Origin of the sequence: uncultured Sphingomonas sp. (assembly GCF_913778135.1) — a bacterium.
Lineage (GTDB): Bacteria > Pseudomonadota > Alphaproteobacteria > Sphingomonadales > Sphingomonadaceae > Sphingomonas.
The window spans coordinates 1-52,666 of sequence record NZ_CAJYVU010000167.1; the positions used below are offsets into that span (position 1 = coordinate 1).

General features: G+C 68.1%; 56 protein-coding genes and 1 riboswitch. Of the genes, 23 read left to right on the forward strand and 33 right to left on the reverse strand.

The genetic code is table 11. The annotated features are described in order from the left end of the window. A partial coding sequence (locus QZ847_RS14870) for a glutaminase (protein WP_294357882.1) occupies window positions 1-682 on the reverse strand: 682 nt, incomplete at its 3' end. 157 nt (window positions 683-839) lie between these two features. Between QZ847_RS14870 and QZ847_RS14875 the strand changes: the two genes are divergently transcribed. Then, window positions 840-2,036 carry a diguanylate cyclase gene (locus QZ847_RS14875; RefSeq protein WP_294357883.1) on the forward strand — a complete coding sequence of 399 codons (1,197 nt, stop codon included), beginning with the start codon at window positions 840-842 and terminating at the stop codon, window positions 2,034-2,036. A 7-nt stretch (window positions 2,037-2,043) separates the two neighbouring features. Here the strand turns inward: QZ847_RS14875 and pth are convergent, their stop codons facing one another. The 7 genes from pth to QZ847_RS14910 all read right to left on the reverse strand — a co-directional run bounded on the left by pth (window position 2,044) and on the right by QZ847_RS14910 (window position 5,741). Next, the gene (gene pth, locus QZ847_RS14880) at window positions 2,044-2,613 is read right to left on the reverse strand and encodes an aminoacyl-tRNA hydrolase (RefSeq protein WP_294191242.1); all 570 of its coding nucleotides are present in this window, start codon (window positions 2,611-2,613) and stop codon (window positions 2,044-2,046) included. A 110-nt stretch (window positions 2,614-2,723) separates the two neighbouring features. Next, a complete protein-coding gene (locus QZ847_RS14885) occupies window positions 2,724-3,395 on the reverse strand; it encodes a 50S ribosomal protein L25/general stress protein Ctc (RefSeq protein WP_294191241.1) in 672 nt (223 codons plus the stop codon). A gap of 103 nt (window positions 3,396-3,498) precedes the next feature. Next, on the reverse strand, window positions 3,499-4,392 hold the full coding sequence (locus tag QZ847_RS14890) for a TraB/GumN family protein (RefSeq protein ID WP_294357886.1): 894 nt from the start codon (window positions 4,390-4,392) through the stop codon (window positions 3,499-3,501). 45 nt (window positions 4,393-4,437) lie between these two features. After that, entirely contained in the window at window positions 4,438-4,878 is a 441-nt protein-coding gene (locus QZ847_RS14895) for a hypothetical protein (RefSeq protein WP_294357889.1), read from the reverse strand. Between the two features lie 5 nt (window positions 4,879-4,883). Next, window positions 4,884-5,315: a hypothetical protein gene (locus tag QZ847_RS14900; RefSeq protein WP_294191238.1), complete on the reverse strand. Its 432-nt coding sequence runs from the start codon at window positions 5,313-5,315 to the stop codon at window positions 4,884-4,886. A 14-nt stretch (window positions 5,316-5,329) separates the two neighbouring features. After that, window positions 5,330-5,560 carry a hypothetical protein gene (locus tag QZ847_RS14905; RefSeq protein ID WP_294357893.1) on the reverse strand — a complete coding sequence of 77 codons (231 nt, stop codon included), beginning with the start codon at window positions 5,558-5,560 and terminating at the stop codon, window positions 5,330-5,332. After that, complete coding sequence (locus QZ847_RS14910) at window positions 5,544-5,741, reverse strand: helix-turn-helix transcriptional regulator (protein WP_026325773.1); 198 nt, start codon at window positions 5,739-5,741, stop codon at window positions 5,544-5,546. The genes QZ847_RS14905 and QZ847_RS14910 overlap by 17 nt, the downstream gene beginning before the upstream one ends. Window positions 5,742-5,996: 255 nt before the next feature. Here QZ847_RS14910 and QZ847_RS14915 point away from each other — a divergent pair, with 255 nt between their 5' ends. The 3 genes from QZ847_RS14915 to ppdK all read left to right on the forward strand — a co-directional run bounded on the left by QZ847_RS14915 (window position 5,997) and on the right by ppdK (window position 12,055). Beyond that, window positions 5,997-6,863, forward strand: a complete 867-nt coding sequence (locus tag QZ847_RS14915; protein ID WP_366930205.1) for a glycine--tRNA ligase subunit alpha — start codon at window positions 5,997-5,999, stop codon at window positions 6,861-6,863. Next, entirely contained in the window at window positions 6,851-9,136 is a 2,286-nt protein-coding gene (gene glyS / locus QZ847_RS14920; protein ID WP_294357899.1) for a glycine--tRNA ligase subunit beta, read from the forward strand. The genes QZ847_RS14915 and glyS overlap by 13 nt, the downstream gene beginning before the upstream one ends. A 234-nt stretch (window positions 9,137-9,370) precedes the next feature. After that, a complete protein-coding gene (ppdK, locus tag QZ847_RS14925) occupies window positions 9,371-12,055 on the forward strand; it encodes a pyruvate, phosphate dikinase (RefSeq protein WP_294357902.1) in 2,685 nt (894 codons plus the stop codon). A 52-nt stretch (window positions 12,056-12,107) separates the two neighbouring features. Here the strand turns inward: ppdK and QZ847_RS14930 are convergent, their stop codons facing one another. The 8 genes from QZ847_RS14930 to QZ847_RS14965 form a co-directional block, all read right to left on the reverse strand. Further along, a complete protein-coding gene (locus QZ847_RS14930; protein ID WP_294357904.1) occupies window positions 12,108-12,434 on the reverse strand; it encodes a hypothetical protein in 327 nt (108 codons plus the stop codon). A 55-nt stretch (window positions 12,435-12,489) separates the two neighbouring features. Further along, window positions 12,490-13,497: a type II secretion system F family protein gene (locus tag QZ847_RS14935; protein WP_294357906.1), complete on the reverse strand. Its 1,008-nt coding sequence runs from the start codon at window positions 13,495-13,497 to the stop codon at window positions 12,490-12,492. Next, the gene (locus tag QZ847_RS14940) at window positions 13,497-14,465 is read right to left on the reverse strand and encodes a type II secretion system F family protein (RefSeq protein ID WP_294357909.1); all 969 of its coding nucleotides are present in this window, start codon (window positions 14,463-14,465) and stop codon (window positions 13,497-13,499) included. Before QZ847_RS14940 ends, QZ847_RS14935 begins: the two co-directional genes overlap by 1 nt. A gap of 36 nt (window positions 14,466-14,501) precedes the next feature. After that, on the reverse strand, window positions 14,502-15,803 hold the full coding sequence (locus QZ847_RS14945) for a pilus assembly protein CpaE (protein ID WP_294357911.1): 1,302 nt from the start codon (window positions 15,801-15,803) through the stop codon (window positions 14,502-14,504). Continuing rightward, window positions 15,800-16,435, reverse strand: coding sequence for a CpaD family pilus assembly protein (locus QZ847_RS14950; protein WP_294357914.1), 636 nt, complete (start codon window positions 16,433-16,435; stop codon window positions 15,800-15,802). Before QZ847_RS14950 ends, QZ847_RS14945 begins: the two co-directional genes overlap by 4 nt. 32 nt (window positions 16,436-16,467) lie before the next feature. Next, window positions 16,468-18,141, reverse strand: a complete 1,674-nt coding sequence (locus QZ847_RS14955) for a type II and III secretion system protein family protein (RefSeq protein WP_294357916.1) — start codon at window positions 18,139-18,141, stop codon at window positions 16,468-16,470. 2 nt (window positions 18,142-18,143) lie between these two features. Further along, window positions 18,144-19,187 carry a Flp pilus assembly protein CpaB gene (cpaB, locus tag QZ847_RS14960; RefSeq protein ID WP_294357919.1) on the reverse strand — a complete coding sequence of 348 codons (1,044 nt, stop codon included), beginning with the start codon at window positions 19,185-19,187 and terminating at the stop codon, window positions 18,144-18,146. A gap of 63 nt (window positions 19,188-19,250) precedes the next feature. After that, entirely contained in the window at window positions 19,251-19,724 is a 474-nt protein-coding gene (locus tag QZ847_RS14965) for a prepilin peptidase (RefSeq protein ID WP_294357921.1), read from the reverse strand. A 51-nt stretch (window positions 19,725-19,775) separates the two neighbouring features. Here QZ847_RS14965 and QZ847_RS14970 point away from each other — a divergent pair, with 51 nt between their 5' ends. Both QZ847_RS14970 and QZ847_RS14975 read left to right on the forward strand, forming a co-directional pair. Further along, the gene (locus QZ847_RS14970; protein ID WP_294357924.1) at window positions 19,776-20,714 is read left to right on the forward strand and encodes an alpha/beta hydrolase; all 939 of its coding nucleotides are present in this window, start codon (window positions 19,776-19,778) and stop codon (window positions 20,712-20,714) included. Beyond that, window positions 20,711-21,793, forward strand: coding sequence for an FAD-dependent oxidoreductase (locus tag QZ847_RS14975; RefSeq protein WP_294357929.1), 1,083 nt, complete (start codon window positions 20,711-20,713; stop codon window positions 21,791-21,793). Before QZ847_RS14970 ends, QZ847_RS14975 begins: the two co-directional genes overlap by 4 nt. On the opposite strand, the gene QZ847_RS14980 is transcribed toward QZ847_RS14975, so the two are convergent. From QZ847_RS14980 to ispH, 4 genes are all read right to left on the reverse strand, one after another. Continuing rightward, complete coding sequence (locus QZ847_RS14980) at window positions 21,790-22,677, reverse strand: DMT family transporter (RefSeq protein WP_294357932.1); 888 nt, start codon at window positions 22,675-22,677, stop codon at window positions 21,790-21,792. The genes QZ847_RS14975 and QZ847_RS14980 overlap by 4 nt on opposite strands. Window positions 22,678-22,690: 13 nt before the next feature. Continuing rightward, the gene (rnhA, locus tag QZ847_RS14985) at window positions 22,691-23,167 is read right to left on the reverse strand and encodes a ribonuclease HI (protein WP_294357934.1); all 477 of its coding nucleotides are present in this window, start codon (window positions 23,165-23,167) and stop codon (window positions 22,691-22,693) included. Then, on the reverse strand, window positions 23,164-24,135 hold the full coding sequence (thrB, locus tag QZ847_RS14990; protein ID WP_294357937.1) for a homoserine kinase: 972 nt from the start codon (window positions 24,133-24,135) through the stop codon (window positions 23,164-23,166). Before thrB ends, rnhA begins: the two co-directional genes overlap by 4 nt. Window positions 24,136-24,253: 118 nt before the next feature. After that, a complete protein-coding gene (gene ispH / locus QZ847_RS14995) occupies window positions 24,254-25,228 on the reverse strand; it encodes a 4-hydroxy-3-methylbut-2-enyl diphosphate reductase (protein ID WP_294357940.1) in 975 nt (324 codons plus the stop codon). 121 nt (window positions 25,229-25,349) lie between these two features. Between ispH and QZ847_RS15000 the strand changes: the two genes are divergently transcribed. The 7 genes from QZ847_RS15000 to QZ847_RS15030 all read left to right on the forward strand — a co-directional run bounded on the left by QZ847_RS15000 (window position 25,350) and on the right by QZ847_RS15030 (window position 31,646). Further along, window positions 25,350-26,021, forward strand: coding sequence for a hypothetical protein (locus QZ847_RS15000; protein WP_294357944.1), 672 nt, complete (start codon window positions 25,350-25,352; stop codon window positions 26,019-26,021). A 50-nt stretch (window positions 26,022-26,071) separates the two neighbouring features. After that, window positions 26,072-26,500 (forward strand): hypothetical protein, encoded by a 429-nt coding sequence (locus QZ847_RS15005; RefSeq protein WP_294357948.1) that lies wholly within the window; start codon window positions 26,072-26,074, stop codon window positions 26,498-26,500. A 79-nt stretch (window positions 26,501-26,579) separates the two neighbouring features. Then, a riboswitch (glycine riboswitch) is annotated at window positions 26,580-26,682 on the forward strand. A 157-nt stretch (window positions 26,683-26,839) separates the two neighbouring features. Then, a complete protein-coding gene (gcvT, locus tag QZ847_RS15010) occupies window positions 26,840-27,994 on the forward strand; it encodes a glycine cleavage system aminomethyltransferase GcvT (RefSeq protein WP_294357951.1) in 1,155 nt (384 codons plus the stop codon). Window positions 27,995-27,997: 3 nt separating this feature from the next. Continuing rightward, window positions 27,998-28,369, forward strand: a complete 372-nt coding sequence (gene gcvH / locus QZ847_RS15015; RefSeq protein WP_294357954.1) for a glycine cleavage system protein GcvH — start codon at window positions 27,998-28,000, stop codon at window positions 28,367-28,369. Between the two features lie 45 nt (window positions 28,370-28,414). After that, a complete protein-coding gene (gene gcvPA, locus QZ847_RS15020) occupies window positions 28,415-29,773 on the forward strand; it encodes an aminomethyl-transferring glycine dehydrogenase subunit GcvPA (RefSeq protein ID WP_294357955.1) in 1,359 nt (452 codons plus the stop codon). After that, window positions 29,770-31,347: an aminomethyl-transferring glycine dehydrogenase subunit GcvPB gene (gene gcvPB, locus QZ847_RS15025; protein WP_294357958.1), complete on the forward strand. Its 1,578-nt coding sequence runs from the start codon at window positions 29,770-29,772 to the stop codon at window positions 31,345-31,347. Before gcvPA ends, gcvPB begins: the two co-directional genes overlap by 4 nt. After that, a complete protein-coding gene (locus tag QZ847_RS15030; RefSeq protein ID WP_294357960.1) occupies window positions 31,344-31,646 on the forward strand; it encodes a hypothetical protein in 303 nt (100 codons plus the stop codon). The genes gcvPB and QZ847_RS15030 overlap by 4 nt, the downstream gene beginning before the upstream one ends. 4 nt (window positions 31,647-31,650) lie before the next feature. Here the strand turns inward: QZ847_RS15030 and QZ847_RS15035 are convergent, their stop codons facing one another. Further along, window positions 31,651-31,911: a SemiSWEET family transporter gene (locus QZ847_RS15035; protein ID WP_294357962.1), complete on the reverse strand. Its 261-nt coding sequence runs from the start codon at window positions 31,909-31,911 to the stop codon at window positions 31,651-31,653. Window positions 31,912-31,971: 60 nt separating this feature from the next. Between QZ847_RS15035 and QZ847_RS15040 the strand changes: the two genes are divergently transcribed. After that, a complete protein-coding gene (locus tag QZ847_RS15040; RefSeq protein WP_294357964.1) occupies window positions 31,972-32,478 on the forward strand; it encodes a CcdC protein domain-containing protein in 507 nt (168 codons plus the stop codon). Here the strand turns inward: QZ847_RS15040 and QZ847_RS15045 are convergent. Both QZ847_RS15045 and QZ847_RS15050 read right to left on the reverse strand, forming a co-directional pair. Beyond that, window positions 32,475-33,404, reverse strand: coding sequence for a DMT family transporter (locus QZ847_RS15045; protein ID WP_294357967.1), 930 nt, complete (start codon window positions 33,402-33,404; stop codon window positions 32,475-32,477). The two genes, QZ847_RS15040 and QZ847_RS15045, sit on opposite strands and share 4 nt — an antisense overlap. Window positions 33,405-33,454: 50 nt before the next feature. Beyond that, window positions 33,455-35,143, reverse strand: a complete 1,689-nt coding sequence (locus QZ847_RS15050) for an alkaline phosphatase family protein (RefSeq protein WP_294357971.1) — start codon at window positions 35,141-35,143, stop codon at window positions 33,455-33,457. Window positions 35,144-35,205: 62 nt separating this feature from the next. On the opposite strand from QZ847_RS15050, the gene QZ847_RS15055 reads away from it, so the two are divergent. The 4 genes from QZ847_RS15055 to QZ847_RS15070 all read left to right on the forward strand — a co-directional run bounded on the left by QZ847_RS15055 (window position 35,206) and on the right by QZ847_RS15070 (window position 40,591). Beyond that, on the forward strand, window positions 35,206-37,236 hold the full coding sequence (locus tag QZ847_RS15055) for a protein-disulfide reductase DsbD domain-containing protein (protein WP_294357973.1): 2,031 nt from the start codon (window positions 35,206-35,208) through the stop codon (window positions 37,234-37,236). A gap of 82 nt (window positions 37,237-37,318) precedes the next feature. Continuing rightward, a complete protein-coding gene (locus QZ847_RS15060) occupies window positions 37,319-38,851 on the forward strand; it encodes a circularly permuted type 2 ATP-grasp protein (protein ID WP_294357975.1) in 1,533 nt (510 codons plus the stop codon). Further along, a complete protein-coding gene (locus tag QZ847_RS15065; protein WP_019515874.1) occupies window positions 38,851-39,786 on the forward strand; it encodes an alpha-E domain-containing protein in 936 nt (311 codons plus the stop codon). Before QZ847_RS15060 ends, QZ847_RS15065 begins: the two co-directional genes overlap by 1 nt. A gap of 1 nt (window position 39,787) precedes the next feature. Beyond that, window positions 39,788-40,591 carry a transglutaminase family protein gene (locus QZ847_RS15070; protein WP_294357977.1) on the forward strand — a complete coding sequence of 268 codons (804 nt, stop codon included), beginning with the start codon at window positions 39,788-39,790 and terminating at the stop codon, window positions 40,589-40,591. 3 nt (window positions 40,592-40,594) lie between these two features. Here the strand turns inward: QZ847_RS15070 and QZ847_RS15075 are convergent, their stop codons facing one another. Beyond that, complete coding sequence (locus QZ847_RS15075; RefSeq protein WP_294357979.1) at window positions 40,595-41,371, reverse strand: arginyltransferase; 777 nt, start codon at window positions 41,369-41,371, stop codon at window positions 40,595-40,597. 131 nt (window positions 41,372-41,502) lie between these two features. Further along, on the reverse strand, window positions 41,503-42,759 hold the full coding sequence (locus tag QZ847_RS15080) for a threonine ammonia-lyase (protein WP_294357982.1): 1,257 nt from the start codon (window positions 42,757-42,759) through the stop codon (window positions 41,503-41,505). A 100-nt stretch (window positions 42,760-42,859) separates the two neighbouring features. Between QZ847_RS15080 and QZ847_RS15085 the strand changes: the two genes are divergently transcribed. Further along, a complete protein-coding gene (locus tag QZ847_RS15085; RefSeq protein WP_294357984.1) occupies window positions 42,860-43,183 on the forward strand; it encodes a hypothetical protein in 324 nt (107 codons plus the stop codon). A gap of 44 nt (window positions 43,184-43,227) precedes the next feature. Next, complete coding sequence (locus QZ847_RS15090; protein WP_294357987.1) at window positions 43,228-44,067, forward strand: NAD(P)-dependent oxidoreductase; 840 nt, start codon at window positions 43,228-43,230, stop codon at window positions 44,065-44,067. A 23-nt stretch (window positions 44,068-44,090) separates the two neighbouring features. Here the strand turns inward: QZ847_RS15090 and QZ847_RS15095 are convergent, their stop codons facing one another. Continuing rightward, complete coding sequence (locus QZ847_RS15095) at window positions 44,091-44,798, reverse strand: DUF4163 domain-containing protein (protein ID WP_294357989.1); 708 nt, start codon at window positions 44,796-44,798, stop codon at window positions 44,091-44,093. 45 nt (window positions 44,799-44,843) lie between these two features. Between QZ847_RS15095 and QZ847_RS15100 the strand changes: the two genes are divergently transcribed. Together QZ847_RS15100 and QZ847_RS15105 are read left to right on the forward strand one after the other, a co-directional pair. Continuing rightward, on the forward strand, window positions 44,844-46,535 hold the full coding sequence (locus QZ847_RS15100; RefSeq protein WP_294357992.1) for an amidohydrolase: 1,692 nt from the start codon (window positions 44,844-44,846) through the stop codon (window positions 46,533-46,535). A 37-nt stretch (window positions 46,536-46,572) separates the two neighbouring features. Further along, window positions 46,573-47,703 (forward strand): zinc-binding dehydrogenase, encoded by a 1,131-nt coding sequence (locus QZ847_RS15105; protein WP_294357995.1) that lies wholly within the window; start codon window positions 46,573-46,575, stop codon window positions 47,701-47,703. 38 nt (window positions 47,704-47,741) lie between these two features. On the opposite strand, the gene QZ847_RS15110 is transcribed toward QZ847_RS15105, so the two are convergent. The 4 genes from QZ847_RS15110 to QZ847_RS15125 are packed head-to-tail and all read right to left on the reverse strand — an operon-like array spanning window position 47,742 to window position 50,313. Further along, window positions 47,742-47,924, reverse strand: coding sequence for a hypothetical protein (locus QZ847_RS15110; protein ID WP_294189446.1), 183 nt, complete (start codon window positions 47,922-47,924; stop codon window positions 47,742-47,744). Between the two features lie 36 nt (window positions 47,925-47,960). Further along, on the reverse strand, window positions 47,961-49,130 hold the full coding sequence (locus QZ847_RS15115) for an MBL fold metallo-hydrolase (RefSeq protein ID WP_294357997.1): 1,170 nt from the start codon (window positions 49,128-49,130) through the stop codon (window positions 47,961-47,963). A 57-nt stretch (window positions 49,131-49,187) separates the two neighbouring features. Further along, window positions 49,188-49,640, reverse strand: a complete 453-nt coding sequence (locus QZ847_RS15120) for a DUF2721 domain-containing protein (protein ID WP_294357999.1) — start codon at window positions 49,638-49,640, stop codon at window positions 49,188-49,190. Window positions 49,641-49,644: 4 nt separating this feature from the next. Further along, the gene (locus tag QZ847_RS15125) at window positions 49,645-50,313 is read right to left on the reverse strand and encodes a TetR/AcrR family transcriptional regulator (protein WP_294358003.1); all 669 of its coding nucleotides are present in this window, start codon (window positions 50,311-50,313) and stop codon (window positions 49,645-49,647) included. Window positions 50,314-50,417: 104 nt separating this feature from the next. Here QZ847_RS15125 and QZ847_RS15130 point away from each other — a divergent pair, with 104 nt between their 5' ends. After that, window positions 50,418-50,762: a hypothetical protein gene (locus tag QZ847_RS15130; protein ID WP_294358005.1), complete on the forward strand. Its 345-nt coding sequence runs from the start codon at window positions 50,418-50,420 to the stop codon at window positions 50,760-50,762. On the opposite strand, the gene QZ847_RS17020 is transcribed toward QZ847_RS15130, so the two are convergent. The 3 genes from QZ847_RS17020 to QZ847_RS15140 all read right to left on the reverse strand — a co-directional run. Continuing rightward, window positions 50,730-51,533, reverse strand: a complete 804-nt coding sequence (locus QZ847_RS17020) for a M20/M25/M40 family metallo-hydrolase (protein WP_366930203.1) — start codon at window positions 51,531-51,533, stop codon at window positions 50,730-50,732. The genes QZ847_RS15130 and QZ847_RS17020 overlap by 33 nt on opposite strands. Then, window positions 51,527-52,009 (reverse strand): M20/M25/M40 family metallo-hydrolase, encoded by a 483-nt coding sequence (locus QZ847_RS17025; protein WP_366930204.1) that lies wholly within the window; start codon window positions 52,007-52,009, stop codon window positions 51,527-51,529. Before QZ847_RS17025 ends, QZ847_RS17020 begins: the two co-directional genes overlap by 7 nt. Before the next feature lie 81 nt (window positions 52,010-52,090). Beyond that, a partial coding sequence (locus QZ847_RS15140; protein WP_294358008.1) for an SDR family NAD(P)-dependent oxidoreductase occupies window positions 52,091-52,666 on the reverse strand: 576 nt, incomplete at its 5' end.

Genomic DNA, 52,666 nt, shown 5'->3' on the forward strand with positions numbered 1-52,666 from the left:
GATGGCGCATCCGCGTCGCGCGCTCCTGATCCTCACCCAGTCGCGTCCGTGTCAGGAACAGTCCGGCGCGCGCTAGGTCAGTGCAGTCGAGCGACACCGCGCATTGCGCGACATAGCGGCGCAGCACCAGATCGGGGTCGCCGTGCAGATTGCCGTGATGCTTCATGAAGCTGAGCATCGCGCGGTTGAGGTCGCCGCCGCTCGTCTCGCTCTCCAGTACTTCTTCGTCGAGCGGGACGTCATCCTGCCCGAGCTGATGCGCGATAAGGTCCACCACCGCGCCGTTCGGCCCCGCGGCATCGCAGTGCTCGACGACCATGTCGACCGTCACCAGCGCGCCGGCGTTGACGAACGGGTTGCGTGGGATTCCCGCCTTGCGCTCCAGCTCGACGATCGAATTGAACGGGTCGCCCGACGGTTCGCGTCCCACCCGGTCGAACACCGCGTCGCCAAGCGCGCAGAGCGCTAGTTCGAGCGCGAACACCTTTGAGATGCTCTGGATCGGAAAACGCGTTGCGGTGTCGCCGCCACGCAGCACCTGTCCGTCCTTCAGCACCACCGCGATCCCCAGCGGACCCGGCGCGGCGTCCGGCTCCTTCGCATCCGCCTCGCGCTCGATCCGGGCGGCATTGGCGGTGATCTCGTCGGCTACCTCGGCGACGATGTCGGCCAGATCGCTCATGTCATGTTCCCCTCGCTGACACGTCGGAACGGGGCAGGGGCCTCGCGTATCCATCGTCCCGCCATCACCGCGGCCGTAAAGCGTGGTCGCTGTAAAAAAGCGTGAGCAGGCGTTAACATGTTGTTCGCGAGGACGGGCGTATCGCTGTCGCCCGGCCATGATCGATCTTTCCACCCTCTACGCGCTGATCATCGGCACGCTGCTGGTCAGCGCGGCGCTGACGATCTGGGAAAGTTTCGGGCGCTGGCGCCGCACCCCGCTGCTGATCTGGGCGAGCGGGTGGACGACGCTGGCGATCGGCTGCGGCATCGCGGTCGCGCGCACGCAGGTTCCCGGCATCTACGGCTGGGCGGCGAGCAACCTCCTCATCGTGACCGGTTACCTGCTGGTGCTGAACGGTGTCGCCGCGCTCGACCGCCGACGCTACTGGCGCACCTCCGTGCTGCTCGTCGCGGGCCTGGCGCTCGGCTGGAGCGTCGAGGGGGCGAGCGCGCATCTCGCTTTCTGGCAATATGGCGCAGGCTTCCCGATCATGGTGGCGAGCGCGCTGACCGTGTTTGAGCTCGTCCGCAATCGATCGCTCAGGCGGTTGCGCACGCGACCGGTCGCGATCGCGCTGCCGGCCATGCACACCGCGATCTACGCGGTGCGCGTGTTCGTCCTGCCGCTATTGGTGAGCGCCGATGGCGCCGGCATGGTCGCGCTCGCGTCCAAGGTCACGATGTACGAAGGCGTGCTCTATTCGGTCGCGATGCCGATGACGCTGATCGGGCTGGTGCGCGAGGAAGCGCAGCGCCACCTGCTCGCCGCGTCGCGGACCGATTTCCTGACCGGGCTGACCAACCGTCAGGGATTGTTCGAGGCTGCGGCACGGCTGTTGCGACACGATCGCCCCGCGACGCTGCTGGCGTTCGATCTCGACCATTTCAAGACGATCAACGACGCGCACGGTCACGCCGCCGGTGACGCGGTGCTGCAATCCTTCGCGGGCGTGATGCGCGAGCTGGCTGATCCGCGCGCCACGCTGGCGCGGCTGGGCGGGGAGGAGTTCGCGGCGCTGCTGCCCAACACCAATGTCGCCGCCGCCAGGGCGCTGGGGGAAGCGATCGCGGCGCGTTTCGCTGCCCGAACCGATCATGGCGCGGGCGTGCTGCTGTCGGCGACCGTCAGCATCGGCCTGGCGCAAAGCGGGGTCGACGGCGACGACCTCGACACCCTGCTCTCGGCCGCCGACCGCGCGCTCTACGTCGCCAAGTCGCTGGGACGTAACCGGCTGGTCAGCGCCTCACCCTTGTTCAACGGTGCCGGCATCGCCGCGCCCGCGCGGGCGACACCGCGTCGACTGGTCGCCTGAACAGGCGTCAGTCCGCCATCCGCAGCGCGACGTCGTTCATAAAGCGGACGTCGTCGCCCTTCGCCAGCCAGTCGGCCTCACCCGCGACCGCGCCCAGCATGTCGGACAGCGCATCGATCTCCGCCTTGGCGTAATTGCCCAGCACGTAGCCGCTGACGCGGTCCTTGTGCCCCGGATGCCCGATCCCCAACCGAACGCGGCGGAACTCCGGCCCCAGATGCTGGTCGATCGAGCGCAGCCCGTTATGCCCCGCCAAGCCGCCGCCGACACGGACCTTGACCTTCATCGGTGCCAGATCGAGCTCGTCGTGAAACACCGTCAGCGCGTCCACGCCAAGCTTGTAGAAGCGCATCGCCTCGCCGACGCTACGCCCGCTGTCGTTCATGAAGGTCGCAGGCTTGAGCAGCAGCACCTTTTCGCCGCCGACGCGGCCTTCCTGCAACCAGCCCTGAAACTTCTTCGCCGGCGCGGCGAAGCCGTGGACTTCGGCGATCGCGTCCAGCGCCATGAAGCCGACATTGTGCCGGTGCATCGCATATTGCGCGCCCGGATTGCCGAGCCCTACCCACAATTGCACGCCCACATTCCTTTACGTCGCGGGTCCAAACGGAAACGGGGCAGGGGAGCGTCACCGCCCGCCTGCCCCGATCCTTCACTCACCCGCGCTCACGCACGGTTGGGGAGGGGTCAACCCTCCTTCTGGTCGCCTTCGTCGGCATCGCTCTCGACGTCCGCACCGGCTTCATGCTCGGCAGCCTGCGTCTCGGCGACCTCGGCGTCGAGCGCCTCGTCCTCGGCCGTCGGCACCGTCGGCGGCACGATCGTCGCGATCGTGAAATCGCGATCGTCGATCGACGGCTCGACACCGTTCGGCAGCGTCACGTCGCTGATGTGGATCGAATCACCCACTTCGCGACCCGCCAGGCTGATCGTGATCTCGGTCGGGATGTTCGCCGCGTCGCAGGTGACCGCAACGTCATGACGAACGACGTTCAGCACGCCCCCCTTCTTCAGATATACCGACTGATCCTCATCGACGAACTGGACCGGGACCTGCACGGTCACCGTCTCGTGCGCGCTGATGCGCAGGAAGTCGACGTGCACCGGACGATCGGTAACCGGGTGGAACGTCACGTCCTTGGGCAGCGTCCGCTGACCGTTCAGCGTCACCACGGTGGTGAAGAAGTGACCCGTCATCAATGCCTTGACGAGCGCCTTCTCTTCCAGATGGATCGCGGTCGGTTCGCGGTTCTGGCCGTAGATCACGGCGGGGACGCGGCCTTCGCGACGCAGCGAACGGGAGGCTCCCTTGCCAACCCGGTCACGCGTCTCGGCTGCGAGCGTAATGGTGTCGCTCATATATCTGCTCCGAAATTCGTGTGTGTTTCCCGCCACGCCTCCAGGGATGACCATGACCGGAAGCGGCCGCGCATAGCGGCGCAGGCGCGAAAACGCAAGGTCGTCAGTATTTCACCCGCACCGCGTCGAGCTTGTACGCCTTTAACTGCTCCTGCACGCTGTTCGCGCCCGCCAGATGACCTGCGCCGACCGCGATGAAGACGGTGCCCGGCGTCCGCATCCGCTCCGCGATCCACGCCGCCCACTGCTTGTTGCGGTCGAACAGCAGCGCTTTGGCCACCTCGGGCGAGTCCTTCAGCCCTTTGTTCATCTCCAGCGCCAGCGCGTCGGGGTCGCCGCGCGACCAGTCGGCGACCATCTTGTCCATTGTCGCATTGGCGGTCGGCAGCTCGTCGATCGTGCTTTGGAGCAATTTGACCTGCGCGGGCTTGGTGAGCGAATCGAAAATGCTGAGCTGCCCCTCGAACGTTTCCAGCCCCACCACCGGCTTGTTCGCCGCCTTCGCCGCCGCCGACAAAATGCCTTCGGGTCCGTTCGCCGCGCCGTAGCCCGACTTCTGCACCGGCAGCAGCGACAGCGTCAGCGCGGCGAACCACGGCCGCATCTTCTCATAGGTCGCCGGCGGCACCTTGCCCGCCGCCATCGTCGTCACCAGCGTCCGACGATACTTCTCCGACAATTGCGTGCTGAGCGCGGGCTGGTCGGGCGCGAACGCCTTGGCCAGCACGATCTTCTGCTCGGTCGCCTGGTCGGGCTCGACCATCTCCAGCACCAGCGTGTTCGACTTGTCGAACGCGGTCTTCACCGCCTCGTCGAACCAGCTGAGCCCCGGTTTCAGCACGTGGATCGTGCCGAACAGGTAGATCGTCGTGTCGGCGTCCTTCACCACCCACAATGCGGGATCGGCGTCCTTCGTCGCGACCGCGGGCGAGGGCGCCTGTTTCGCACAGGCGGGCAGCGCCAGCAGCAGCGCCAGGGCGGAGGTCACGGACTTCATCACCACGTTCATGTAACAGGGCCTTTGCCGAAGATAGGGGGCGTGTCAGCGGTATTTGCGCCAGATCCAGACAATACCCGCGGCACTTAGCGGCGCGATGAACATCGCGACAGGATCAACCGGCGGCGCCATCCCGCCGCGCCACAGGAACCACCACACCGGCGCGCCGATCGTCAGCACGTAGAAGCCCAGCAGCGCGCCGTCGCGGTACGCCTCGCGCTCATGCTCGTCGACGACGCGGTGCCAGCGCCACGAAATGACCGGCAGCACGACGCCCCAGGCGACCACCACCAGCAGCGCGACCCACGCGGGTAGCGGCGCGCTGAGCAGCGACGGGTGCGCCTCGCCGGGCACGTCGTCGCGCAGCACCGCGAGTGCGGTGACCAGCCCGATCACCCCGCCCAGTGCACCAGACCAGAACAGCAGCCGGCGGTTGGCGCGCTCGCTCGGCCCCTTGGTTGGCGCCTTGTTCCTCACATCCGTCATTGTGCTCACCCCTTCACCCGCTGCCAGATCATCACCGCCACCCCTGCTGCGAGCGATCCCCACCATAACTGCTCGGTCATCGGCGCCAGATGCAGCGCGCGCTCAATCATCTGGAGAATGACGTGCCCGACAAAGCCGACGATCCCGACCGCTGCCCAGGCGTTGACCGTCTGCCGCCGCTGCACCTCATCGCTCTCGCGCCATCCCCACACGCCGGCACAGACAATTACCGCCAGCAACGCGACGGCAATGCCGACTACCTCGCCCGCGGGTGCTCCGTTGCGCGACGGATTGCGCATAAATCCATCGATGAACCCCGATAAGAACGGCGGCAACACCACGATCGCGACAGCCAGCACGACCAAGATCACCGCGCGGCGCACCCGCCGCCGTCCGCGCTCGCGCACCCGCGCCTCACCCCAACGCTCTTGCATCATCGCTCCCCCATTCATCACGGCTGCACCTCGACGATCACGCGCACCGAGACGTGCGGGGAGGGCAGCGCCGCCACCATCCGCCCGGCACCGGGCCATTCGACCGACAGCCAGGCGGGCGCGTGCCACGCCGTCGCCAGCCGCTTCATCCGCGCCGCGGGCGACACGCCCAGGAGCGCCAGTCCGCACACGCATCCCAGCACCAGTTGCGCGGCCCATATGGGCATACGCCTACGCTTCGCCGTCATCGAAGATCTCCTCGATCCTGAGGTCGAACAGCCGCCCGATGCGGAAGGCGAGCGGGAGCGAGGGGTCGTATTTGCCCGTCTCGATCGCGTTCACCGCCTGTCTGGACACGTCCAGCCGGCCGGCAAGCTCGGCCTGGCTCCAGTCGCGCTCCGCACGCAGCACCTTGAGACGATTTTTCATCATGTACTCATGCATCATCAGGTGCCTCCTGTCAGCATCCCCTGACCTGATGTCAGGTGACCATGACTAAATGTCAGCGAGCCGTGGCTATGTCAAGCAGCCCTGACAAAAAGTCGTGCAGAGATGACGCTGGTGCATGGTGGAGCCGTCCGCCCCTTGTTGATTCTGCGGGATCGCTGGGCCAAGGCTCCGCGCGTCATGACCGACGCCCACACCACCTGCACCGGCGGCGCGCGCCCGCTCTCGTTCCAGTCGATGATCCTGCGGCTCCACCAATATTGGTCGGATCGCGGCTGCCTCATCCTGCAACCCTATGACATGGAGATGGGCGCGGGCACGTTTCACCCCGCGACGACCTTGCGCGCGCTCGGGCCCGAGCCGTGGAACGCCGCCTTCGTCCAGCCGTGCCGCCGCCCGACCGACGGCCGCTACGGTGAGAACCCCAACCGGCTGCAGCATTATTATCAGTATCAGGTGATCCTGAAGCCCAGCCCGCCCGACCTGCAGGAACTCTACCTCGGCAGCCTGCTCGCGATCGGCGTCGATGTGACCACCCATGACATCCGCTTCGTCGAGGACGATTGGGAATCGCCGACGCTCGGTGCCTGGGGGCTCGGCTGGGAAGTGTGGTGCGACGGCATGGAGGTGACGCAGTTCACCTATTTCCAGCAAATGGGCGGGTTCGACTGCAAGCCGGTGGCGGGTGAGCTGACCTACGGGCTCGAACGCCTCGCCATGTACATCCAGGATGTCGACAACGTGTACGATCTCGCGTTCAACGACGCCGGGGTCAGTTACGGCGAGGTGTTCCTCGAGAACGAGCGCCAGATGTCGACGTGGAACTTCGAGGTCGCCGACACCGACGCGCTATTCGACGCCTTCCGCAAGCACACCGCCGAGTGCGAGAACTCGCTCAATGCCAAGCTGCCGATCGCGGCCTATGAACAGGCGATCAAGGCGAGCCACGTCTTCAACCTGTTGCAGGCGCGCGGCGTCATCTCGGTCGCCGAGCGTCAGGCGTACATGGGCCGCGTCCGCGACCTCGCGAAGGGCGCGTGCGCCGCGCAGATCGAGAAGATGACGCCCGCCTGGCAGGCACGTTATCCGGAGTGGAGCCTGTGAACCCCGCCGACCAGAACGCGACAGACTTCCTGCTCGAACTCCGCTCGGAGGAAATCCCCGCGCGGATGCAGGCGAAGGCGCGCGACGACCTGACGCGTCTGTTCGCGGCCGAACTCGCCCGCGCGGGGCTCGCCGCGTCCGGGATCGTCACCTACGCCACCCCGCGTCGCTTGGCCCTCATCGCGCGCGACCTGCCGTTGGCGACGCAAGCCGTCAGCGAGGAAGTGAAGGGGCCCAAGACCAGCGCGCCGCCGCAGGCGCTCGACGGCTTCCTGCGCAAGACCGGCCTCGCCCGCGAGCAGCTGACCGAGCGCGACGGCGTGTTCTTCGCGGTGACCGAGAAGCTCGGTCGCGCCACCGCCGACGTGCTCGCCGAAGCGATCCCGGCGATCATCCGCGCTTTCCCCTGGCCCAAATCGATGCGCTGGGGCGACGCCTCCGCCTCGACCGAGTCCCTGCGCTGGGTCCGCCCGCTGCACGGCATCGTCGCGCTGCTGGGTGAGGAGATCGTGCCGGTTACGATCGCGGGGATCGAGAGCGGCGCGGTCACCTACGGCCACCGCTTCCATCATCCGGGCCCCATCACGATCGGCTCGGCCGCCGACTATGCCGACAAGCTGCGGCTGTGCCACGTCATCGTCGACCAGGACGAGCGCGCCGCCATCATCCGCGACCGCGCCGGCGCGCTCGCTGCCGAGGCGGGCCTAGAACTCGTCCCTGACGAGGGGTTGGTGGCCGAGAACGCGGGGCTGACCGAGTGGCCCGTGCCGCTGCTCGGCCGCTTCGACGCCGCCTTCCTCGACGTGCCGCCCGAGGTGATCCAGCTCACCGCGCGCGTGAACCAGAAGTATTTCGTCTGCCGCTCGGGCGACGGGAAACTGGCGAACGCCTTCGTCTGCACCGCCAACATCGACGCGACCGACGGCGGCGCGAAGATCGTCGAAGGCAACCGCAAGGTCCTCGCCGCGCGCCTCGCCGACGCGCGCTTCTTCTACGACACCGACTTGAAGGTGCCGCTGGAGGACCAAGCGAAGAAGCTCGAGAAGATTGTCTTCCACGAGAAACTAGGCACCGTCGCGGACAAGGTAGACCGCGTCGCCAAGCTCGCGCGCTGGCTGGCAGAGGAAGGCATCGTGCCCGCGTGTGACCCCGCGATCGCCGAACGCGCGGCACGGCTCGCCAAGGCCGACCTCGTTACCGGCATGGTCGGCGAGTTTCCCGAGCTGCAGGGCCTGATGGGCGGCTATTACGCCGCCGCGCAGGGCGAGGACCCCCAGGTCGCCGAAGCAATCCGCGACCATTACAAGCCGGTCGGGCAGGGCGACGACGTGCCGACCGCTCCGGTCACCGTCGCGGTGAGTTTGGCGGACAAGCTGGATACGATCGCCAGCTTCTTCGCGATCAACGAAAAGCCGACCGGATCGAAGGATCCGTTCGCGTTGCGTCGTGCGGCGCTGGGCGTCAGCGCGACGCTGATCGCAGGCAAGGTCCGGCTGCCGCTCGCGCGCGCGCTGGAGCAGCAGGGCGCCGCGGTCGCACGCACGCTGGCAGGGCAGGCGATCGCCAAATATCCCGATGCGTTTCGCCAGTGGGAGGCGCGCTTCTGGGAGGCTCGTGATGCGGGCACGCCGTTCGTACGCAACACCGACATGAGCTACGCGTCGCCCAAGCATGACGTGCAGTTTTCAGGCGGTATCTCTGCGGTGATCGACGAATATGTCGCGGTGTTGGACGGGCCTCGACTCGACCGTGGCGCGGTGCTCGACTTCTTCGCCGACCGCCTCAAGGTCCAGCAGCGCGAGGCTGGCGTCCGCCACGATCTGATCGACGCGGTGTTCGCATTGGGCAGCGAGGACGATCTCGTCCGCCTGCTCGCCCGCGTCCGCGCGCTGCAATCGTTCGTCGGGACCGACGACGGCGCCAATCTGCTCGCCGGCTACAAGCGCGCGGCCAACATCCTGAAGAAGGAAGGCGTCGACGCGTCCGCACCGGTTGCTCATGAACCGCTGTCCTACACGCCCGAGAAGGACGAGGCCGCGCTGATCGCCGCGCTCGACGCCGCCGAGCCCGCCGCTGCGCGCGCCGTGGAAGCGGAGGATTTCGAGGCAGCGATGGCGGCGCTCGCCACGCTGCGCGCACCGATCGACGCGTTCTTTGACACCGTCACCGTCAACGACCCCGACGCGGCGAAGCGCGCCGCGCGCCTCGCCCTCCTCGCCCGCGTCCGCGCCTCGGTCCACACCGTCGCCGACTTCTCGAAGATCGAGGGATAACCCCTCCCCGCCGGGGAGAGGGGGGGCGCCCGGCACAGCCGGGTGGGCGGGTAAGGGGCAGCGGCTACCCGAGCCGCGCGCGCACGCCCCCACGCGTGAATGTCAACTTTCTCAACTTCGCAACAATCTTGCGCAGGGATCTCCCGCCCCGGACACCCGCCCCCCACTGGCCATCGCACCCATCCGGGCCTATGCCGCGTTGCAACAACAAAGCGACAGCAGGAGACGATCAGGGTGGCAAGTGCAGCGGGCGAGCAGGTGCAATATGTCTACCGCTTCGGCGGCGGCACGGCGGAAGGAAAGGTCGACCAGAAGAACCTGCTCGGCGGCAAGGGCGCCAATCTCGCCGAAATGGCCTCGATCGGCCTGCCCGTACCCCCCGGCTTCACCATCTCGACCGAAATGTGCACGCGCTACTACGAGGAAGGCGAACGCTTCCCGCAGTCGCTGCGTGACGAGGTCGCCGCCGGCATCGCTCATATCGAGCAGGTAACGGGCAAGAAGTTCGGCGACGCCGCCGACCCGCTGCTCGTCTCGGTCCGCTCGGGCGCGCGCGTCTCGATGCCCGGCATGATGGACACGGTCCTCAATCTCGGCCTCAACGACCGGACCGTCGAGGGGCTCGCCTCCGCCAGCGACGACGCGCGTTTCGCTTGGGACAGCTACCGCCGCTTCATCCAGATGTACGCTGACGTGGTGCTCGAACTCGACCACGGCGCGTTCGAGGAAGCGCTGGAGATCGCCAAGGAGGACCGCGGCTACACGCTCGACACCGAACTCAGCGCCGACGATCTCCGCGCGCTGGTCGACGAGTATAAGGGCCTCGTCGAGCAGCAATGGGGCAAGCCGTTCCCGCAGGACGAGCACGACCAGCTCTGGGGTGCTGTCGGTGCGGTGTTCGGCTCGTGGCAGTCGGACCGCGCCAAGGTCTACCGCCGCCTCAACGACATTCCTGCCGACTGGGGCACCGCGGTCAACGTGCAGGCGATGGTGTTCGGCAACATGGGCGACACGTCCGCCACCGGCGTCGCCTTCACCCGCGATCCGTCGAAGGGCGACCGCGCCTATTACGGCGAATTCCTGATCAACGCGCAGGGGGAGGACGTCGTCGCCGGCATTCGCACGCCCCAATACCTGACCAAGGCGGCGCGCGAGGAAGCCGGCGCCAAGCCCGCGTCGATGGAAGAGGCCTTGCCGGAGGTCTACACCGAGCTCGCGGGCGTGTTCGACCGGTTAGAGACGCACTATCGCGACATGCAGGACATCGAGTTCACGGTGCAGCAGGGCAAGCTCTGGATGCTCCAGACCCGCTCGGGCAAGCGTACCGCGAAAGCGGCGCTCAAGATCGCGGTCGACATGGCGAACGAGGGGCTGATCACGCGCGAGGAAGCCGTCGCGCGCGTCGATCCGCAGGCGCTCGACCAGTTGCTCCACCCGACGCTCGATCCGCAGGCCACGCGCGACGTGCTGACCAAGGGACTGCCAGCTTCTCCCGGCGCTGCGTCCGGCGAGGCCGTGTTCGACGCCGACACCGCCGAGCGCCACGCGGGTGAGGGTAAGTCGGTGATCCTGATCCGCACCGAGACCAGCCCCGAAGACATCCACGGCATGCACGCCGCGAAGGGCATCCTGACCGCGCGCGGCGGGATGACCAGCCACGCCGCCGTCGTCGCGCGCGGCATGGGGCGTCCCTGCGTCTCGGGCGCGGGCTCGATCTCGATCGACGCCAAGGCCAAGGTGATGCGGGTAGCCGGACGCGAGGTGAAGGAAGGCGACACCGTCACGATCGACGGCTCGACCGGTGAGGTGATGGCGGGCGCGGTCGCGACGATCCAGCCCGAGCTGGCGGGCGATTTCGGCACGCTGATGGAATGGGCCGACGAGGTCCGCCGTTTGAAGGTGCGCGCTAACGCCGAGACTCCCGCCGACTGCCAGGTCGCGCGCGACTTCGGTGCGGAAGGCGTCGGGCTTTGCCGCACCGAGCATATGTTCTTCGAGGCCACGCGCATCACGGCGGTGCGACAGATGATCCTCGCCGAGGACGAGGCAGGACGCCGCGCCGCGCTCGATCGGCTGCTGCCCGAGCAGCGCAGCGACTTCGCCGCGATCTTCGAGGTGATGGCCGGGCTGCCGGTGACCGTTCGGCTGCTCGACCCGCCGCTGCATGAATTCCTGCCGCACGAGGAAGCCGAATTCGCCGAGGTCGCGTCCGCGGCCGGTATCGCGGTCGACCAGCTCAAGCGCCGCGCCGCCGAGCTGCACGAGTTCAACCCGATGCTGGGTCATCGTGGCTGTCGCTTGGGCGTGACCTACCCTGAAATTTACGAGATGCAGGCGCGCGCGATCTTCGAAGCGGCGATTGATGTGGCCGAGAAGTCGGGCGAGGCGCCGATCCCGGAAGTCATGATCCCGCTCGTCGCCACCAAGCGCGAGCTCGATCTGATGAAGTCGGTGGTCGACCAGGCAGCCAAGGCGGTGTTTGCCGAGCGCGGACGCGAGATCGACTATCTCGTCGGCACGATGATCGAGCTGCCACGCGCGGCGCTCAAGGCAGGCGAGATCGCGGAAACGGGCGAGTTCTTCTCGTTCGGCACTAATGACCTAACGCAGACGACGCTGGGCGTCAGCCGCGATGACGCCGCACGTTTCCTGGGCGCCTATGTCGAGAAGGGCATCTACGCCAAGGACCCGTTCGTCAGCCTCGACGTAGAAGGGGTTGGCGAACTCGTGCGGCTGGCGGCGGAGCGCGGTCGCGCAACGCGTGGCGACATCAAGCTCGGCATCTGCGGCGAGCATGGCGGCGATCCGGCATCGATCGCCTTTTGCGAGGAAGTCGGGCTCGATTATGTGTCGGCGTCGCCGTACCGCGTGCCGATCGCGCGGCTGGCGGCGGCGCAGGCGGCGTTGAAGGCGCGCTGATACAAAAGACCGCCGGGGCATGGCGCTCCGGCGGTCTCGCTTCGTTCAGCGATCAGAGCGGACGACGATCCTCGTCCCGTATTACGCTGCCATCGCGAACCACCGTCTCGTCGCGATACGCTGGCTCGGCACGTGAAGCGGCGTGCGGTGCGACCGTCGCCGCGGTCACCGGCGCGGCGTTCGCCAGCCGGCTGTTCTCGCGCTCCAGCTCGTTGATGCGCGCTTCCTGCGCCTTGCGCGTTTCTGCGTGGCTGTTGCGCTCGTCGGCGTAGCGCTGCTTCCACTTCTTGCCGCCGGGATGGCTCGCCAACCCGAACAGCCATCCCGCGATCAGTGCAACGACCAGCGCGATATATTGCGTGGTGGTGGTGAACAGCATCTCGTGTCTCCTGTTACGCAAGCATAACGAGAGCTGGGGAGTGCTGTTCCGTCGATCAGTTCGTTGTGGGACCGTGGACGAACGAGTCGCTGATCGAGCACGCCGCCGGACCGAGAATGACGACGAACAAGACGGGCAGAATGAAGAGGATCAGCGGGACCGTCATGATCGCGGGCAGCCTTGCGGCTTTCTCCTCCGCGCGCATCATGCGCTCGTTGCGAAATTCGGCGGACAGCACGCGCAGCGCGCTGGCGAGCGGGGTGCCGTACTTCTCCGTCTGGATCATGGTTGTCACCACGCCCTTGACCGCGTCGAGCGCGACGCGCTTGGACAGGTTCTCGAACGCCTGACGCCGGTCGGTCAGGAAGCCGAGCTCGATCGCGGTCAGTGCATATTCCTCGCCTAGCTCGGGATAGGCCTTGCCGAGTTCCTTGGCGACGCGGTGAAATGCCGCGTCGACGGTCAGGCCTGCCTCTGCACAGATGACAAGCAAGTCGAGCGCGTCCGGCAGGCCCTTGCGAATCGCATCCGAGCGTTTGGTAATCAGGTTCTTCAAATAGATGTCGGGCGCCTTGTAGCTGAGGATCAGCGTACCCGCGACCAGCGCGTACCGCTTGAGCGGACCCCAGGTCGGGAACATGTCGAGACCGTAGACCCACAATGCCACCAGCCCGCCGAGGATGATCGGCAGCGCGACGCGACCGAAGATCACGACAAAGGCGAGGTCCTTGTTGCGGATGCCGGCCTGAAGCAGTTTCTGCTGCGCGGCGCGTACCTGGCTGTCCTGCAGCATCTTGAAGCTGGAGAGCAGGTCGCGGAGCTTGTCCGCCGTCTCGCTCTTCTGCACCAGCTTCGCGCGCCGCTTCGACGTGCTGGCGGTGATGCCCGCCTTCAGCTGTTCGCGCCGTTCGTTGAGCGCCTTGACGCGCTTCGCCATCGGGTCGCGTACGCTGAGCGCGGCGTAGATCGCGAAAGCGACGGCGGACGCCGCGACGCCCGACAGGATCGTCGCGACCCACAGGACGTCGACACCGAGGAGGGTGGGGCCGGATGCAGGTGCCATCAGATTTCGAAGCTCACCATCTTGGCCATGATAAAGGCACCCATGCTCATCCACAGCAGGCCACCGATGCCGATGACGATCAGGCGCGGGTCGACGAAGAATTTCGTCATATATGCCCCGTTGATTGTCCAGAGCAGGATGAAGACGATGAACGGCAACGCGCCGATAATATAGGCGGAGGCCTTCGATTCGGACGACATCGCCCTGATCTTCAGCTTCATCTGCATACGCGACCGCAGCACGCTCGCGAGGTTCTGCAGTGTTTCGGCCAGGTTGCCGCCGGTCTCTCGCTGTATCGCGATCGTGATGACGAAAAACTGGAACTCAGGCGTGCCCAGGCGATCAGCCGTTTCTTGCAGCGCGACCTCCATCGACCGGCCGATCTTCATCTTGTCGCTGACCGAGCGGAATTCCTCGCCGACCGGCCCCTCGACCTCGCTGCCGACGACCGACATCGTTTCGCTGATCGGCAGGCCCGAGCGCAGCCCGCGCACGAGCAATTCGATCGCGTCAGGGAACTTTGCCGTGAACTTGGCGACGCGTTTCTTGATCGCGCGGCTGACCAGCATGTGCGGCAGACCCGCACCGATCGCGAGGCCGACGAACAGCGCGAGCAGAAGCGGAAGGCCGCGCAGCGCGAGGATCAGAGTGACCACGATCGCGAGCGCCAGCGTCACCATGCCGTACTGCCCGACCGTCCACGTCTTGCCGGTCATGTTCAACCGTTTCTGCAACTCCGCGGTATTGGGCAGCAGGCGCATCGCGGCCTTGTCGGCCTTGGTCTGGTTGCGGCCGGTGATGCGCCGCATCTGCGCTTCCATCGCCCCTTCGGCTGAGGTGGAGTGGCGTTCACGTACTGCGGCCAGACGCCGGTTGGTCGCTTTCTGTGCCGATGGTCCGGCAAAGGCGAACAGGATCATGCCCAGCGTGACGAGCCCGCCGATCGCGATGAACATCAATGGCAGCATGGTTCGCCCCTTCTCCGCACGCGCGCCTTGACCGCCTCAGTTCGCGGCCGACTTGGCGGACGGCTTCTTGCCCGCATCCTTTTTGGCGACGAGGCCCTTCAGATTGGTGAACTTGCCCAGCAGCGACCCGCCCTTCGCCGCCGGACTGGCTGGATTGCCTTCTTCGTCGGTGATGGCGAGCAGCGCGGCGAGTTCGATCAATGGCTGGACCGTCTTCGAAGTCTTGCCCGCCTCGGCGAGCGGTTTCCCTAGTTTGGCGGCCTGGGCGGCGAGTTTCTGATCGAACGGCACGATCAGGTCGATCTTGCGCTCGATCGATCCTTCGAAGTCCTTGCGCGTGATCTCCAGCGCGGTGCCTGGATGGACGCGGTTCGCCACCACCGTCACCTGCACCTGCGGCGCGTTGCTGCGCAGCCACGACAGCAGCCGGATCGTGTCGCGCGCCGACGCGAGCGTCAGTTCGGTCACGATCACCGCGCTGTTCACGTCGTTGACGAGGTGCGGGTGCTGGACCAGCATCATGCGCGGCAGGTCGGTGACCGTGCACTCGAACGCGCCGCGCATTTCCTCCTGCAATTGGTAGAAAGCGGCGCCGTCGGTCATCACCGGCTGGCTGATCGGTGCCTCGGCAGAGAGTACCGACAGATTCTCTGACGCCTTCACCATCGCGCGCTCGATGAACAATCCGTCGATCCGGCTCGGGTTCTCGATCGCGTCGGTCAGGCCGCGTCCTGGCTCCAGATCGAGCGCCAGCGCGCCGGTGCCGAAATGGACGTCCAAATCGAGCAGCGCGGTCGAGCGGCGTTCCTTGTCGCTCAGCAGCCACGCGAGCGAGGTTGCGATCGTCGACGCGCCTGCACCACCGCGCGTGCCGATCACCGCGATCGCGCAATGCGGTCGCACGTTGGTCGCGTCGGTAATCTTCGGCGCGTTGATGATCGCCTGCGCCTGCGCGAACGAATCGCGCAGCATGTCGGCGGAGAAGGGTTTGAGCAGATAATCCTGGATGCCCGAGGCGAGGAGATCGCGGTACAGGCGAACGTCATTCACCTGTCCGGCCGCGATCACGACGGTGCCGGGCTCGCACACTTCTGCCAGCCCGTTGATGTCGCTCAACGGGTCGCCCGACCCGGTCAGGTCGACGAACAGGACGTGCGGGCTGGTCGACACCGACAAGGTCTGCACCGCGTTGCGCAGGCCGCCTTGGTGGACGTTGTCCGACGACCAGCCCATCTCCGACGCGATCGGCCGGATCGCGTCAGCGGAAGCTTCGTCGCTGGCGAAGGCGAGGAACGGGAGGCGGTTGGCGACGCCGCCGACTTTCCAGGGCGCGTTCACTTCTTTCCTCCGATGGTCTCTGCGCGGACCCAAGTGCCGCCCTCTCCGGTCGGCTTGGCGTCGCGCAGCGTGTTGATCGCGCGCGTGCCCGTCGCCGCGTCATAGGCGCCGTTGCCCGGTGCGCCACGGACGAGGTCGGCAGGGTTCGCCACCATCGCCGCCAGATTGGTGTTGGTCGCACAGCCGTAGTTCGAGCCGGTATGCGCGTTGAAGTTGGGATCGTTCATGCGCGACCAGTCGGCGCAGCCGGGCACCGATGCGCGCGAACGGCTGACGACGATGCGGACCGTGCCCGGCGTCACGGGCGAGCCCGTCACCGGCGCCTCGTCTGACAGGAGCAAGCCATAGCGCGCCGCGATCTGCGCCACGTCGCTTCGCGTCGCGCGGGTGGCGCCGTACGGATCGTCGAGCGCGATCGTGTCGCCGTAGCCGATCCGCAGCGTGTCCATCCAGCCGGTGACGCGTCGCGCCTCGTCCGGGCCGATGCCGTCGGGGCCGCTTTGTACGTCGAGCGCATAGTCGGCGCGGCTGACGACCGGCTGGTGAACCGACTCGAGCCCGCGATTGGCCGTACCGCAACCGGCGAGCGGCGCTGCCGCGACGGCGGCGAGAAGAAAAAGGCGCTTGGTCATGAGGATGATCCCTGTGCGTTCGGTCGCGCGCGTCAGTTGATGGAGAAGCCGGGCGTCGGGGCAGGCCCCATCTTCGCGGGCAGTCGGCCATTCTTGCGGTCGGCCGCCTCGCGAACCGGGGCAGCAGCCGCCGGTTGCGGCAGCGACTGGCCAATGCGCGGTGTCGCAGCAGCGCCGATCGCGGGGGAAGGAGCGGGGCCGACCTGCATCGTCGGCCGGGGTCGCTCCGCGCCGCTCTGCCCGTCGGTCAGCTGGCCGAGCAGCACGCGCTGCAGATCGGTCGGTGCCTTGTAGCCATCGGTCGGCAGCGCGATGTCGGTGCCGTTCACCGGTTTCACCAAATACGGCGTGATGATGATGACGAGTTCGGTCTCGTTGCGCTGGAACGCGTTGGAGCGGAACAGCGCGCCCAGAACGGGTACGTCGCCGACCCCCGGCGTCTTGTCGAACGTGTTGGCATGCGTGTTGGACATCAGCCCGGCGATCATGAAGCTCTGCCCCGACCCCAGTTCCACCGTCGTTTCCGCTCGGCGGGTGGTGAGCGCAGGGACGCGCGAGTTGCCGACCGCGACCGCGTTGGCGTAGTCGAGGTTCGAGACCTCCGGGCGGACGCGCAGCGAGATGCGACCATCGGACAGCACGGTCGGCGTGTAGGCCAGGCTGACGCCGAATTCCTTGTACTCGACCGAGACGGCGCCCAGCCCTTGCGAGATCGGGATCGGGATTTCGCCGCCCGCCAGGAAGGTGCCGGTCTCGCCCGACAACGCGGTCAGGTTCGGATTGGCGAGCGTCGTCACCTGTCCGTTCTGTTCGCCCAGATCGATCGCGGAGAGCAGGTTGAGCCCGAAGACCTTGGTCAGCGCACCGATCGTCGAGCGGATGTTGTTGGCGGTGCCGATGTTCGTTCCAAGCGTCGACACGACCTTGATCGAGGTCGGGTCGATCGATCCGTTGGGCAGGTAGGTGATCGAGGTCGGATCGATCGCGAAACCGCTGACATTGCCGGCGTTCACGCCCAGCGGCAGGCCGGGCCGCGTGTTGATCGTCGTCGCCGCGCCGCGCCCCGAACCGATGCCGAAGCGGAAGCCGCCCGTGCTGTCGATCGTGGAAATGTTGCTGCCGATGTTCTTCAGGAAGGTGCGGTTCACCTCGGCGAACTTGACCTGCAAATTGACCTGCAGCGGTGTCGCGGTGCGCAGGCGGCTGAGCACCTTGGTGTTCTCACCCACGAAGGCGGCGACCAGCTTCTCGGCCTCCGCGCCATCCTCCGGTCCGCGCACTGTGCCGGTCAGCAGCACGAGGCCGTTCATTGGCGTCGCGGTGATCTGCGACTCGGGCATGGCGAGGTTGAGCATCGACTGGATCGAGTCGAAGTTGTTGCCGACGCGGATGGTCGCGGCATAGACCACCGCTCCACCCTTCGCGGTTGCCGACACCGTCGTCTCGCCCGGCTTCTTGCCAAAGACGTAGAGCTGGGTGGGTGAGCGGACCTGAACGTCGGCGATGTCGGACGAGGCGACGAACAGGTCGCTCATCGGACGCGACAGCGTGATCAGGCGGCCGCGACCGGTCGACAGCTGGATGGTGCCGCCGTTGACGGCTGCGACACCGGACTGCGCGGGCGCGGTGGCCGGCGTCGCGGCCACGGCCGCACTCGCCAGGGCGAGCGCCAGCGGCCAGCCGAGCGGCTTAGACGAGAAACGCATGATCACTTTCCTCCGACCGGAGCTTCGGTCACGGTGTTGCCGCGGGCGATCCGAACGACCGGTCCGCTCGGCGCTGCCGGCGATCCCGCCACGGGTGCGCCGCCCTGGTAAGCTGGTGCCGCCATCGACGGCGCGGGTGCGGCACCCATGCCCGTCATCGGCTTGCCGGGAACGGTGCGGCGCTGGAACCGCGAGATGTCGGCGCCGGTCATGAAGCTGCCCGCGCCCGACTGCGGCATGCTGGCCGCCTGGGCGAGCACCGCCTTCTCGTTCTTGCCGTCGCCGACGCTGATCTGACCCGAGGCGATCGCCTCCTCCAGCTGCCCCGCATTGTCGGCGATCGAGCGCAGCGACAGCGACAGATTGCCCAGCGTCTGCGCCAGCTCGATCTGCTCGGCGATCTTGGGCGTCGCCTCGACCGTGACCGTGGAGAAGGTCTTGACGACGGTGTTGCCCTTGTCGTCCTTCTCGTTGCTCGTGCTCTGATCGGTGGCGAGGACGCGCAGGTTGCGAATCACCGTCTCGCTGGTCTTCAGCGGGGGGCCATCGCCGCCGCCCTCGACCGACTGCGTCAGGATCAGGTCGATGTGATCGCCCGGAAAGACGAAGCCCGCGACCGAGGTCTGCGCCGACACCGGCACCGTCACCGCGCGCATCCCTGCGCCGAGTGCGGCGGCCAGGAAACCGCGATCGCCGGGCTTTACCAGCGCGCCCTGCGTCACCGGCTGCCCCGCCGTGATCGGCAGGCGGACCACTGTCCCGAGCAGCTTGCTCATGTCGGTATCCGCTTTCTTGTAGTAAGCGTTCTCGACCAGTTCCTTCGGCCACGGCTGGAACTTCAGTGCGGTCGCATCCAGGATGGTGCCGACCGGCAACGCACGGGTCGCAACCAGCACCTCGGGTCCGTCGACGACGACGGGCGCGGGCATCGCGACCGCGGCGGCGGTGGGTGCGGCACTGCCCGCCATCAGCGTGCGCGCCATAAAGGCGGTGATCGCCGCCACGAACAGCGCGCCGACCAGCAGAACCACCTTGCGACTATCCATCTTGCTTCTTGCCCCCTGTTCCTAGCACGATGCCGGAACGGCCGATTCGATCGGCCTGCATGATTACGTAAATTGGTTAACGAGCGGTTCGCGCAGCGCGAGCAGCCCGGCGAGTGCGATGGCGACGCCGTACGGGATCTCGATCGCGCCCTCGCGGCGCAGCAGTTTGTGATCGAGCAGGAACACGATCGTCAGCGCGCCGCCCGCGATCGACATCACAATCAGCATGTTCATGACGTTCATCGGCGTCAGCCACAGCGCGAGCGCGCCGATCAGCTTCACGTCGCCGCCGCCCATCTGCCCAAGCGCGAACGCGCCGCAGAACAGGGCGAAGACGAACAGCGCGACGCCCAGCTGGATCGCTATCATCGGCCACGGATCGAGCCCGATCGCGAACCACCAGACGGGTGCGAGCAGCGCGATCGCCGCATTCTTCCAATTGGCGATCTCGCGGGTGCGCGCGTCCTCTACGCCGGCGGAGACCAGCAGAACGCCCAGACACGCGGGCAATGCCCAGGAAAGAATACCCAATTCCATGCAATCGGTGGCTAGACGATATGCCTTAGGAAACCGTAACCACGCCGGCAGATGAGCCGCCATGCCGCCTTTCGCCGCGCCATCCCCGCGGACGCGTGCGTGTCCACCTGGCACGCCGCCGACGGCTGGACGATCCGCCGCTTCGACTGGTCGGCGGCGGGAAAGCGGGGTTCGATCCTGTTTCAGACCGGGCGCGGCGACGTGTTCGAGAAATATCTGGAGGCGTTCGCGCATTGGCACGAGGCGGGCTGGTCGGTCAGCGCTTTCGACTGGCGCGGGCAGGGTGGGTCGGGTCGTCTTAGCGCCGACCGAAATGTCGGGCACGCCGACGACTTCGCGCCGTGGATCGCCGACCTGTCCGACTTCTGGCGTAGCTGGATCGCCGAGCGGAACGGCCCGCACGTCGTCGTCGGCCACTCGATGGGCGGATTTCTCGTGCTCCGCGCACTGGTCGACCGCGTGATCGAGGCGGACGCGGCGGTGCTGGTCGCGCCGATGCTGGGCCTGCGCTCACCCGTTGGCGCAAGGATCGGCGGGTGGCTGGCCGCGCTGATGCGGCGTGCCGGCAATCCGGCGCGCGCGGCGTGGAAGGGGCATGAGAAGCCGGGTGCACGGGTCGATCGGCAGTCGATCCTGACCGCGGACGCCGACCGCTACTCGGACGAGGCTTGGTGGTACGCGCAGTCGCCCGAGCTGCGGCTCGGCCCGCCGTCCTGGGCATGGCTCGCGGAAGCGTTCGCGGGCACGCAGGCGCTGCGGCGCGATCCGGCGCTGGTGCGCATGACGACGCCCACGCTGATGCTGCTTGCCGAGCACGACGCGCTGGTCGACGCGCGCGCCGCGGCGGCGATCGGTGCGCGTCTGCACGACGCGACGGTGATCCGCTTCGGCGCGGAGGCGGCACACGAACTGCTGCGGGAGGCCGATCCGGTACGCGACCGCGCGCTGGCAGCGATCGATGCGTTCCTGGCCGAGCGGACACAAACGTGAACTACGACATCGCGATCGTCGGCGCCGGCATCGCGGGCGCGAGCCTCGCCGCCGCGATCGGTGGGCGCGCGCGCGTGCTGCTGCTCGAGGCGGAGGATCAGCCGGGTTATCACGCGACCGGGCGATCGGCGGCGTTCTGGTCGGAGACCTACGGCGGTCCAGCGATCCAGCCGCTGACCACCGCGTCGGGTCCGGCGCTGCGCGATGGCGGGTTTCTGGAGCCGCTCGGATCGCTTCACATCGGACGCGACGCCGACGCGGCCGCCATCGACGCGTTCGTGGCCGAATTCGCGAACACGTCGGTCGTGCTGGAGCCGGTCGATCCCGCCGGCCTCGTGCCGGGGCTCAGGTCCGGGTGGCGGCTCGGCGTGATGGAGCCGTCATGCGCTTATATCGACGTAGCGGCCTATCACGCCGATCGGCTGCGCACGGCGCGTAGCGGCGGCGCGGTGATCGAGACGAACGCTCGGCTGGCGTCGGCCGAGCGATCCGGTGGCCGTTGGCAGATCACGACTGGCGATGGGCGGGTTTTCACCGCCGAGGTATTGGTCGACGCGGGCGGTGCCTGGGCAGACGCGGTGGCATGCGCCGCGGGGGTGCAGCCGATCGGCGTACAGGCCTATCGCCGCACGATGGTGCAGTTGCTGACCGACCCTGCACCGCCATCCGCGCTGCCGCATGTCGCCGATATTTCGGGCCGCTTCTACTTTAAGCCCGAGGCGGGCGGGCGATTGTGGCTCAGCCCGCATGACGAGACGCCGGTCGACGCGCATGACGTGCAACCGGAGGAAATGGACGTAGCCGTCGCGATCGACCGGTTCGAGAAGGTGGTCGACTGGCAGGTCGCCAAGGTGGAGCGGACCTGGGCGGGGTTGCGGACGTTCGCGCCCGACCGCACACCGGTCTACGGCTTCGACGCGCATGTACCCGGATTCTTCTGGTTCGCAGGTCAGGGCGGCTTCGGTATCCAAACCGCGCCGGCGGCGGCGCAGCTCGCCGCGGCGCTGCTGGTCGATGGTGAGATGCCCGCGGGCGTCGACGCCGACCGCTACGCCGCGACGCGCTTCGCGCGGCCCTAAGCCTGCTCGCGTTCGGCGAGTAACGCCGTCTTCGGTCGCGCACGCATCGCAACCACCAGCACGCCGAGAAGCGCGAGCGCGGCGCCCGTGACCATGCGGCGATCGAGGTGATCGCCGGTCAGCGCGACGCCGAACGCGATCGTGGCGAGCGGGGTCATCAGCGTCAGCGGCGCGAGCAGGTTCGCCTCGTAGCGACGGATCAGCGCGTAATAACTGGTGTGCGCCGCGACCGAGACGACGAGTGCCGCGAACAACACCGCGGCGACGAACGGCCAGCCGACCGCCGCCGCGCTCGCCCATTGCCGATGCTCGAACAGCGCCGATCCGAGCGCCAGCGGCAGGCACGAGACGAGGCCGACCCATGCCTGAAAGCGCAAGGGCGCGACATCCTCGACCTGTTTCATCATCACCGCACCCAGCGACCCTGCGAACGCTGCCCCGACGATGAACCACAGCCCCGTCGACAGCGCGACCCCTTCGGGATTCCACACGACCAGCACCACGCCCGCGAGCGTCAGCGCGATGCCGATCCCGCGGCGCAGGTGGATGCGCTCGCTCAGGATGACGATCGACAGCAACGTCGTGAACGGCACGCCGATCTGGATCACGATCGCGGCTGACGAGGGCGAGGCGGTCTGCAATCCGATGAACAGCAGTGCGAAATTGCCCGCGCCCATCAGCAGGCCGATGATGGCGACGCGCAGCCTGGGGCGCGGCATCGGCAGCAGCCACGGCAGGGTCGCGAGCACGACGACCGCGAAGCGCACCGCGGCGAAGAACAGCGGCGGTACGTGCCACGTGCCGACCACGATCTTGCTGAGCACGTTGCTGTAGCCCCAGGCGAGGCAGACCAGCAGCAGGATCAGGAAGTCGCGCGCGCGCACCGGGAGTGACCGGTCAGGCGGCCGCGCGGGGCCGCTTACCCGCGGCGATCGCGGCGTCGCTGGCGAGCTTGTCGACGCGTTCGTTGTCGGGGTGGCCGGCGTGGCCCTTGACCCACTTCCACTCAATGCGATGCGGCTTGGCGGCGGCAAGCAGCGCCTGCCACAATTCGGCGTTCTTGACCGGCTTCTTGTCGGCGGTGCGCCAGCCGTTCTTCTGCCAGCCGTGGATCCACTTGGTCAGCCCGTCCATGACGTAGCGGCTGTCGGTCGACAGCTGAACGCGGCACGGACGCTTGAGCGCCTTCAGCCCCTCGATTGCTGCGGTCAGTTCCATGCGGTTGTTGGTCGTCGGGTTCTCGCCCCCCGACAGTTCCTTTTCGGTCTCGCCCATGCGTAGCAGCGCGCCCCAGCCGCCGGGTCCGGGGTTGCCCTTGCACGCGCCATCGGTGGCGATCTCGACGAGCTGAAGTTCTGTCGCGTCAGTGGTCATGCTTGGTGCTTTATCGTGTCCGGCAGGAGGTCGGGCGCGTAATGCGCGAGGCGGCGCAGATAGGCGAGCGGGTCCTTGCGCGTCACCAGTGCATCCGCGGGGGTGTTGAGCCAGTCCCATGCGCGGCTGAGCGCGAAGCGCAGGCACGCACCCGCGGCTAGCGTCGGAAAGGCGTCGCGCTCCGCGGCGGACAGGGGAAAGTGGCGCTCGTACCCGGCGAATAGGGTATCCCCGATCGCGGCATCGTGGTGCATGCCGGTGGCGTCGAAGCTCCACGCGCTGTGCGTGATCGCCAGATCGAGCACGCGAATGTCGGTGCACGCGAAGTAGAAGTCGATCAGCCCCGATACCTGGTCGCCACGCATCAGCACGTTATCGGGGAACAGGTCGGCGTGGATCGCGCAGGTGTCCAACGTCCGCGCGGGCCAGTGCGACTGCACATGATCGAGCGCGCGGTCGAGCGTGTCATGCAAACCGGGCGCGATCTGGTCGAGGCTGCGGCCGCAGCGGTCGAACAGCGGACGCCACGTATCGATTCCCATCGTATTCGGGCGCGTCAGCGTAAAATCGGCGACCGCGCGGTGCATCTGCCCGAGCGCGTCGCCCGCGGCGAGCGCCTGCGCGGGGGTCGGGTGCGACAGCGACACGCCGGGCAGGAAGCGGATCAGGCAGGCGGGGCGGCCTTCCAACTGCTGGATCGCCGTCCCCGCACGATCGGTGATGGCGGGCGGCACCGGCAAGCTCTTGGCGGCGAGATGATCGAGCAGCGCCATGAAGAAGGGCAGGTCGTCGGCGGCGACGCGCTTTTCGTAGAGCGTGAGGATGAAACGGTCGCGCGTCGTGTCGACAAGGTAGTTGGAATTCTCCACTCCTTCGGCAATCCCCTTGGCGGAGACGAGGTCGCCGACGTCGTAGCGCGACAGGAAGCGAGACAATGCCTCGGCGGAGACGTGCGTGTAGACGGCCATGCTCAATCTCCCGCGCGAAAGGTCACAAAAGTCACGGCCCGACGCAGGTGCGCGCGCCCGCCCGCGCGCCCGCGATCACGAAGCCGTGTGGGCACGGTTCGCGTGTAGGACAGCGCACTCAGGCGGCGGCGTCGAGCCCGCGCGGTAGCTTGAACGCGATCGACTCGCGCGTCGTCTCGACCTCGCGCTCGATCACGTCGAAGCGGGTGGCGAGCCGGTCAACGAGTTCGCGCACCAGCAGTTCGGGTGCCGACGCACCCGCGGTGATGCCAAGCGTGCCCACGCCGTCGAGGAACGCCCAGTCGAGTTCGGCCGCGCGCTGGATCAGCGCGGCGCGAACGCCCTGCCGCTCGGCCACCTCGACCAGCCGTACCGAGTTGGACGAATTGGGCGCGCCGATCACCAGCACCGCATCGCACGAATCCGCGATCGCCTTGACCGCCGCCTGCCGGTTCGAAGTCGCGTAGCAGATGTCCTCGCCGCGCGGCGCGTCGATGCTGGGATAGCGCGCGTGAAGCGCCGCCACGATCGCGGCAGTGTCGTCGACCGACAGCGTCGTTTGCGTCAGAAACGCGACATTCGCCGGGTCGGGCAGGTCGAGCGCGGCGACATCCTCGACCGTCTCTACCAACGTCATCGCGCCCGCGGGCACCTGTCCGAAGGTGCCGATCACTTCCGGGTGGCCGGCGTGGCCGACGAACACAATGTGGCGGCCGGCCGCGACCAGCCGCTCGGCCTGGCGGTGGACCTTGGAGACGAGCGGACAGGTCGCGTCGAGGTAGCTCAGACCCCGGTCCTGCGCCTCGGCGGGTACCGATTTGGGCACGCCGTGCGCGGAAAAGACGACGTTGGCGTCGTCGGGCACCTCGTCCAGTTCCTCGACAAAGATCGCGCCCTTTGCCTTCAGCGCGTCGACCACAAACTTGTTGTGGACGATTTCATGCCGGACGTAGACGGGCGCACCGTGCTTCTCGAGCGCCAGCTCGACGATGCGGATCGCGCGGTCGACCCCGGCGCAGAAGCCGCGCGGCGCGGCGATCATCAGCTCCAGCGGGCGGCGCTTGGAGGCGGCAGGGTCGGCAATGTCGGACATGCCCGCGCATGTACGCCAATGCTTGCTCCGGTGAAAGCCGGTTCCTATGGTGCGCGGCGTTCGGGGCCGGCTTCTCGTCAAAGGAAGCGGTCCCGTCGCGTATTCGCTTCTTGTACCAGGAATGCCGCCCGTGTCGCACCGCTCGAACCTCCTGCCGCTCGCCATGCTCCTCGCCGCAGGTGGATCGCTGGCCGGCTGCGCCAAGTCGGGTGAGATCGACGTAAGCGGCGGGGCGGCGGGGATCACCTCGGTCCGCTCGGCCTGCCCGATCGTCGGCGTGCCCGCGGGCACGGGCGACGTAACCGTGTTCAACCCCGCCACGAGCACCGACGCGAGCGCGATCGACGTGGTCGCGACGATCAGCAACGTGCGCTCGACCTGCAACGATGCGGGCGACGACATCCAGACCACCGTCACCTTCGACGTGCGCGCGCGCCGGACGCAGACCGCTGCCGCGCGTGACGTGACGCTGCCGTATTTCATCGCGATCACCCGCGGCGGCACGTCCGTCGTGTCGAAGCGTGTCGGCGGCGTCGCGCTCCACTGGGACGCGGGACAGGGTGTCGCGACCGCGAACGAGCAGGCGACCACCGTCGTGTCGCGCGCGCTGGCGACCGTGCCGCAGGAAATCCGCGACAAGCTGACGCGCAAGCGCAAGGCGGGCGACGAGGACGCGGCGCTCGACCCGCTCGCGCAGCCCGAGGTGCGCAGTGCGGTGCTGTCGGCCACCTTCGAGGCGCTGGTCGGGTTCCAGCTGACGCAGGACCAGTTGCGCTACAACGCGACGCGCTGAGGCGGCCTGCGCATTCGGGCGCCGAGGAAGCGGCGAAGGAGAGAATGCCGATGCCGCTCGTCAGCGTCACGCGCCTGCGTATCCGGTCTTGGCGGTTCATGCCACGGTTCGTGCTTCATACCATGCGAACGCTCAGGCAGGTGCGCGGGAGCACGGGGTTCAAGGGTGGCGCACTGCTTCCCGACCGACGCCGTGCGTTCTGGACCTTGACCGTGTGGGACGATGCGGCGGCGATGAAACGCTACATGACCGGTGGCGCGCACCTGAAGGCGATGCCGCTGCTGCTCGACTGGTGCGACGAGGCGAGCGTCGCGCATTGGACGCAAGATACGGCAGCTGCGCCTGACTGGATCGAAGCCGATCGGCGCATGCGCGAAGATGGTCGTGCTTCAAAGGTTCGACACCCGGCGCCGACGCACAAGGGGCTCGATTACGCCGCGCCGCGCCTTTCGCGCAGCGTCGCGATACAGCCGGATTGACGAGCCCGATCCTGCGCGATTGACAGGGTTGGAGCGCCGGGGCAGAGCGGCGCGCGTCGACACGGGGCGTGAGTCCCGCGTGGGCGGCGCGGGAGAGTGCGGCCGGCCTTTCAGGCACTTGGCCGCCGCCGAAGGAGCAACCACCCCGGAATCTCTCAGGCAGCAGGGACCGCGCGGCCTTATCGACACTCTGGAAAGCGGTTGCGCCGTTCACCCGGCGCGATCCACCGAAGGGGTAATCCCGTTCGCGGGAGAAAGCTCTCAGGTTCCGTGACAGAGGGGGACATGACCGCCGCGCGAGCTGTTCGCGCCGCCATGCCCTTTCGTCAGGAAGCCGTGATGAGCGACAAGATTCAACCCACCAACGGCGCAAGTGACGACGACGAGGTCGTCATCGAGACGCTGACGCTTCCGCTTGACGCGTGGCACCGCGCGCGTGGCGGCCGGATGGTCGAGTTCGCCGGCTATTACATGCCCGTCCAGTACGAGGGTATCATGGCCGAGCATCTGTGGACGCGCGAGCATGCCGGGCTGTTCGACGTCAGCCACATGGGGCAATTGTCGATCACCGGCGAGGGCGTCGTCGCGGCACTCGAGGCATTGCTGCCCGCCGAGATTCAGAAGCTGCCGTTCAACAAGGCGCGCTACTCGCTGCTGCTCAACGACGAGGGCGGCGTGCTCGACGACCTGATGCTGACGCGCCAGGCTGAGGACCGCGTCTACATGGTCGTCAACGGCGCGACCAAATACGACGACGTGTCGCACATGATCGAGCATCTGCCCGACGACGTGACGATCAACCTGATGGAGGATCACGCGCTGCTCGCGGTGCAGGGGCCGAAAGCGGTCGACGCGGTGTCGCGGCTGATCCCGGGTGTGGAGGGACTGACCTTCATGCAGGCGGGCGCATTCCAGTGGGATGGCCACGACCTGTGGCTCAGCCGCTCGGGCTACACCGGCGAGGACGGCTACGAAATCTCGCTGCCCGCCGAGGCCGCCGAGGCGTTCGCCGACGCGCTGCTCGCGGAACCCGAGGTCAAACCGATCGGCCTGGGTGCGCGCGATTCGCTGCGGCTCGAGGCAGGGTTGCCGCTCTACGGTCACGATCTCGATCCCGAGACGACGCCGGTGATGGCCGACCTGGGCTTCGCTTTGTGGAAGCGTCGGCGCGAGGCGGCGGACTTTCCGGGTGCGCAGCGCATCCTCGCCGAGCGCGAGCACGGCCCGGCGATCAAGCGCGTCGGCCTGCTGGTCGACGGGCGCCAGCCGGTGCGCGAGGGCGCGAGCGTCGTCGGCGACGACGGCGCGGTGATCGGGCGCGTGACCAGCGGCGGCTTCGCACCCAGCGTCGGCGCGCCGATCGCGATGGCCTATGTCCCGAACGAACTCGCGACCGCCGGCACGGCCGTCAGCCTCGTCCAGCGCGGCAAGGTGCACTCCGCGACCGTCGCCGCGATGCCGTTCGTTCCCCATCGTTACTACCGAGGAGCCTGATCCATGAGCCGTTATTTTACGCAGGACCACGAGTGGATTGACGTCGACGGCGAGACCGGCACCGTCGGCATCTCCGACTATGCGCAGAGCCAGCTCGGCGACATCGTGTTCGTCGAGGTGCCCGAGGAGGGCAAGTCGCTCAGCAAGGGTGACGACGCCGCGGTGGTCGAGAGCGTCAAGGCGGCGTCGGACGTCTACGCGCCCGTCTCCGGCACCGTGATCGAGGGCAATGCCGCGCTCGCCGATGATTCGTCGCTGGTGAACTCGGACCCCGAAGGCGAGGGCTGGTTCTTCAAGATCACGCTCGCCGACGCGTCCGAGCTCGACCAGTTGATGGACGAGCAGGCCTACGCGGCGTTCGTCGAGAAGCTTTAACGATTGTCCCGCCGCCCGGCGACGGGCGGCGTGCAAGGAACTGCCATGCGCTACCTGCCACTCACCGACCATGATCGCCGCGACATGCTGTCCGTCATCGGCGCGTCGTCGATCGACGACCTGTTCGTCGACGTGCCCGAGGCCGCGCGGCTGGACGGGCCGGTCCACGGCCTGCCGAACCACGCCAGCGAGCTGAGCGTCGAGCGGCACATGACCGCGCTGGCGCGGCAGAACACGGTCGCGGGCGAGGTTCCGTTCTTCCTCGGCGCGGGGGCGTATCGCCATCACGTGCCCGCGAGCGTCGACCACCTGATCCAGCGCGGCGAATTCCTGACCGCCTATACGCCGTACCAGCCCGAGATCGCGCAGGGCACGCTGCAGATGCTGTTCGAGTTCCAGACGCAGGTCGCACGTCTGCTCGGCACCGATGTCGCGAACGCCAGCATGTACGACGGCTCGACCGCGTGCTGGGAAGCGATCGGCATGGCGCGGCGGATCACCAAGCGGGGCAAGGCGATCCTGTCGGCCGGGCTCCACCCGCACTATGTCTCGGTCGCGAAGACGATGGCGAAGTACACTGGCGACGTGCTCGACACGACATCGCCGTGGCTGGTGCCCGACATGGACGTGGACCGGCTAATCGAGAAGATCGACGGCGATACGTCGTGCGTGGTGGTGCAATACCCCGACATCCTCGGCCGCATCGCCGACCTGAAACCGCTCGCCGACGCGTGCCACGCCAACAAGGCGCTGCTGATCGCGGTAGTGACCGAGCCGGTGGCGCTGGGCGCTTGTCGGTCGCCCGGTGAGATGGACGCCGACATCGTCGTAGGGGAGGGGCAGTCGCTCGGCGTCGGGCTCCAGTTCGGTGGCCCCTATGTCGGTCTGTTCGGCTGCAAGGAGAAGTATGTCCGTCAGATGCCGGGGCGCCTGTGCGGCGAGACGGTCGACGCGGACGGTCGTCGCGGCTTCGTGCTGACGCTGTCGACGCGCGAGCAGCATATCCGGCGCGAGAAGGCGACCAGCAACATATGCACCAACTCCGGGCTGTGTGCGCTGGCGTTCTCGATCCACATGACGCTGCTGGGTGAGGCGGGGTTGCGGCAGTTGGCGGCGACCAATCACGCGAACGCGGTCGCGGCGGCGGAGCGACTGGCGAAGGTGCCGGGTGTCAGCCTCGTCAACCATGCCTTTTTCAACGAGTTCACGCTCGATCTGGGTCAGGAGGCGCGGCCGATCGTGCGTGCGCTCGCCGACAAGGGCGTGCTCGCGGGCGTGTCGCTCGGCCGGCTGTATCCGGGTGAGGCGGATCTCGCCAACGGGCTGGTTGTCGCGGTGACCGAAACGGTGACGCAAGAGGATGTCGAGGCGCTGGCAACCGCGCTCGAGGAGGTGTTGGCATGAGCATCAACCAGAGCGGCTGGCGGCCCGAAATGACCGTCAAGGGCACCGATGAGGCAGCCCCGACCTTCACCGGCAACAAGGCATTGATGCTGGAAGAAGCGCTGATCTTCGAGATCGGCTCGACCGAGACGACCGGGGTCGAGGTGGCAGAGCCCGTCACGGCCACGTCGCGGCTCGGCGATCTCGCACGCACCGCACCAATCGGGCTGCCCGGCCTGTCGGAGCCCGAGACCGTGCGTCACTACACGCGCCTCAGCCGGCAGAATTACGCGATCGACTTGGGCCTGTTCCCGCTCGGCTCGTGCACGATGAAGCACAACCCGCGCCTGAACGAGAAGATGGCGCGACTGCCCGGCTTCGCCGACGTCCACCCGCTGCAACCGATCGACACGGTGCAGGGAGCGCTCGGCGTCATCAACGAGCTGGCGGTGTGGCTGATCGAGCTGACCGGCATGCACGGCGTCGCGATGAGCCCCAAGGCCGGCGCGCACGGCGAATTGTGCGGCATCCTGTGCATCAAGGCGGCGCTGGAGAAGCGTGGGCAAGGCCATCGCAAGGTCGTGCTGGTGCCCGAGAGCGCGCACGGCACCAACCCGGCGACCGCCGCCTTCGCGGGCTTCCAGGTCGAGGATATTCCCGCGACCGCCGACGGCCGCGTCGACACCGCGGCGCTCAAGGCGCGGCTCGGCCCCGACATCGCAGCGGTGATGATCACCAATCCGAACACCTGCGGGCTGTTCGAGCGCGACCTGAAGGAAATCTCCGACGCGGTGCATGCGGCAGGCGGCTACGTTTATTGCGACGGCGCGAACTTCAACGCGATCGTCGGGCGCGTGCGTCCGGGTGATCTCGGCGTTGATGCGATGCACATCAACCTGCACAAGACCTTCTCGACCCCGCACGGCGGCGGGGGGCCGGGGTCGGGGCCGGTGGTGCTGTCGGAAGCGCTGGCGCCGTTCGGCCCGCTGCCGTTCACCGAGCGTCACGGCGACGGCCACATCACGTTGGTCGAGGAGGAGACGGTCGAGGATCGCCACCCCGACAGCTTCGGGCGCATGACCGCGTTCCACGGCCAGATGGGCATGTTCACGCGCGCGCTCACCTACATCCTCTCGCACGGCGCCGACGGCCTCCGCCAGGTCGCCGAGGACGCGGTGCTGAACGCGAACTACGTGCTACGCAGCCTGGAGGACGTGCTCGACGCACCGTTCGCGAAGGCGGGACCATGCATGCACGAGGCGCTGTTCTCGGACGCGAACCTCGCCGACGGTTTCTCGACGCTGGATGTCGCCAAGGGGCTGATCGACGAAGGCTTCCACCCGATGACGGTCTACTTCCCGCTCGTCGTCCACGGCGCGATGCTGGTCGAGCCGACCGAGACCGAATCGAAGGCGGCGCTAGACCAGTTCATCGGCGCGCTGCGCAGCGTGGCCGAGCGCGCCAAGGCGGGTGACGCGAGCCTGAAAAGTGCGCCGCATTTCGCCCCGCGCGCGCGGCTCGACGAGACGCTGGCGGCGCGCAAGCCCAAGCTGGTGTGGAAGGAGCCTGCTCCGGTCGCGCAAGCGGCGGAGTGAGCGACGTGCGCGCGGTGGCGATACGGCTCGCCGCCGCGCTCGCGGTCACCAGCTTGAGCGTCGTCGTGCAGGACGACCGCGGCAATGTTGCCAGCTACGGCAGCGAAGGCGGCTTGTCGCAGGTCCAGCCTCGTATCGAAGGTGGCTGGCCGGCTCCGTTCCTCGCCGACGATCCCGCGACCTCCGTGCCGCACAAGCTGGGTGCGGAAGACGTGTTTCGGCCGGGCTCGTTCATCGCCGACACGGCTTTCTGGTACCTGATCGTCGGCGCGATCGTCTGGCTGCTGCGTCGCCGCTGACCGATCAAAGCGCGGTCGCGAACGAGATGGCGCCGAGCAGCACGCCCGGCGCGTTGGCGAGCACGATCGGCCAGTCGCGCCGCGGCCGACGCAGGAACCCGTAAGCGACCCACAGGCTGCAATTGACCATCGTCGCCAGCGGCTGGATCAGCGATCCCTTCTCGCCGGCCACGTTGAGTTTGATCTGGTCGAGATAGGACAGGTACATCGCGACTGCGGTTGCCGTCGCGATCCAGCCGAGCAGGCGCAGGTGCTTGTCTTGCATCACCCACAAGCGCGCGAGCCGCCGCTTTCGTTTCGGAACAGCTCGGGTTAGCCTCGCCCCATGAACACCGCGCCGGGCAATTGGATCAGCTACGTCATCACCTTCGCGATCCTCGCGCTGGTGCTCGCATTCCGGTGGAAGCGGATGAGCCGGGCGCGGCCGTTGAAGCTCGAGCGCCTGTGGGTGTTGCCCGCACTCTATGCCGCCTTATGCATAGCCTTGTACGCGCAGCATCCCCCGCGCGGGGGATGCTGGCTGTTCTGCGCTGGCGCTCTGTTGCTAGGTGTGTTGCTTGGGTGGCAGCGCGGCAAGATGATGCGGATCGCGGTCGATCCCGACAGCCACGCGCTCAACCAGACCGGCTCACCCGCCGCGTTGCTGTTCATCGTTGCGTTGATCGCTGCGCGCAGCGGTGCGCGGGTCGCGGTTGAGCGGAGCGGGTGGGGGATCGATCCGTTTGTCGTGACCGACGTGCTGATGGCGCTCGCGCTGGGTCTGTTCACCGCGATGCGCGTCGAGATGTTCCTGCGCGGGAGGCGATTGCTGGCAGGCGCGCGGACGGCCTAGGCGATACCCTGCGCGATCGCCTGCCGCGTTTCCTCGCGCCGGCGGACATGCTCACGCCAGACGATGTACAGCCCCGAGGCGACGATCACCGGCGCGCCCACCCAGGTTGCGGGGGCGGGCAGGCGATCGAACACCAGCCAGCCGAGCAAGGTCGCCCACAGCAACGCGGTGTAATCCATCGGCACGACCGTTGAGACGGGGCCGAGCATCAGCGAGCGCGTGATCGCGATCTGCGCCGCACCACCGATCACGCCGATGCCGAGCAGGATTGCCCAGACATCGAGCGCATGCGTCTTCACCGCGAACGGGTAGGCGCAGCCGAGCGGCAGCAGCGACAGGCAAGAGAACCAGAATACGGTGGTGAGCGGCGGCTCGGTCCGCCCGATCGTGCGCAACAGGATCGACACGGAGGCGGTGCCCGCCGCGGCGACGAGCCCCGTCAGCGCACCCGCCAGCGGGAATGCCTCACCACCCGGTTGCGCGACGATCAGCACGCCGATGAAGCCGGCGAGCACCGCGGCCCAGCGCCGCACACCCGTCGGTTCGTGCAGCACCAGCGCGCCGAGTACCGTCGCAAAGATCGGCATCGAGAAGCCGATCGTCGTCGCCTCCGCGAGCGGCAGCATCGTCAGCGTCGTGAACGTCAGCGCCATCGCCGCCAGGCCAAGCACGGTGCGCAGCACGTGCGCCCCGAACCGCTGCGTCCCAAGGCTGGTGACGCCCGGTCCCGCCATGACCAGCCCGCCCACCAAAAGGGTCGCGCCGAACTGCCGCCAGAACATGATCTCCGCCAGCGATGCGCCGCGCGCCTCGGCCAGTTTGATGCCGACGTTCATCAACGCGAACAGCACGACCGACAGCAGCCTGAGCGCGATCGCGAGCAGGACGCGGTCGTGCGCGTGTCGGTCGGGGTCAGGTGGCGCCACGCGCCGCGCTTCCCCGATCGGAACACGCGGCGCAACCGGCGATCGATCGCTCAGCGCGCGCAGGTGCTCGCCGCGCTAGAATCGAGATCGAGGCACCGGCCGTCGAGCCCCGACACGGGCAGGTTGATCGTCGCCGCGAGCGTGGGGACGATGTCGACCGTCTCGACCGACAGCGGCTGCTCGAACCCGGCGATCCCACGGCGCCAGAACAGGATCGGCACACGGCGATCGTAATCCCACGGTGAGCCGTGCGTCTCGACATAGCCGGGACCGGGCTTCGCGATTGTGGTCACGCGCGGGCGCAGGAGGATGAGGAAGTCGCCCGAGCGCGCCGGGTCGAACGAGGCGCGCGCACGCTCGGCAAGCGTCCAGGCCTCGGGCGGGGTGGTCGGCATCGGCGTCGCCATGATCTGCTGGCGCGTCAGCGCGGCGGCGACCTGCGGCTGGGCTGAAAAGCGCTTCACGGCTTCCGCGATCACCGCAGGCCGGCGCGCAGCGGGCACGTCGTCGGCGACGTAGACGTCCCCTTCGCTGGCGAGCAGCACCGGCCCCGTCAGCCCCATATCGCGGCCGATCGCGGCGCCGATCGCCTTGGCGGTCACGTCGGCGTTGACGCGTGCCTCCATCGGCATCGCGCGCTGCTGCTGCCGTTCGGTCATGTCGTGCGCGCCGTGATCGGCGGTCAGCACGACCTCGTAATCGAGCCCCCATTGGTCGAGCTGCGCGAGAAAGCCGCCGAGCGAATGGTCGAGCTCGTTCATCTGGATGCACATTTCCGACCCCTGCGTGCCGAAGGTGTGGCCGATGTAATCGGTCGCCGAGGCGCCGACCGAGATGATGTCGGTCTGCGGTCCGCGGCCGAGCTTCATGTCGCCGATCAGGGCGGCGGCGAGCGCGAATACCGCGCCGTCGCTCGCGGGCGAGGCACGGAACGCCTTGGTGTCGCCCGCGGCGCGCTCGAACCGCCCGGTGCCGAGCGTCTGGTCGCCGACCTGCACCGGCCGCGCGATCGACTGGCAATAGGCCGGCAGTTCGAGCCCAGCCTGCGGACGGGCGAGCAGCGCGGTCACGGCGGCATTGGCGCGCTCGACCGCCGCCGGGGCCTTGCGCCCGGCAAAGGAGATGAAGTCCTTGCCGCCCCAGAACCAGAGCTCGTCGACCTTATGCCCGCCCATCATGATTGCGGCGCGGTCCTTGCCCGCGACCGAGACGACGCGGGTGCGGGGATCGCGCGCCTTCATCATTTCGCCGAGCGTCGGCACCTTCAGGTGGACGTTGCTCGGCACGTATTTCTCGTGATCGCTGCCCGCCGCGCGCTCATCCTCGGCGCAATAGACCTGCTTGTCCTCGCGGCCCGCCTTTTGGTCGATCCAGGTGTTGGCGACGATCCCGGTATGTGCCGGGCGCATGCCCGTCAGGATCGTCGAATGGCCCGGGCACGTCTCGGTCGCGGCGTGGCTCTGGTAGCCCGATGGGAACACCGCGCCGGTCAGCAGCCGCGCGAAGCCGTCGGTGAAATGGTTGCGATACTGCGCGAACAGGTCGGCGGAGAATTGGTCGACCGAGATCGCGACGATCAGCTTGGGCGGCGTGCGCGGCGCGGCGGGTGCGGCGCCCTCGCTCTTCGGCGCAACCGGCGGCGCGGCGGGCGTGGCCTCTCGTGCCTCGCGCGAGTTTTGCGCGGTGGCCGGCAAGGTCAGCGCGGAGGAGAGGAGCAGCGCGGCGGCGAGGGCTTTCATGCGGGTACCTTGATGGAGGCGGGGGTGCAAAACGGGGGTCGCCCGGCTATGAGCCGGGGTCGATGGTCAGGCAAGCTGTGCGCGCGGCGCTTTTCATTCTGATGACGCTGGCGGCGGCGCTGTCACCGACGGCGTGGGCACAGGCGCCGGGCGCCAAACACATCCGCTTGAACCTGGTCGCCGAGAGCGACCATCCGCGCGCGGGCTCGACCGTGCGGATGGCGTTCGAGGCGGTGCCGGAGGCGGGCTGGCACGGTTACTGGAAGAATCCGGGCGATGCGGGCGTCGAGACGCAGGTTGCGTGGACGCTGCCCGCGGGGGCGAGCGCCGGGCCGCTGCGCTATCCGGTACCGGGGCGGCTGCTGATCGCGGGGCTGATGAACTACGTCTACGAGCGACCGTTCGCGCTGCTGGCGGACGTGATGCTGCCCGCCGGGCTCCAGCCGGGCACGCGCGTGCCGATCGCGGCGAAGCTCACCTATCTCGTCTGCACTGAGCAGATCTGTGTGCCCGAGCAGCAGAAGGTCGCGAGCAGCGTGACGATCGGTGACGGCGCAGTGTCGCCCGCGCGCCGCGCCGCCTTCGACGCTCACGCACGCGCGATCCCGCGTCCGCTCGGTTCGCCGGCCACCTATCAGATCGAGCAGGGACGCCTGCGGCTCGCAATTCCCTTTCCCGCCGGCGCCGCGCTTGCGCAAGCGTGGTTCTACCCCGCGACGACCGGCGTCATCGACATGGCCGCGCCGCAGACGGTGACGCGCGACGGCGACCGCGTCGTGATCGAGACCAAGCCCGCGGCGACGGCTCCGACCGGCAAGATCGAGGGCGTGCTGGGCACCACCGACGGGCAGGGGTTCGCGCTGTCGGCGACACCGGGGACGGTGGCAGCAGCGCGGAACGGCGGCGGCGTGTGGGCGGCGGCGTTGCTCGCCTTTGGCGGCGCGCTGCTCGGCGGATTGCTGCTCAACGTCATGCCGTGCGTGTTCCCGATCCTGAGCCTGAAGGCGCTAAGCCTCGCCAAATCGGGCGAGAGCGAGCGCGGCGCGCGGGTGGAAGCGTTGGCCTATACCGCGGGCGTGGTGCTCGTCTGCCTCGCACTCGGCGGCGTGCTGATCGCGCTCAGGGCCGGTGGGGCGAGCGCGGGCTGGGCGTTCCAGTTGCAGGACCCCCGCGTTGTCGGCGTGCTGCTGATCCTGGTCGCCGCGATCGCGCTCAACCTGGCGGGATTGTTCGAATTGCCGACGCCACGCTTCGCGAGTGCTGGCGGCGTTGGCGGCGCGTTCATGACCGGGGCGCTCGCCGCGTTCGTCGCGACGCCGTGCACGGGGCCGTTCATGGGCGCGGCGCTGGGCGCGGCGCTGGTGCTGCCCGCGGCGGCGGCGATGGCGGTGTTCGCGGGGCTGGGGATCGGCATCGCGCTGCCGTTCCTGCTGATCGGCTTCGTGCCCGCGCTGAGACGCCGCCTGCCGCGACCAGGCGCGTGGATGCAACGGCTGCGCCACATCCTGTCGGTGCCGATGTTCCTGACCGCGCTCGCGCTCGCCTGGGTGCTCGGGCGGCAGGCCGGGGTCGACGGCATGACGCTGGGGCTGGCGGCGGTGCTGCTGGCGAGCCTGGGCCTGTGGTGGACCGGGCGGCGGCAGCATGGCGGGCGCGAGCGTGCCGGACTGCCCGCCGGGATCGCGCTCGCACTGGCGCTCGCGGGGGTAATGCTCGTTCGTGCAGCGCCCAGCGGGGCCGCCAGCGTCGCCGCACTGCCCGGCGCCGAACCGTTCAGCGAGACACGGCTCGCCGCGTTGCAGGCTGAGGGCCGACCGGTATTCGCCTATTTCACCGCCGACTGGTGCCTGACGTGCAAGGTGAACGAGAAAGCGGCGATCGAGACGCAGGCGGTGGCCGACGCGTTCAAGCGCGGCAAGGTTGCGGTACTGGTCGGCGATTGGACCGACGGCGACCCGACGCTCGGACGCTTCATCGAGCGGCACAACCGCGCCGGCGTGCCCTTGTACCTGTGGTACGGCGAGGGTGCGCGGGAGCCGCGCGTGCTGCCGCAGATCCTCACCAAAGCGACGCTGACCGACCTGGCGACCTGAGGCTATTATCCTGCCTGCTCTTGTGCAGTGCAGCTTTGTTCCCCAGCATGCGGCCAAATCGCTGCGGGAGCGTTACGACCTCATGGGGACACCGGCATTCGACGAGATCATGGGACCACCCGAGCGCGAGGGGGCCCGAGGCGAACTGGTCGACCTATGCCATTGGCTGCAAGCCACCCCGGCCGAAGAGCTGCGCCGCCGCCAGGAAGCGGCCGAGACGACGTTCCGGCAACTCGGCATCACCTTCGCGGTCTACGGCGACAGCGACGCGTCCGAACGCATCATTCCGTTCGACATCGTGCCGCGCATCTTTCTCGCGCGCGAATGGGCGCGTTTGTCGGAAGGGCTGATCCAGCGCGTCGAGGCGATCAACGCGTTCCTGCACGACATCTACGGTGAGCGCCGTATCCTCAAGGAGGGCGTGCTGCCCGAGGACCTGATCCTCGGCAACGCGCAATTCCGGCCCGAGATCGCCGGCATCCGCCCGCCGCACGACGTGTGGGCGCACATCTGCGGGATCGACCTGGTCAGGACCGGCCCCGACGACTTCTTCGTGCTGGAGGACAACGCCCGCACGCCCTCGGGGGTCAGCTACATGCTGGAGAATCGCGAGGCGATGGTGCGGCTGTGTCCCGAGCTGTTCTCGCAATTCCGCGTCGCCGCCGTCGACAGCTATCCCGACATGCTGCTCGAGACGATGCGGTCGGTGTCCCCGCGCGGCTGCGGGCAGAACCCGACCTGCGTCGTGCTGACGCCGGGCCACTATAATTCGGCCTATTACGAGCACAGCTTCCTCGCCGACTCGATGGGGGTCGAACTGGTCGAGGCGGCCGATCTCGTCGTCGACGACGACGTCGTCTACATGCGGACGATCGCGGGGCGGGTGAAGGTCGACGTGATCTATCGCCGCGTCGACGACGATTTTCTCGATCCGATCGTTTTCCGCCCCGATTCGATGCTGGGCGTGCCCGGGCTGATCGCCGCCTATGCCGCCGGCAATGTCGCGATCATCAACGCACCGGGCAACGGTATCGCCGACGACAAGGCGATCTACAGCTACATGCCCGAGATCGTGCGCTTCTATTCGGGCGGCGAGGCGAAGCTGCCCAACGTCGAGACGTGGCGCTGCCGCGAGCCGCAGGCGCTCAAATACGTGCTCGATCACCTGAACGAACTCGTCGTCAAGCTGGTCGACGGATCGGGCGGCTACGGGATGCTCGTCGGGCCGACCGCATCTCGTGACGAGATCGAGCGCTTCCGCGCCGCGCTCGTCGCCGAACCGCACCGCTATATCGCGCAGCCGACGCTGGCGCTCTCGACCGTCCCGACGCTCGCCGACGCGGGGCTCGCGCCGCGCCACGTCGACTTCCGCCCGTTCGTGCTGACGGGATCGAAGGGGGTGAAGGTCGTGCCCGGCGGTCTCACCCGCGTCGCGCTCAAGGAAGGATCGCTGGTCGTCAACTCGAGCCAGGGCGGCGGCACCAAGGATTCGTTTGTACTGATGGACGATGCCAAGGCGATGACGCAGACGATGGGCGGCATGACGCAGTCGATCGGACCGGACGGGATGGTCCAGACGCTCGGCGGCGCCGACCTGACGCGGGAGGTGCGCTGATGCTCAGCCGGACCGCCGCGTCGCTCTACTGGCTCGGGCGCTATCTGGAGCGTGCCGATTTCATCGCGCGACTGGTCGAGGCCACGGTGCGCCTCGACGTGCTGTCGTCGCGGCCCGCGGGCGAGGCGGCGTGGCGTTCCGCGCTCGCCGTGACCGATACGGAGGCGGCGTTCGAGGCGAGCGGCGCGCCGCTGACGCGCGAGGCGGTGGTCGGCTTCCTCATCACCGATGCGACCCATCCCGGATCGATCCTCCGCTGTCTCGCCGCCGCGCGCGACAACGCGCGCGCGGTCCGCACTGCGCTCAGCCGCGAGGCGTGGAGCGCGATCAACAGCGCGTGGCTGATCTTCGACCGCCGCATGTCGCCACTCGACTCGGTCGCGACCCTGGGGCTGGTCGACAAGGTCAAGGCGGAGACGCGCGGGTTCGAGGGCGCGGTGCACCGCATGCTGCGCAATCAGACGACGCTGTTTATCCGCCTGGGTCAGGTGATCGAGCGTGCCGACGACACCGCGCGGCTGCTCGACGTCAAATACCATCTGTTGCTGCCCGCGGGCGAGCCGGTCGGCGGTACGGTCGACCGCGATCAGTGGACCACGATCCTGCAGACGGTGTCGGCGGTGACCGCCTATCGCTGGCTCTACAATGACGGATTGCAGCCCGCGAACGTCATCGACCTGCTGCTGAGCCGCACCGAGTTGCCGCGCAGTCTGGCGGGATCGATCGATGAAACGGTGTCGATCCTGAACGCGCTCGCCAAGTCGCTCGGCGGGCAGGGCGAGGCCGACCGGATGGCGCGCGGGCGGCACCAGCGTACGCTCCACACGCGCACCGGCGACGTGATCGCCTCTGGGCTGCACCAGCATCTGGAGGCGCTCATCACCGAGAATGATCAGCTGCACGCGGCGATCGGCCGCCAGTTCAAGTTCAACTGAGATGCGGCTGTCGATCGATCATCGCACGACGTATCGCTTCAGCGAGCCGCAGGCGCGCGTCGTGCAGCTGCTGCGCATGACGCCGCGCAACACGCACGACCAGATCGTCGCCGACTGGCACATCGCGCTCGACTGCGACGCGCGGATCACCGAGGGGCAGGACGGGTTCGGCAACGCGACCACGATGCTCTACATCGACGGCCCGATCGAGCGGATCGACCTGTCGGTGACGGGCGAGGTGGTGACCAGCCACTCCGACGGCGTGCTGCACGGCACGCTGGAGCCGCTGCCCGCGCGACTGTTCCTGCGCGACACGCCGATGACGCGCGCGGACGCCGCGATCACGGAGTTCGCGCGGGACGTGCTGGGTGAAGAGCCGGGCACAGTAGCGGCGCTCCACCGCCTCAATCGTGCGGTCGGCGAACGGTTCACGCTGGCGCGGGGACGGCCCGAGGCGGGGCTGACGGTCGCGGACGCGTTCGCGCGTGAAACCGCGACCGCGCGCGACCTGGCGCACGTCTTCGTTGCCGCGGCGCGCGCGTGCGGCGTGCCCGCGCGATACGTTTCAGGCTATTGCGACCGCCACGACGGCGATCGTCCGGCGCCGCACGGCTGGGCCGACGCGTGGATCGACGGCCTCGGCTGGGTCGGGTTCGACCCGATGCTGCGTCTGTCGCCCGAGGAGCACCACGTTCGCGTCGCGGTCGGCTTCGATTCGGTCGGCGCCTCGCCGGTGGCGGGAACGCGGATGGGCGAGGGAGACGAGTGCCTTGACGTGGCGGTCAACGTCACTCGCGAGGGCTGAGGCTCAGGCGGGCTGGGTGACCCGCGCCGAGGCCGGTTCGATCGCCTCGTCTTCCAGCAGCGACCAGCCGCGCGGGCCGAGAACCTCGATCGGGCGATAACGCGTCTTGTACGCCATTCGCGCCGACCCCTTCACCCAGTAACCCAGATAAACATAGTCGAGCCCGGCCTCGCGCGCGCGCTGGATATGATCGAGGATGATCATGTTGCCCAGACCCGGCCACGCCTTGTCGTCGGGATCGAAGAAGCTGTAGATCATCGACAAGCCGTCGGCCTGCCGGTCGGTCAGGCAGGCGCCGATCAGCTGCCCCGGCGTATCGCCATCGGCCGGTGTGCGATATTCGACGATGACCGAGTTGACGGGCGATTGCTCGACCATGTCGGCATAGTCCATCTCGTCCATGCCCACCATGCCGCCGGTTGGGTGACGCGCAGCGAGGTAGCGGCGCAGCAGCTGATACTGCTCGTCGGTCGCCCAGGGACGACAGGCGCTGATCTCAACCTGGCCGTGGCGGCGCATCAGCTTGCGCTGCGTCGCATTGGCGCGGAACTCGCGTGCCAGCACGCGCACCGACACGCACGCCGCGCATCCCGCGCAAGACGGACGATAGGCGACCGACTGGCTGCGACGGAAACCGATCCGCCCGAGCGCGTCGTTCAGCTCGGCCGCGTGCGGACCCGCCAGCTCGGTAAACACCTTCCGCTCCTGCCGCCCGGGCAGGTACGGGCACGGCTGCGGGCTCGTCACGAAGAAGCGCGGAAAACGGAAGGGCGCGGTCACCGCCGACGATTCTCCAATGGGGCGTGGTCCTGAACGCCCATGTCACGCATATGAATCGCGGATGCCACGGTGAAAAGCGGCTTTACCACGATTGTGGGTTAACGCGGCCTCGGCGCTACAGCGCGAAAGGTTCAGGCGAGCTCGACCGCGCTCACCTCATAGCCCGCACCACGCAGTGCGGCGACCAGCGTGTCGAGATGCGCGCGGTCACGCGCCTCGCACTCGATGTCGGTGATCAACCCCTTCGCCGGCAGCGTGGTGAACACGCGCTGGTGGTAGACTTCGATGATGTTGATGCGTTCCTGGTCGAAGATACGCGCGACGTTGAACAACGCGCCGGGCTGATCCTGCAACCGGATGCGCAACCGCGCGAGCCGGCCCGACCGCGCGAGGTCGCGCAGCAGCACGTTGGCGAGCAGCCGCGTGTCGATGTTGCCGCCGCACAGCACGACGCCGACGGTCCGTCCCTTGAACCGGTCGGGATGCTGGAGCAGCGCGGCGAGCCCGGCCGCACCCGCGCCCTCCACCACGGTCTTCTCGATCTGGAGCAGCAGGCTGACCGCTTCCTCCAAACTCCGCTCGGACACGAGCACGATGTCGTCGACCAGCTCGCGCACCATCATCGAGGTGATGCCGCCCGGCTCCTTGACCGCGATACCCTCCGCCAGCGTATCGCCCGCGCAGGGCATCGTCGTGCCGTTCACGCGGTTGTACATCGAGGGGTAGAGTTCGGCCTCGACACCGACGACCTCGATCGCGCGATCGGCGCCGCGCGCGACGGTCGCCATGCCCGAGATCAGCCCGCCGCCGCCGATCGGCACCACCAGCGTGTCGATCTCGGGTACGTCGGCCAGCATCTCGACCGCGACCGTGCCCGTACCCGCGATGATGCGCGGATCGTCGAACGGGTGGACGAAAGTGTAGCCATGCTCCGCCTCGAGCACGCGCGCGTGCGCGTAGGCGGCGTCGAACGTCTCGCCCTCCAGGATCACGGTCGCGCCGTGGCCCTTGGTCTGCGTCACCTTCACGATCGGCGTGTTGCGCGGCATCACGATCGTTGCCGGCACGCCCAGGCGGTTGGCGTGATAGGCGAGCCCCTGCGCGTGGTTGCCCGCCGACGCCGCGATCACGCCCTTGGCGCGCGCCTCGTCGGAGAGTTGCAGCAGCGTGTTGAGTGCCCCGCGCTCCTTGTAGGCGGCGGTGAACTGGAGGTTCTCGAACTTTAGATACACGGTCGCGCCGGTCAGTTCGCTGAGTGTGCGGCTGATCAGCGTCGGCGTGCGCACCACCTGATCCTCGATCCGCCGGTGCGCCGCGGCGACATCGGCGCAGGTGACGGGGAGCGTAGTGCCAGAGGACGGGGTGGCGGATGCGAACTGGGTGGCCATCCACGCGCCGTAGCGGAATGCGCGGGCGAGAGGAACACCTGCGGTATTTGGCCGCACATGGTAGGGGAACGCGACCCGTCACCTCGGCATTGAAGAACGAGTGCAGCGCTACTTCTTCTCGCTTCGGATCGCAGCTTTGGTGATCGTCGCCGGCATCGCCTACGCCTCGCTCGACCTTTGGTGGCACGGCTTCGTGGTGGTGCGCGATCCCCGGCATTTGGTCGCCGCCGTCGCGATCGAGGGCGACGGACAACGCCGCCCGATGCGCGCCTACTCGACGGGATATTGGGTGGCTCGCCCGACGATCGACGGCGTGCTCAGCATCACCTGCCGCAACGGTGTTCAGGTCCACCGCGGCGACGTTCAGCCGGGCCGGCAGCTCGCCTACACCGTGTCGCGTGACGATTGCGCGCGCACACGTTGACCCACGCTGGCCCATCCATATCCGACCTTGCTAAGGACCGACGCATGAAGATCGCATTTATCGGCACCGGCGTCATGGGTGCCCCGATGGCGCGCCATCTGGCGGACGCCGGGCACGACGTGACCGTGTTCAACCGCACCCGGGCGAAGGCGGAGGCGACCGGGCTGTCGGTCGCCGATACGCCCGCCGCCGCGGCGAAGGACGCGGATGCAGTGATCACCTGCGTCGGCAACGACGACGATCTCGAGGCGGTGACGCTGGGCGAGAACGGCGCGTTCGCCGCGATGCGCGACGATGCGGTGTTCATCGACCACACCACCGTCTCGGCGGCGATCGCACAACGGCTGGCGGGTACGCGCGCGCTGGTCGTCGACGCGCCGGTCTCGGGCGGGCAGGCGGGCGCGGAGGCAGGCAAGCTGTCGATCATGTGCGGCGGCACCGCGGAGGCGATGGCGAAGGCCGAACCCGTCATGCAGGCCTATGCGGCGCGCATCGTCCACGTCGGCGCGGCGGGCGCAGGGCAGCAGACCAAGATGGTCAACCAGATTTGCATCGCGGGCGTGTTGCAGGGGGTGAGCGAGGGACTGCGCTTCGCGCAGAAGAGCGACCTCGATCTCGCCAAGGTGCTGGAAGCGATCTCGTGCGGGGCGGCGCAGAGCTGGCAGATGGTCAACCGCTGGCAGTCGATGAGCGAGGACCGCTTCGACTTTGGCTTCGCAATTGACTGGATGCGCAAGGACTTGGGGCTCGCGCTCGACGAGGCGAAGCGGATCGGCGCGACGCTGCCGGTCGCGGCGCTGGTGGACCAGTTCTACGCTGAGGTGCAGGCGATGGGCGGTGCACGCCAGGACACCAGCGCGCTGGTCAGGCGACTGCCGAAATAGGCAGAGTTAGGCACGGCCGACACCTACCGCACCGCGAATGTCGCGCGGTATGCCGGCTTCACCGTCGCCAGGATCGCAGGGCTGACCGGCAGCGTGACCTCGTACGCACCCTCGGCGTAGGAACCGGCGACATACGGGTCTGCGATCAGCCCGATGCGGTTGATCCGCTGTCGATCGGTCGAGCCGAGCAGCAGCGTCAGCTCGTCCAGCGTCGGACATTTCGCGAACGTGTCGCTCGTGTCCTTGTAGGGGGCGAGGCGGCGGGTGCGTTCCGCCTTCAATCGCGCGCAATATGTCGGCGCGATTACGCGCTGGAGCGCAGCCTTCGAGGTGAAGACCTGCTTCGGATCGATCGCTAAGCCGCGGGCCTTGTCCCACAGCAACGCGCCCGACGACGGATTGCCGTGCGCACCGCCGGTGAACTCGTACGCATCGGACGACAGGCTCAGGAAGCGCGGCGTGTTCGTCACCACCTTCCACGTCTTCTCGGTATCGTAAGCACGGAACGGAAAGCTGCCGTTCTTCGACTCGTGGCGTGCGGCGGCGGCATCGCGCGCGGTGGCGGCGCGCATTGCCTTTTCCTCCGCTTCCAGCTTGGCGCGCAGACGTGGGATCGCCGCCGCCTCCGCCGGGTAGCGGTAGGCGAAGGTGTAATCGGCCGTCTTGACCGACTCCGCCGCCGCCACGCTGGTCGCCATGACCATTACCGACACCATCACCAGAACCCGCATCGCCCGCTCTCGCCAAAGTTGCCTTCGCATCATACAGCGTGACGTATGTACGCCAGCTGTCGTTCCCGCCTTCCGCTCCTCGCCTGCGCCGCGGCGCTCGTCGCGGCCACCCCCGCCTTCGCCGATGCGCTGATCGACAATGTGCAGGGCGTGACGCTCGACAAACAGGGCCGCACGATCCGCTTCAAGGCGATGGTGATCGACAAGGCCGGTCGCGTCGTCCGGCTGGTCGCGCCCGACGAGCAACCGCCCAAGCGGACGAAGAAGAACCCGGGGCCGGTGTACGACTGGCGCGCCGACATGAAGGGACGCGTGCTCGTCCCCGGCATGATCGACGCGCACGGCCACGTGATCGAACTGGGGCTACAGGCGCTGACGCTCGATCTGTCGGACACGACCTCGCTGGAGATGGCGAAGGCGAAGATCGCTGCCTACGCCAAGGGGAACCCCGAACGGCAGTGGATCATCGGTGCGGGCTGGAACCAGGAGAAATGGGGGCTGGGTCGCTTCCCGACCGCGGCCGACCTCGACGGCGTCGTCTCCGATCGGCCGGTGTACCTGACGCGCGCCGACGGCCATGCCGCCTGGGCGAACAGCGCCGCGATCCGCGCCGCGAAGATCACCGCCGCGACCGCTGCCCCCAACGGCGGTCGGATTGAGAAGACCGCCGGTGGCGCCCCCGCGGGCGTGTTCGTCGACGCGGCGACGCAATTGTTCGACCGCGCGGTGCCGCCGGTATCGGCGAAGGACCGCACCGCCGCGTTCCTCAAGGCGCAGCAGATCCTGCTCGGCTACGGCGTCACCGCGGTCGCCGACATGGGGACAACGATCGACGACTGGATGACCTATCGCCGCATGGGCGACATCGGCGCGCTGCGCGTGCGGATCATGTCCTACGGCCACGGCATCGACACCACGGTGATGATCGGCGGCACCGGCCCGACCCCGTGGCTGTACGACGACCGGCTGCGGTTGGAGGGGGTCAAGATCTACGCCGACGGCGCGCTCGGCTCGCGCGGGGCGTGGTTGAAGGTGCCCTACGCCGATGCAGCCGGAAACCGCGGGCTGGGCTTCCTGACTGACGACCAGTTGCAGAACACGATGAGCCGCGCGGCGATGGACAATTACCAGGTCGCGGTCCACGCGATCGGCGACCGCGCCAACCAGCAGGTGCTCGACGCGATAGCCGAGCTGTCGCAGACCTACAAGGGCGATCGGCGCTGGCGGATCGAGCACGCGCAGGTGGTCGATCCCGCCGACCTGCCGCGTTTCGGCAAGAACGGCATCATCGCCTCGATGCAGCCGACGCACGCGACCGGCGACCGCGTGATGGCGGAGGCGCGGCTGGGCGAAGCGCGGCTGGCGGGGGCCTATGCATGGCGCACGATGCTGGCGAACGGTGCGGCGCTTGCCTTCGGATCGGACTTCCCGGTGGAGCGGCCCGATCCCTGGGCCGGATGGGCGGCGGCGTTCACGCGCACCGATGCGAGCGGGCAGCCCGCGGGCGGCTGGCGTCCGCAGGAGGCGGTGACGCGCGAGCAGGCATGGTGGGCGTTCACCGGGGGTGCTGCCTATGCCGGGTTTGCTGAGGGCAAGTTCGGCAATCTCGCGCCCGGGCAGAAGGCCGACTTCGTGATCGTCGATCGCGATCCGACCACCGCTGCCCCGGCCGAGCTGCGCGGTACGCAGGTGCTGCAGACCTGGATCGGCGGCGAGAAGGCGTGGGAGCGCAAGTAGCGCCTCGCTTCAAAGACAACACAGAAGGAGAAGACGGATGTCGGATACGTTCACGGGCCTCGAACTGCGCTCGACCGCCAAGGAGGACGGTACGCTGGTGCTCGATCTGGCGGAAACGACGCTGACCGCGCCGAGTGAGGGCGAGATCGTCGTCTGTGTCGAGGCCGCGCCGATCAATCCGTCCGACCTCGGCCTGCTGCTCGGACCCGCGGACGTGTCGACGCTGCAAACGTCGGGAAGCAAGGATCGCCCGACCGTCACGTTCCAGATCGCACCGGCGCGGCAGGGCGGGGTGCGTGCGCGGCTCGGCCAGTCGCTGCCGGTCGGTAACGAGGGCGCGGGCACCGTCGTCGCGGCAGGCGCGGGTGCGGAAGCGTTGATGGGTCGCCGCGTCGGCATGATGGGCGGCGCGATGTACGCGCAGTACCGCAAGCTCAAGGCGCGCGACGTGGTGCCGCTGCCCGATGGTGCGAGTGCGGCCGACGGCGCGTCGATGTTCGTCAACCCGCTGACCGCATTGGGCTTCGTCGAGACCGCACGGATGGAGGGGCACAAGGGCGTAGTCCACACCGCCGCGGCGTCGAACCTTGGGCAGATGCTGCAGAAGATCTGCCTCGCCGACGGCATGCCGCTGGTCAACATCGTCCGCTCGGAGGAACAGGCGAAGATCCTGACCGACATCGGCGCCAAATATGTTCTGAACAGCAAGGACGGGGATTTCCGCCGCAAGCTGGTCGACGCGATCGCGGAAACGCAGGCGACGGTCGCGTTCGATGCGATCGGCGGCGGGACGCTCGGCAGCGACATCGTGCAGGCGATGGAACAGGCCGCGGCGCGCAACATGACCGAGTTCAGCCGCTACGGCTCGGACAGCTTCAAGCAGCTCTACATCTACGGCGCGCTCGACCTGTCGCCGACGACGCTCAACCGGCTCGCCTTCGGGTTCCAGTGGAGCGTGTCGGGCTGGCTGCTGACTCCGTTCATGAAGCGCGCCGGGGCCGAGGTGGTGGGGCGCATGCGGCAGCGCGTCGTCGACGAACTGACCACCACCTTCGCCAGCAACTACACGCGCACGATTGGCCTCGCCGAAGCGCTCGATCCCGAGGTCATCCGCGCCTACGACCGCAAGGCGACCGGAGAGAAGTACCTGATCGACCCGACGCGCTGAGTGTCTCGGTCGCCGCCGGCACCGGGCGGCGACCGCGCCTAGTCGTCGGCGCCGAGTGCGCGTTTGCCGGCCTCGACTTCCTCGTCGCTCGGCGGGACGGGCAGTTCCTCACCCGGTGCCAGCGCGTCGTCGGGGATGCCCGGCCCCATGCTGGAGATGCTTTCTCCCAGCGGACGGCCGTTCGGACCGTCGCTGATCTTGCTGCGATCGTCATTGCTCATGCCGACGACAGCGCGTCGTGCGCGCGATCGTTCCCGTCAGCGAAGCGCGCGCACCGCCGGCGTATCGAGGCAGCGCAGCATCGCGTCGCGCGTCATCGCCGGCGCGGGCGCACGCGATGCCGCGGGCGCAATCTCCTGCGCCTGTCCGAGCGGTACCGGATCGAACCCGCGTTCGCCGACGCAGCGGGTCGCGGCGGCCAACATCCTGGGCGGCGTGTCATAGCCTTCGTACGACAGCCGGAACGTGCCCCAATGGATCGGGATCGCGCGCGCGGCACCCAGCCGCTGATTGACGAGCGCGGCCTCGGCCGGGCCGATGTGGCTGCCCGACGACATCTGTCCGGGTGCGAAGCGGAACGCGCCGATCGGGATCAGCGCGAGCCGGATCGGCCCCAGCGCCGCGGCCTCGCCTGGCCAGCGCCCGTCGCCGAACCCGGTGTCGCCGGCGAAGAACAGGTTGCCGCCGCTCGGGAAACGCACGACGAAACTGGACCAGAGCGCGCGATTGCGGTCGGTGAACCAGCGGCTGCCCCAGTGATGGTTGCGCGTGACCGCGACCTCGACACCCGGACGAACGCGCACGCGACCGCCCCAGTCGAGCGCGGTCGCCCTCGCGCCAGTCTGCGCGATCACGCTATCGTTGCCGAGGCTGGTGACGATGCGCGGGTGGTCGCGCTGCCACAATCGTTTCAGCGCGGCCTTGTCGAGATGGTCGTAATGATTGTGGCTGACGAGCACGAGGTCGATCCGCGGCAGGTCGTCGAACGCCACCGCGGGGCGTGCGACCCGCTTCGGCCCGAACCCGAACGGCCCGGCGCGCTCGGCATAGATCGGATCGGTCAGGATGTTCAGCCCGTGCGTCTGCACCAGCACGGTGGCGTGGCCGATCCAGGTCGCGACCATCCGATCGCCCTCGACATGCGCCGCCGGCTTGCTCGCGCGCACGGGCACGCTGGTCGGCCACGCCGGTCGGCCGTCATCGCCGGTCAGTTGTCGCCACAGGAACCCGCCGCGACTGCCGCCGCCGGGCGTACGTGCAGTGTCCTCGCCATCGGGGTTGAAGAAGCGCGCGCCGTCGAAATGCCCACTCTCCGGCCCTTCATAATAGAGCCGATCGAGGAAGCGCGGCACGATCGTGATCGCGAGGCCTGCCGCCGCGACGATCAGCAGCAGCGCGCCCAGCGCAACTTTCAACACTCTTGTCACGTCGCGCCCATCCGATGATTGATCTTCCCCAACGCGCCCGTCTCGTAAGCGGACCCGTCAGCGCAGCAATTCGTCGCGGATGCGGATCGCGCGCAGCGATACCCGCACCTCGATCATGAACGCGACCAGGCTCGCGATCAGCAGCAGCATCGCCAGGATGAATCCGGCTGCGACATATTGGCCGATGTGGAATTTCAGCAGCGCCGCGATGAACAGCAGCGCGACGACGACGCAGGTCATCACTGCACTCGACACCCCCATCAACAGCGCGGCGTTGATGATGCCGATGCGTTTGTTGAGCAGCCGCAGCTCGGTAACGTGGCGGTCGTGCTCGTGACCGGTCGAGCGCGGGTGCAGCACCTCGAGCGCGCGGGCGCGGTCGACGACGCGCGACAGCCGGCCCGCCAGCACGTTGAGCAACGCGCCGATGCCCGCGAGCATGAACACGGGACTAAGCGAGACCTGGATCGTCTCGGCGATGGTCGATACGGCGGGGGAGTAAAGCGGCATCGTCTCAGGTCCTTGCCGTATTCGTATCACGCGCGCCGGTCAGGATCGCCTCCACCGCGTCGAGCAATCCGGCCAGCGCGCCCGCGCGGCTCCAGAAATGATGGTCGCCGCTACCCCGCCGGTCGAGCGACGCCTCGCGCGCGGCGACCAGGGTCTGGAGCGACAGGCTGGCGAACAGGATGCGCTGGTTGATCGTCGCGGCGGGCAGGGGGGCGAGCAGGCGGTGGACGTGCGCGACGAAGCGGCGGAATCCGTCGGAATGTTTGGGCACGGTGTCGCGGAACAGCGCGCGCCGTTCGTTCTGCACGTTGACGATGAAGCGGAAATACGTCTCGTGCTCGCCGGTCGGGCCGCTGAACGCGACAATCGGCAGCACCATCGCGCGCACCACGTCGCGCAAGCTTGGCGTACCCTCAGCCTCCAGCGCGTCGAACATCTCGCGGCGCCCGGCATCGATCAGGGCCGCGCCGTCGACCAGCAACTCGCGCAGCAGATCATCCTTGCTGCCGAAATGATAGTGGACGGCGGCGGCGTTGCGCTGACCGGCTGTCTCGACCACTTCGCGCATCCCGACCGCCGCGATCCCGCGCTCGGCAAACAGCCGGCGCGCGGCGCGCTTCAACTCGTTGCGGGTCGTGTTGCCGCGGGTGGCGGGCGGGGTGATCGCGTGCATCACCCGCCAGCATCGACGAACGCGCGCGCGACGGCAAGCGCGTGGGCGCGGGAACGTCGCCGGCGCCGAGGCGCTTGAGCCTCTAGGAAGTAGGGTGCGCGGCAATGGGCTATGTGTGGATGATCCTGGCGGGCGCGTTCCTGGTGAACTGCGTGCCGCATCTCACCGCGGGACTGCGCGGCGAGGCGTTTCCGACGCCGTTCGCGAAGCCGCCCGCGCGTGGATTGTCGAGCCCGCGCACCAACATGCTGTGGGGTAGTGGCAATCTGGCGGTCGGGTTGATGCTGGCGCGGACCGGCTGGCCGATGCTCGCGCCCGAGGCGGCACTGGCGACCTCGGCGGTCGGCTGGCTGCTGCTCGGCTGGTACCTTGCCGGGCATTTCGGCGCGGTCAGGGCCGAGCGGGCGCGTCGGGATTTAGCGCTTCTCGGCGGCGAGGCGGCTGATTAGGATCGCGCTGCGCGTTGCCTGACGCGGCAGGCTCGACAGGTCGATCCACTCACCCTCGGCATGCGCGCCGCCGCCCGACGCACCCATGCCGCCCAGCGTATCGGCATCGGCCGCGACAAAGCTGGAATCGGCCGCACCGCGCTTCGCCGGATCGTATTCGGGCATTTCGGGCAGCGACAGGTCGCGGTTGACCCTGTTCAGCCGTGCCAGCAGCGCGCGATTGCCCGCGGTCGGCGCCATCGGCGGATAACCGTCGGAGAAGGTGATCGTGGCGTTGGTGCGCGGCAGGTGTCGCGCGACGATCGCCCGCATCCGCGCCTGCACGCGCGCGTCCTGTTCGGCCGAGAGCGTGCGCAGGTCGCCGCGCGCGACCGCTTGCGCGGCGACGATGTTGGTCTTGCCCGATGCGGTCGCACGCACGCCGCTGTCGTCCAGCGCCGCCGGCGTGCCCGCCGCCATGACGCCGACGTTGAAGGTGACGTTCGGCTCGGGCAGCTCGCGCCGGAGTGCGTCGAGAATACGCGCGAGCTCGTACGCTGCGCCGTAGCCGAGCGCGGGGCCGAACACCGCACTCGAATGGCCGGTGACGCCGGTCGCCGTGATCGCCCAGTTGGTCGAACTGCGCCGCGCGGTCGTCCCCCAGTCGCGCCTGCCCTCCGTGGCGACATTCTCGTATTCGAGCGCGACATCGGCCCACTTCCCCGCGGCGATCAGATCGGCGCGCGCCTGCGCCAATGGCGCCCCGATACGCTCCTCGTCACCGGTCAGCACGACCTGGATGTCGGCATTCCGAAGCGCCCCGGCGCCTGCATCGCGCGAAGCGCCGCCACGATCACGACCAATCCACCCTTGTCATCACCAACACCTGGACCGTAGGCGCGGGTGCCCTCGCGTCGGAAGCCGCGAAACGGGCTGTCGGGCTCGAAAACCGTGTCTAGGTGGCCGATCAGCAGCACGCGCTTGCCGCGGCCGTTGCCCTTGTGAGTGGCGACGATGTGGCCGGCGCGTCCGGTCGCGCGCATGTCGATCCAGCGCACGTCGAAGCCGAGCGGGGCGAGTTCGGCGCGCATCATTTCGGCGACTTTCGTCACGCCGGCGAGGTTGAGCGAGCCCGAGTTCTGCTCGACCAGCCGTTCAAGCAGTGCCTCGGTACGCGGCGCCTCGGCAGCGACGGTCACCTGCATCCGCGCCTCGGCGGAAGACAGCGTGGTAGCGGCAGCGGCGAGCGAGAGCAGGGTAAAGATCATCGCGCGAGGCTAGCCGTGGCAGCGCACACGCGAAAGCCCGCGCCGCTCAAGACGACGCGGGCGCGCACCTGTTCGCGATCGCTATTTGTTTGCCGAACCCGGCTCCGCCATCTTGCGATGCTGCTCGGCGAGCACCGAACCCGGAACGACATTGGCGAGCACGCCCTGGATTTTGGTCGTCCAGCCCGAGAAGATCGAGGGCTTGCCGTTCATCAGCGCCTTCCATCCATCCGCCGCCACGTCCTCGGCCGAGCGCTTGTTCGGGTCGGAGCCGACCTGCGTGTCGAGCAGGTCGCCGCGTGCGAAGAATTCGGTGTCGACGGGGCCGGGCATCAGCGTGCTGATCGTCACGCCGTCCGCGTCCTTCAACTCGTTGCGCAGCGCCTCGGTGAAGCTGTCGATGAACGCCTTCGTCCCGTTGTACACCGCCTGAAACGCGCCGGGGATGTAGCCCGCGACCGAGCCGACGACGAGCACCTTGCCGTCGTTGCGCGTGACCATGTCGGGCAGCACGCGCTGGAGCAGATAGGCGGTGCCGGTGATGTTGGTGTCGACCACGTGGCGCCAGTCATCGACCTTCTGGTCGAGAAAGCCGTGGCCGAGCCCGCGACCGGCGTTGGCGCACAGCACGTCGATGCGGCGGCCGTTCGCGGCGGC

Excerpts from the sequence above, each read along its gene's own strand:
- ispH (WP_294357940.1), bottom strand. The coding sequence starts at position 25,228 with ATGTCCGACATTGCCGACCCTGCCGCCTCCAAGCGCCGCCCGCTGGAG.
- QZ847_RS15080 (WP_294357982.1), bottom strand. The coding sequence starts at position 42,759 with ATGGCCACCCAGTTCGCATCCGCCACCCCGTCCTCTGGCACTACGCTC.
- rnhA (WP_294357934.1), bottom strand. The coding sequence starts at position 23,167 with ATGACCACTGACGCGACAGAACTTCAGCTCGTCGAGATCGCCACCGAT.
- QZ847_RS15125 (WP_294358003.1), bottom strand. The coding sequence starts at position 50,313 with ATGCACGCGATCACCCCGCCCGCCACCCGCGGCAACACGACCCGCAAC.
- QZ847_RS15070 (WP_294357977.1), top strand. The coding sequence starts at position 39,788 with ATGCGGCTGTCGATCGATCATCGCACGACGTATCGCTTCAGCGAGCCG.
- QZ847_RS15090 (WP_294357987.1), top strand. The coding sequence starts at position 43,228 with ATGAAGATCGCATTTATCGGCACCGGCGTCATGGGTGCCCCGATGGCG.
- QZ847_RS14935 (WP_294357906.1), bottom strand. The coding sequence starts at position 13,497 with ATGGCACCTGCATCCGGCCCCACCCTCCTCGGTGTCGACGTCCTGTGG.
- QZ847_RS14885 (WP_294191241.1), bottom strand. The coding sequence starts at position 3,395 with ATGAGCGACACCATTACGCTCGCAGCCGAGACGCGTGACCGGGTTGGC.
- QZ847_RS14930 (WP_294357904.1), bottom strand. The coding sequence starts at position 12,434 with ATGCTGTTCACCACCACCACGCAATATATCGCGCTGGTCGTTGCACTG.
- QZ847_RS17025 (WP_366930204.1), bottom strand. The coding sequence starts at position 52,009 with ATGATCTTTACCCTGCTCTCGCTCGCCGCTGCCGCTACCACGCTGTCT.
- QZ847_RS14955 (WP_294357916.1), bottom strand. The coding sequence starts at position 18,141 with ATGCGTTTCTCGTCTAAGCCGCTCGGCTGGCCGCTGGCGCTCGCCCTG.
- gcvPA (WP_294357955.1), top strand. The coding sequence starts at position 28,415 with ATGCGCTACCTGCCACTCACCGACCATGATCGCCGCGACATGCTGTCC.
- thrB (WP_294357937.1), bottom strand. The coding sequence starts at position 24,135 with ATGGCCGTCTACACGCACGTCTCCGCCGAGGCATTGTCTCGCTTCCTG.
- QZ847_RS14900 (WP_294191238.1), bottom strand. The coding sequence starts at position 5,315 with ATGATGCAAGAGCGTTGGGGTGAGGCGCGGGTGCGCGAGCGCGGACGG.
- QZ847_RS15000 (WP_294357944.1), top strand. The coding sequence starts at position 25,350 with ATGCCGCCCGTGTCGCACCGCTCGAACCTCCTGCCGCTCGCCATGCTC.
- QZ847_RS14970 (WP_294357924.1), top strand. The coding sequence starts at position 19,776 with ATGAGCCGCCATGCCGCCTTTCGCCGCGCCATCCCCGCGGACGCGTGC.
- QZ847_RS14965 (WP_294357921.1), bottom strand. The coding sequence starts at position 19,724 with ATGGAATTGGGTATTCTTTCCTGGGCATTGCCCGCGTGTCTGGGCGTT.
- QZ847_RS15110 (WP_294189446.1), bottom strand. The coding sequence starts at position 47,924 with ATGAGCAATGACGATCGCAGCAAGATCAGCGACGGTCCGAACGGCCGT.
- cpaB (WP_294357919.1), bottom strand. The coding sequence starts at position 19,187 with ATGGATAGTCGCAAGGTGGTTCTGCTGGTCGGCGCGCTGTTCGTGGCG.
- QZ847_RS15050 (WP_294357971.1), bottom strand. The coding sequence starts at position 35,143 with ATGAAAGCCCTCGCCGCCGCGCTGCTCCTCTCCTCCGCGCTGACCTTG.
- QZ847_RS14950 (WP_294357914.1), bottom strand. The coding sequence starts at position 16,435 with ATGACCAAGCGCCTTTTTCTTCTCGCCGCCGTCGCGGCAGCGCCGCTC.
- QZ847_RS15060 (WP_294357975.1), top strand. The coding sequence starts at position 37,319 with ATGGGGACACCGGCATTCGACGAGATCATGGGACCACCCGAGCGCGAG.
- QZ847_RS15130 (WP_294358005.1), top strand. The coding sequence starts at position 50,418 with ATGGGCTATGTGTGGATGATCCTGGCGGGCGCGTTCCTGGTGAACTGC.
- QZ847_RS14910 (WP_026325773.1), bottom strand. The coding sequence starts at position 5,741 with ATGAAAAATCGTCTCAAGGTGCTGCGTGCGGAGCGCGACTGGAGCCAG.
- QZ847_RS15005 (WP_294357948.1), top strand. The coding sequence starts at position 26,072 with ATGCCGCTCGTCAGCGTCACGCGCCTGCGTATCCGGTCTTGGCGGTTC.
- gcvH (WP_294357954.1), top strand. The coding sequence starts at position 27,998 with ATGAGCCGTTATTTTACGCAGGACCACGAGTGGATTGACGTCGACGGC.
- QZ847_RS15120 (WP_294357999.1), bottom strand. The coding sequence starts at position 49,640 with ATGCCGCTTTACTCCCCCGCCGTATCGACCATCGCCGAGACGATCCAG.
- QZ847_RS14940 (WP_294357909.1), bottom strand. The coding sequence starts at position 14,465 with ATGCTGCCATTGATGTTCATCGCGATCGGCGGGCTCGTCACGCTGGGC.
- QZ847_RS15035 (WP_294357962.1), bottom strand. The coding sequence starts at position 31,911 with ATGCAAGACAAGCACCTGCGCCTGCTCGGCTGGATCGCGACGGCAACC.
- QZ847_RS15065 (WP_019515874.1), top strand. The coding sequence starts at position 38,851 with ATGCTCAGCCGGACCGCCGCGTCGCTCTACTGGCTCGGGCGCTATCTG.
- QZ847_RS14895 (WP_294357889.1), bottom strand. The coding sequence starts at position 4,878 with ATGACGGATGTGAGGAACAAGGCGCCAACCAAGGGGCCGAGCGAGCGC.
- QZ847_RS14890 (WP_294357886.1), bottom strand. The coding sequence starts at position 4,392 with ATGAAGTCCGTGACCTCCGCCCTGGCGCTGCTGCTGGCGCTGCCCGCC.
- QZ847_RS15040 (WP_294357964.1), top strand. The coding sequence starts at position 31,972 with ATGAACACCGCGCCGGGCAATTGGATCAGCTACGTCATCACCTTCGCG.
- QZ847_RS14905 (WP_294357893.1), bottom strand. The coding sequence starts at position 5,560 with ATGACGGCGAAGCGTAGGCGTATGCCCATATGGGCCGCGCAACTGGTG.
- gcvPB (WP_294357958.1), top strand. The coding sequence starts at position 29,770 with ATGAGCATCAACCAGAGCGGCTGGCGGCCCGAAATGACCGTCAAGGGC.
- QZ847_RS14915 (WP_366930205.1), top strand. The coding sequence starts at position 5,997 with ATGATCCTGCGGCTCCACCAATATTGGTCGGATCGCGGCTGCCTCATC.
- QZ847_RS14875 (WP_294357883.1), top strand. The coding sequence starts at position 840 with ATGATCGATCTTTCCACCCTCTACGCGCTGATCATCGGCACGCTGCTG.
- QZ847_RS15055 (WP_294357973.1), top strand. The coding sequence starts at position 35,206 with ATGGTCAGGCAAGCTGTGCGCGCGGCGCTTTTCATTCTGATGACGCTG.
- QZ847_RS15100 (WP_294357992.1), top strand. The coding sequence starts at position 44,844 with ATGTACGCCAGCTGTCGTTCCCGCCTTCCGCTCCTCGCCTGCGCCGCG.
- gcvT (WP_294357951.1), top strand. The coding sequence starts at position 26,840 with ATGAGCGACAAGATTCAACCCACCAACGGCGCAAGTGACGACGACGAG.
- QZ847_RS15095 (WP_294357989.1), bottom strand. The coding sequence starts at position 44,798 with ATGCGGGTTCTGGTGATGGTGTCGGTAATGGTCATGGCGACCAGCGTG.
- QZ847_RS15105 (WP_294357995.1), top strand. The coding sequence starts at position 46,573 with ATGTCGGATACGTTCACGGGCCTCGAACTGCGCTCGACCGCCAAGGAG.